Raw genomic sequence first — 53,585 nt, 5'->3', positions numbered from 1 at the left:
CAGAAGAAAGCCAAGCGATTTGCGCACGTCCACATCGTCGTCAACCACGTGCACCAGATCACTAACCGACATTTGTGACCTCTTCCTTCTCCACAATGCGCAACGTGAACCGGAAAGCGGTTCCTCCGGCCGGCATTGGCTCGGTCCAGATGTGACCTCCGTGCGATTCGACGATGGTACGGCAAATCGAGAGGCCGACGCCCATGCCCTGCTTCTTTGTGGTGACAAATGGCTGGAAAAGCTGTGCGGAGACTTCCGGCGCGAGGCCGGGGCCGGTGTCGATCACGCTTACCTCCGCCATGCCATCGTCCCGGGCGACAGTTGTGACTTTCAACTCGCGGCGCGGCGCGCCTTGCATGGCCTCCACGGCGTTGCGTATCAAGTTTAGCAGCACCTGCTGAATTTGGATGCGATCAGTCAAAACCAGTTCGGCCTCCGGATCAAGCTGGTAGCTGACGAGCACGTCTATTTCCCTCGCGCCCACCAAAGCCAGTGAGGAGGCTTCCTCGATCAGCATCGGCAAGCGTTCGACCTGACGCTCGCTTTCGCCCCTGGCGACGAAATCGCGAAGATGACGAATGACCTCTCCAGCCCGCAAAGCTTGCTCAGCCGCGTTCTCGACGGCCTCTCTCAGCATCGGTGCGTCCACTTCCGTGCTCTTCTCGAGAAGCCGGCGGCTGCCTTTGAGGTAGTTTGTGATCGCCGTGAGCGGCTGGTTTATCTCATGGGCAAGCGTCGAGGCCATTTCGCCGAGCGCGGTGAACCTGGCCATGTGGAGCAGTTCCAGCTGCTGGTCCTGTATTCGCGCTTCCGCCCTGTGGCGCTCGGTCAGGTCTCGGCAGAAGCCGGTAAAGAAGCGCCCGGTTCCAGGATGCATTTCGCCAACGGAAAGCTCCATTGGAAAGGTCGAACCGTCTTTCCGCATTCCGGTGACCGTGCGGCCTAGCCCGATGATCCGGCGCTCGCCGGTCGTCAGATAGCGAAGCAGATAGGCGTCGTGCTCGTCGCGGTAGGGCGACGGCATCAGTATGCTGACGTTTCGCCCAATGGCTTCGCTGGCCTGATAACCGAACAGCGCTTCGGCAGCTGTGCTGAACGATTGAATGCTGCCCAGTTCATCGATAACCACCATTGCATCGGGCACCGTCGCCAGGATCGAACGCAAATGATCTTCGCGCAGCTGAAGGGCTGCATTCGCGAAGGAAAGCTCACTGACATCAGTGCCTTGGACAAAGATGGCCGTGATGCGGCCATCGTCGGCCTTGATCGGCTGGTAGACGAAATCGAGGATACGCTCTTCAAGCGGCTGGTCGTTCCTGTTGCGAAGACCGACCTTGATGCCTTGGCCCCTGTATGGCTCGCCAGTCCTGTAGACATGGTCCAGCTGTTCCAAGAACCCTTGGCCTTCGAGTTCGGGAAGGGCTTCGCGCAGCGATTTCCCAATCACTTGCCTGTCGCCGATGAGCCGTTGATAGGCGGTATTCGTCAGTTCAAAGACATGATCCGGCTCGCGCATGATAGCCATGAAGCCCGGGGCCTGTTCGAACATTTGGGACAAGACCGACTTCAGCATCGTCCCGCCGGCCGACAAAATAGGCGCTTCGTCTTGGCTCACCTGAAATCCTTGGATTCGACACGCCCGCGAGAAAGGCTAACTACCACTTCTCGCCGCGCACGCAAAACGGATCGGGGCCGATGCTTTGGCAGCGGCTCCGCCTGTTGACCGAGATCAATGTCGTCTGCCGCCAGCATGCGATGATCGCAAAGAAGGAGGAGCAACCGACATGAACTTTCTCGACTACCTAGTCTCGGTTGACGCAAGGACCGCGTTGATGGATCGCATGATGCGCAAGCTTGGCGTCGACAGGCAATTGAAAATCGTGTCGGACCATGAAGCCGTCGTCCACCGAGCGGCGGACCGCTGCCGCTCCTGCGGCCACCAGGACGAATGCGCAATTTGGCTCGACGAACACCAGCAAGCCGATGATCCACCCGACTATTGCCGCAACCGGGATTTGATCGCACGTCTGCAACATGCGGCCGGCCAACGCTAGTCGTAGTCTAGTGCTTCGAGCTCTGAGGGCGACCGTCCCTGCCTTCTCAGCTTCTGTGGCCAAATGCCTACGAAACCAGGACGACCGACAGCGGTCCGGCGCAGAAGAGGTTGTCCCTGACGGCCTTGACGCCGGCGACATTTTCGGCGGCGACGATGGCTGCCTGGCGCTCGCGTTCGTCGAAGATGGCGCCGCTCAGTTGCACCGCCCCTGCGTTCACGGTCACGTCGATCATGTCCTTGCCGGTCCATTTCTGCTTCGCAAGTTCGGCAAGGACGTCCTGACGGATTTGTTCGTCGTCTATCGGTGCCGCAACGCGCGCAGCATGTCGGAGCGGGTCACGATGCCGACCACCTTGCCACCGTCGACGACCGGAATGCGTTTGACGTGATGGCGTGTCATGAGCTCGACCGTCCTGGACAGCGATGTGCCAGGTGATACCGTAACGACATCCGCCGTCATCACCTCTTCGATACGCCTTCCGTTGGCTTGAACATATTCGTCGGCGGCCCTTCCTGGGCTGACCAGAGTCTCCAGCCAACGCGGACGCGTGCGTCGCGTGCCCAGTTCTTCCCGGCGCAGAAAATCGCCCTCGCTAACGATCCCCACCAGCGTGCCGTCGCTGCGAATGACAGGCAGGCCGCTGATCCCTTTCGAAAGCATTAACCGTGCCGCATCGGCAATCGAAGCGTCAGGGTCTATTTCGACGACGGGCGTGGTCATTATCGCTTCTGCTCGCATGCCTGCCTCCTCGGATGTTTATCCCTGACTATCCAGATTTATGGGCTGTGCGCTTTGATCTGGGTCACCGGTCCCAGCGGTGTTTGAGCGACCCCGGCGCCCGAGTCAGCCTTGCGGCTTGTCGTCGCCATCGATCAGGATCCGTTCTGCGGCTCCATCGAGATCTTCATATTGACCGCTTCTCAAGGCCCACAGAAAGCCCCCAAGTCCAAGGGCGCCAAGGAAGAGGGCCACGGGTATGAGGTAGGAAAGAGTCGTCATCGGGGTTGTGCCAATTGGCTGCTGATACCGTGGCGCCCGTCCTGTCGAGAGCTTTGCGCCTGTCCGTTCGACACGAAGCCTTGCAGACGCAGCGCATTTCCGATGACAAGCAGCGATGAGGCCGACATGGCGATCGCAGCGATCAGAGGCGTGACGTGTCCCAGAATGGCGATCGGAACGGCGACCGCATTGTATACGATGGCGATCGCGATGTTCTGGCGGATCAGGCTCCCTGCCTTGCGCGAGACGTCCAGCGCGAGAGGCACTGCCGCGAGGCTTTCACGCAGGAATACGAAATCGGCGGCATTGCGGCCGATGTCGGCCGCGGTGGCCGGCGCGATCGACACATGCGCGACGCTCAGTGCAGGCGTGTCGTTGAGGCCGTCGCCAACCATCAGAACCCGCTGTCCCTCTCTTGCCAGGGTCTCGATGCATTCGACCTTGCCGGATGGCAGCAAGCACGGAATGAAGTCGTCGATACCCAGCATTTTCGAGACTTCGCCGCAGGCGGCGGCCGTATCCCCCGACAGCATCCGCACCGACACCCCGGCATCGTTCAATCGCTCGATCGCTGCCCTGGCGTCGGCACGCGGCGCATCCTCGAAATCGAAGGTCGCGACGATGATCCCGTCTTTTGTCAGAACCGTCCCGCCATAGCCGTGTCGGCCTTCGCCGCCGGTGCGGGCTTTCCATCCAGCCCATCCGCGTCGACCCAGCCGCCAGATGTTTCCGGCGGCAGCGGCCTCGATGCCGAATCCCGGGTGCTCGGTGACGGCATCGAATTTGCGCTGCCCGCCAGGCGCGGCAAAGCCGGCTATGGCTCTTGAAAACGGGTGGCGCGAATGCGCTGCCATGTCGGCTGCAATGGCCAGCATGGCCGGATCGATCGACGATGCATTGACGAGCCGGGGCTTTCCGAGCGTGAGCGTTCCGGTCTTGTCGAACACCGCGGCATCGATCGTCGCCAGGCGCTCCATGGCCGAACCGTCCTTGACCATGATGCCGTTCTCGAACAGGCGCCGCGCGGCGACCACCTGAACGATCGGCACGGCGAGGCCGAGCGCGCATGGGCATGTGATGATGAGAACGGCAATGGCGATGGTCATCGCCCGATGCCAGTCGCCAGTCGCCGCCATCCAGCCGAGGAACGTCACGAAGGCGGTAAGATGAACCACCGGGGCATAAAGCGCTGAAACGCGATCGGCGATCCGGCGATAATGTGCCCGGCCGCCCTCGGCAGCTTCCATCATCCGAACCATTTCCGCCAGGAACGAATCCTTCGCGGCGGCTGTCGCCTTGATCGTCAGCGAGCCGGTAAAGTTGAGCACGCCAGCCTGCACGGGTTCGCCTGGCGTTACGCTTCGGGGGTTGCTCTCGCCGGAAACCAGCGAGCAGTCGAGATCCGACGCCCCTTGGATGATCTCGCCGTCGACGGGTATCCTATCGCCTGCCGCGATCAGCAGGAGCATTTCCGGTTCGATCTCGCCAACCGGCAGGTAGTCGCGCGCGCCGTCGGCGCGCAGCACCATGGCGCCACGCGCGGCCAGCTGCGACAGGCCCTTCACGGCGGTGCGGGCGCGCTCCCGCATGACGTGATCCAGCGTCCTGCCGATCAACAGGAAGAACAGCAGCGACACCGACGCGTCGAAATAGGCGTGATCGCCATGGTTGATCGTCTCATAGAGGCTCATTGCGTAAGCGAGCGAGACCCCCACCGCGATCGGCACGTCCATGTTCATGCGACCGTGGCGCAACGCATTCCAGGCCGAGCGGAAGAAGATGCCGCCGGCGAAGGCGAGTGCGGGGATGGCAATCAGCGCTGAGACCCAGTGGAACAGGTCGCGTGTCGCGCCTTCGGCACCGGACCAGACCGAGACCGAAAGCAGCATGATGTTACCCGCCGCGAAGCCCGCAACAGCGACGGCGCGGATAAGCTCCGAGAGCGTCTTGTCCTTTGCATCGATCTCGGTCTCGAACAGGTGAGCTTGATAACCTAGCCTCTCAAGCACGGTGACGAACGGTGGAACCTCGTCCCCGCGCCACCGGACCGAAACCCGCTTCGTTGACAGGTTGACGCGAGCGGCCTCGACGTGATCGAGTTTCCCCAACGCCGTCTCTATGGTCTGGATGCAGGCGCCGCAGTGAACAGTCGGTACGGAAAGGTCGGTCTGACGAAGATCATCGCCAAGAGATCGGCTTGCCAGCCTGATTTCCTGGCTGGATGGCAGGACCGAGGTGGCGCCGACCAGATCCAGCGCCATTTCGGCGCCCGGCGCACAGCAGCTCATTTCAGCGCTCCATGGGAAATCATGATCCTGCGCACGTCGCGAAAAGGTTCCTTCAGGCCGGCATCGGCGTCGACTTCGACGATCCAGACACCATCCTTAGGCGTGTGCAGGGCGGCGAATTCCTGATCCGAGGCGAGGGCGAGCTTGATGGACTCATCCTCTTTTTCGTAAGCGGGATGGCGGAACAGCACCTTGACGCCATGCAAGGGGACCGGCTTGCCGGCGGCGTCGGTGAGGCTGTAGCGGACTTCGCCCCATGCGATGGTCAGCTTGCCGGTCCAGCCGAGGGCTGCCTGCGCGCGCCCTTCCTCGGCCTTCCTGTTGAATTCCTGGCTCGCCACATAGGTGTTTTCGACGACCAGGCCGGTCCAGCTCGTGTTGGCAAGCGTCGCCATCGCCAGATTGACCGCGATGACCACCCCGAAGAAGGCAAGGATAATCGCCAACATGTTCCTGCCGGTGAATTCGCGGGATCTTCGCGTGGTGGCGTTCATCTGGCTTTCTCCGGCGCGTTGAAGGTGGCGGTGTATTCGCTCGACTCGAAACTCGCTTTGTCTTCGACCTGAAGAGTGAAGGTCTGCGCTTCGCCATGGATCTGCTCGGCAGGCAGGCGCACAAAAACCTTCAACATCCTGAGCCGGTCGGGTTCGACCTGGATCGCAAAAGAGCGACCGGCGGGAAGGTCGACACCGACGATGCTCATCTCTGCGCCTGGCAAGCCTGCTATGGTGACGATGACCGTTCTTGGTTCGGGGATCATGTTCAGCAGCTTGACGGTATAGCCATTGCGGATGGAGCCGTCGGACAGCGTCACGAATTGCGGATTGCGATCGTGCAGGACATTGATCTCGAGGCGGTCGCGCGTCAGCAGCGAATAGAGCAGGCCCAGGCCAATCAACGACCACATAGCCATGTAGACGTAGGTGCGCGGGCGAAAGATCTTGCGGATATGGAAATGAGCCACCCTGTCTGAAAACAGGCCGTTGTCTGTTCTGACCAGCGACGGATTGACTGAACCGGAGCCGCCCGCAGTCGCCAACATCATGTTGGCGTTGTAGTCGGAGAGGGTCGCGTAGGAGATCAGCCCACGCTCCTTGCCAAGCTTGTCCATGACACCATCGCAGGCGTCGATGCAGAGCGCACAGGTGATGCATTCGAGCTGCTGGCCATCGCGAATGTCGATCCCCATCGGGCAGACAGCGACGCAGGCATTGCAGTCGACGCAATCCCCGACCGGCTGTCCGGCGGCCTGGACCTTCTTGGCATGACGCGTGCGCGGTTCGCCGCGCCAGTCATTGTAGGTGACGGTGAGCGAACTTTCGTCGAGCATGGCTGCCTGGATGCGCGGCCACGGGCACATATACGTGCAGACCTGCTCGCGCATCAGCCCGCCGAACGTGTAGGTCGTCGCCGTCAGCACGGCGACGGTGATGTAGGCGACAGGAGCCGCCGTGCAAGTGAAGAGTTCGCCGAGCAGGGTCGGCGCATCGGCGAAATAGAAGATCCAGGCGCCGCCGGTCGCCGCACCTATGATCAGCCAGATGGCGTGTTTCGATACCCGCAGTGCGAGCTTGCGGGGGCTCCAGGAAGCGGCATCGAGCTTGATGCGTGCATTCCGATCGCCCTCGATGGCCCGCTCGACCACCAGAAACAGATCGACCCATACTGTCTGCGGGCATGCGTAGCCGCACCAGGCACGACCGACAGTCGACGTGATCAGGAAAAGACCGACGCCAGCCATGACCAGAAGGCCTGCCACATAGTAGAATTCTTGCGGCCATATCTCGATGAAGAAGAAGTAGAAACGCCTGTTGGCGACATCGAGCAGCACTGCCTGGTCGGGGGCAAACGGGCCACGGTCCCAGCGCAGCCACGGCGTTAGATAATAAATACCAAGCGTGACCGCCATCACCAGCCATTTGAACTGGCGAAAATTCCCCGTGGCCCGCTTCGGAAATATCTTCTTGCGCGCGGCATACATCGGCTGTCGCACTTTGGCGGAGTTGACCGCCTCCGCTTCGAGCCGTTCTACCTGCGTATTGTCCAGCACTGGTTTCTCCCGTCGCGCGGCTCGTGATTTCGCCGGGCAACTGTCCTGACTGGGCGCAGGCAGATGCGCGAAATACATCGTCGACCGTATTGTGCCGCCCACCGGATTGCGCCGCGTTGATGCAGGTCAATCGCCGGGGCAGACGAAAACAAATCGAGGCCCGGCAGAGCCGGGCCTCGTCGCTTGGGCGGTGAGGGCCGGAGAATAGACCCCCGTTCCTATTCTCCACCGCCGAGCGAATGCACGTAGACCGCCAGTTCCTTGACCCTGGTTTCGCCCAGGCGCGCGCCCCAGGCCGGCATCACGCCTTGTTTCGGCGTTGTGACCTGGGCGGCGATGGCCGCTTCGCCCGATCCGTAGAGCCAGATGGCATCGGTCAGATCCGGGGCGCCGAGCTCCTTGTTGCCCTTTGCATTGTCACCGTGACAGGCCACGCAGTTTTCCGCAAAAACCTTGGCGCCAGGCGCCAACATCGATTGATCGCCAACGGTTTCGGACAGGCTGGCCACATAGGCGCTGACCTGTTTGATCTGGTCGGCGGTGATGATGTCGCCAAAGGCCGGCATTTCCGAAAGGCGCGTATCCGGATCGGAAGCGAAGCGGATGCCATGCGTGACCGTCTGTTGGATCTGATCCGCCTTACCGCCCCACAGCCAGTCGTCGTCATTGAGGTTGGGGAAGCCCTTGGAGCCCTGGGCGCCGGAACCATGGCACTGGACGCAATTGACCCTGAACGCGGCGCCACCTGCGGCGACGGCGAATTCGCGTAGCGTATCGTCTGCCGCGATCTCCGAAACACTCTTCGATTCTATCGCGGCGACATATTTTCCCTTCGCCGCGTCAGCCGCCGACAGCTCGTTCTTGACTTCGTTGCGGCTCGAATAGCCGAGAACGCCCTTCGTTGCCGAATGCAGCAAAGGCCATGCCGGATAGGCGACGGTGTATCCAATCGCCCAGACAATCGTGATGTAGAACGTTATCACCCACCAGCGCGGAAGCGGGTTGTTCAACTCACGGATGCCATCCCATTCGTGGCCGGTGGTCGAAACGCCAGAGATTTCATCGATGTGCTCGTCGCTCATGATCACTCGTCCTCAAGGGGAATCCGGGCAGCTTCGTCGGCAAGCTTGCGGCTGCCGGGGCGTAGGGCAAAGGCGATCGCGCCGACAAAGAAAAGGGCCATGGCGACCAGCCCCCAGCTGTCGGCGAACTCTCGCATCAAATTGTAATCCATGGATAAAACTCCTCAGCGGTAGCCGGCGGCTTCGTCATAATTCTTGAAATCGACCAGCGTGCCGAGCATCTGCAGGTAGGCGACCAGCGCGTCCATCTCCGTCACCTGTTGCGGGTTGCCGTCGAAGTCGCCGGTCTTGGCTTTTGGGTAGCGGGCCTCGAGGCCGGAGGTGTCGGCGTTGGGATCGGACTGCGCCATCAAATCGGCGTTCGCGTGTGCGACCATGTCGTCGGAGNCTCGGCCGCCAGGCTGTAATGCCCATAGCGCTCGACCTCGTCACGGAACGGGCGGATCATCTGGCTATGGCAGAGATAGCATCCCTCACGCACATAGATGTTGCGCCCGACGAGCTCGAGCGGCGAGTAGGGCCGCATGCCTTCGACCTTCTCGATCGTATTGTCGAGGTAGAAGAGAGGTGCGATCTCGACGATGCCACCCACGGTGACGACGAGAAGTGAACCTACGAGAAGAAGCGTGGCGTTCTTCTCGATCAGCGCGTGTTTGTCCATCAAGCCCATTTTCTGGCTCCTTATTCGGCAGGCTGAAGGGCGGGAACGGAGCCGGGCATCGGCTCTTCCTCGCGCTGGTATCCAAGGATGGTCATGGCGATATTCCAGGCCATGATCAGGGCGCCGGAGAGGTACATGGCTCCACCGATTGCGCGCATCACATAGTAGGGGTGCATGGCGGCGACCGTTTCGGCGAAGGAGTAGACCAGGAAGCCCTGCTCGTCGTATTCGCGCCACATCAGGCCCTGCATGATGCCCGACACCCACATGACCGAGGCGTAGACGACGATCCCGAGTGTCGCCAGCCAGAAGTGCCAGGTGACCAGCCGCAGCGAATAGAGACGGTTACGGTTCCAGAGCTTCGGCACCATGTAATAGAGCGCGCCGAACGAGATCATGCCGACCCAGCCGAGTGCGCCCGAATGGACGTGTCCGATTGTCCAGTCGGTATAATGCGACAGCGAGTTGACCGCCTTGATCGACATCATCGGACCTTCGAAGGTCGACATTCCGTAGAAGGCAATGGCCATCACCATCATGCGGATGATCGGATCGGTGCGTAGCTTGTCCCAGGCGCCCGACAGCGTCATCAGGCCGTTGATCATGCCGCCCCATGACGGCATCCACAGCATGATCGAAAACACCATGCCGAGCGTCTGCGCCCAATCGGGCAGGGCGGTGTAGTGCAGGTGATGCGGTCCGGCCCAGATGTAGAGAAAGATGATTGCCCAGAAATGGACGATCGACAGGCGGTAGGAATAGACCGGCCTGTTTGCCTGCTTGGGCACGAAATAATACATCATGCCTAGGAAGCCGGCGGTCAGGAAGAAGCCAACGGCATTGTGGCCGTACCACCATTGCGTCAGGGCGTCCTGGACCCCGGAAAAGGCGGAGTAGCTCTTGGATCCCAGGAATGAGGCCGGCATCGACAGGTTGTTGACCACATGCAGCATCGCGATGGTGACGATGAAGGAGAGGTAAAACCAGTTGGCGACGTAGATATGCGGCTCCTTGCGTTTCAGGATCGTGCCCAGGAACAGGATCAGATAGGCGACCCAGACGATGGTCAGCCAGATATCCACATACCATTCGGGCTCGGCGTATTCGCGGCTCTCGGTGATGCCGAGCAGGTAGCCGGTCGCGGCCATAACGATGAAGAGCTGGTAGCCCCAAAACACGAACCAACCGAGATCGCCGCCGAATAGGCGGGCGCGGCAGGTGCGCTGGACGACATAGAGGGACGTGCAGAGCAGCGCATTGCCGCCGAAGGCGAAGACGACGCCCGACGTATGCAATGGCCGCAGACGGCCGAAGTTGAACCAGGGCTGAATGTTGAGATCGGGGTAGGCAAGCTGCAACGCAATGACGACGCCGACCAGCATACCGACGACACCCCAAAACATGGTGGCGATGGCGCCATAGCGGATTGGCCCATCCATATAGGCGGACGGGTCGATCGGAGCGGCGACCTTGAAATTCGTGTTGCGGATGAGGATGGCGACAAAGCCGAGCAGCACAAAAAACAGCACCCACATATGCTGCCGGAATGGCTCGTCCGCACCGAACCCGGCTGCCACAAGAGCCCCGAATGTGAACAGGCCCAAAGCGAAGATTTGCGTGCCGAACTTCATGACCTGTCCCCGACCTCCGATACCGATGCGCGGACGCCAATCCGCTTGACACCAATTCAGCAGTCGCGTTGTCGCCGCCTTGATCCATGTCAAAGCCATTTGTTTTTGGATTGGGCAGCGTTGCTCGCGCAAACGATCAGGAGACTGTTATTGAACAGGGAGAGGGAGCCGGGATCGACGCTGTTCGAAACGAGCCGCGACGGCTCGATACTGACAGTTCGATCTGACAGAGAAGCGGTCCCGGCGACGCTGATGAAACGTGCGCATCAGGAAAAGCTGCAGCTCTGCGATGCCTTGGAAAGAATAGCCGACACCCTGCCCAGGGTCGACTGCCTGTCATGTCTGGCTGCAGCCAATGCGATCGTTCCGCTATTACGCAACGTTCACCAATACGAAGAGACGGTCATCTTTCCGGTCTACGAGGCTGCTTCGACCAGCAGCGATGCCAACCGTGCTTCAATTCGTCGATTGCGTGCCGAACATGTCGAGGACGAATGCTTTGCCGGCGAGGTGACTGAAATCCTGCTGGCCATCGGCCATGGCGAGACAGTCGAGAATGCCGAGGCTATCGGCTTCATGTTGCGTGGCTTCTTCGAAGGCTTGCGCCGGCATATCGCCTTCGAACGCGAGCACGTCCTGCCGCTGATCGGGGTCGTCGATGCCGGTTAGGCGCCGGAGCGGCGTTCCAGCCGGCTCATGTTCTCCACAGTCACGTGCCGGTTGTTGTCGATCCGAATTACGCTGTCTGTTCGCAGCCTGGTCAGTTGGCGGCTGACCGTCTCGATCGTCAAGCCGAGGAAATCGGCGATGTCGGCGCGTGTCAGCGGCAGGTCAAAGCTTGTCGACTCGGCCGCCGCGTCAACTGCGGGATCGATATTTTTGGCGATCATCAGGAGAAAGCTCGCCACCTTTTCCGATGCACTCTTGCGCCCCAGCGTCACCATCCAGTCGCGTGCTTCGTCCAGTTCATTGAGCGTCTGCTTGAAGAGACGATGCTCGAGCTCTGGCGATTCCTTCATCATGCGCTCGATGGCGGCCTTCGGAAACGAACACAAGGAAACGGTGGTTGCGGCCTCGGCGTTGATCGCACTTTCCGCCTTGAAGGGCCTGCCCAGGAAATCGGGAGCGAACTGCAGGCCAACAATCTGCTGGCGTCCATCCGAAAGGCTCTTGGTGAGCTTCACCACGCCGGAAAGCACATTGGAATAGCAGTCGACGGTCTCTGCGTCACCGATCAACTCCATGCCCGGTTTGACCTGTTGTTTGGACGAGGTCTTGGCGAGCCCCACCAATTGCTCGGGATCGAGTGCGCCGCAAACGCCGCGATGCCGTGCCTCGCACGACTGGCAAAGCACTGGAATGCCGGCACTGTGAACGTCCTGGCGCACCGTCATCTTGATCGTCCAATGGGTTCCATGTGCCGGCAACGTAGCATCGGCGGAGAAAAAAGCCTTGCGGCAGTTTGTCTGCGAGGCCTTGACCGAAATCAAGGCCGCCGGCGACCAAAGTGACCAGTGTCGCGCATGCAAAGAGGATCGGATAGCGACATGCGGCCAGAATTCGTTGCCAGGCTCGGTGAGAACGTTCCACGCTATACCAGCTACCCGACCGCGCCGCATTTCCATCCAGGCGTTGATGCCGCCGTTTGTCGTGGCTGGATGCAGGCACTCGACAGCGGTGACGAGATCTCGCTCTATTTGCACATTCCCTACTGCGATAAGCTTTGCTGGTTCTGTGCCTGCCATACGAAGCAGACCCGCCACTATGAACCGGTGAGGATCTATCTCCGCTCACTGCATGCCGAGATCGTCACAGTCGCCAGTCTTGTCGCAGGCAAAGGTCGCGTGCGGGCAGTTCATTTCGGCGGTGGTTCGCCGACGATGCTCAAGCCAGACGACATGGTTGCGCTGGCAACCGTCTTGCGTAACAGCTTCGATTTTCTTCCCGACGCCAAGATCAGCGTCGAAATCGAACCCAATGATATGGACGAAGCACGCCTTGATGCGCTCGCCGAAATAGGCATGACGCGAGCGAGTCTCGGCGTGCAGGATTTCGAACCGAAAGTGCAGAAAGCGATCAACCGCGAGCAAAGCTTCCTGCAGACCAAGGCGGTCGTCGACGGCGTTCGTTCGCGCGGCGTCGAATCGGTCAATCTGGACCTGCTTTACGGGTTGCCGCATCAGACCAGGGAGAGTGTCTGTTCCACCGTGGCGCAGGCGCTGACTCTGGAACCGGACAGAATGGCACTCTTCGGCTACGCGCATGTGCCCTGGTTCAAGAAACACCAAACGATGATCGACGAGGCGTGGCTGCCCGGTCCCGCGGAGCGGTTTGCTCAATCGCAGCTGGCGGCACGGGTGATCGTGGACCGGGGATACGAAGCAATCGGCCTCGACCATTTCGCCAAACCGGGCGATGCCCTGGCGCTTGCAGCCCGCGCAGGAACTCTGCGCCGGAACTTTCAGGGCTACACGGAGGATCGCTGCGAAACATTGATCGGGCTCGGGCCGTCATCAATCAGCCAGTTTCGGCAGGGCTATGCACAGAACATGCCTTCGACCAGCGAATATGCACGCCTGGTTGAAGCGGGAGGGCTGTCCGCTGTGCGGGGTATCGAGCTTTCCGACGACGACCGCGTACGCGGCTGGGTAATCGAGCGGCTGATGTGTGACTTCGCCTTCTCGGCGATCGAGTTGGTTGAGCGCTTCGGCCAAGCCGGCCAAAGCCTTCTCAGCAAGGCAAGTACAACAGCCCTCCATGATCCTGCGCGGTTGCTCGAGCTTGATGGCGACAGTTTCGTCGTGCCGGCGGAAAGTCGCCCCTTTGTCAGAAGCATCGCGGCGAAGTTCGATAAATATTTCGAAGCCGGCAAAGCCAAGCATTCGGCCGCGGTCTGAATTATCGCCTTGGGTCAGAAATGCTCGCCGGCCTTGAACGGACCGATGCGGGTGCCTGCCGCAATAAGATAGGCGGTCGACCAGCCGATAAGCAGGAATCCGTTCACGCCCTCGAGCGCCGCCAGGACACGCCACTCGTGAGCGGGCACGATGTCGCCATAACCGACGGTCGAAAAGGTAATGGTCGAAAAATACAGTGCGGTTTCGAAATCGGCGAAGATATCAAGCAGCCTGTATAACCCCGCCCAGAGCCAGACCTCCGCGGTCATGACGGCAAAGAGCCCCATCACCACGCTGATCATTGCGACGATACGGCTGCGGCGTCCGTGCATACGAAATCTGGCGACCAGGTGCCCCATCGCATGGGTAACGGCCATCAGGCCAAAAGTGTGAACCAGGACCGTCAGGCTTATGACGATCGTGCCGACGAAGAGATTGAGAGCCATGCAAGGAAATTACGAATTCCGAGGACAATTTCCTTGCGCAAAATCAAACCCGGCACTGGCCTTTGAAGTGCCGGCCCTGTTTCGCCAAAACCAGCCTATTGGCTGCCGTCGGTCGCGGCGGGGGTGAGGCGAAAGAACATCGCGAGCTTCAAGCTTGTCGCTATCCGTTCGGCGCGATCGACAAACACCGCCGCCGTTTCGGGGGCAAAGAGGTCGGCTGCCGTCCGGCCGAACAGGGCCAGCCAGATCTCGAAGTCGTCCTCGGTAACATCCTTGAGCTTGAGGTGCGCCGGCACCGGCCGTCCGTGATAGTCGCCGCTTTTCAGGATGACCGAACTCCAGAAGTCCGTCATTTTCTCCAGGTGGGGCTCCCAGTCGCCGGTGATCTCGCGTGCGAAAATCGGCCCGAGCCGCTCGTTGCTCCTGATCTTGGCATAGAACTCGCGGACTAGTTTTCCAATTGACCCCCGATCGACGCCAGCATGGTCCAAAGGCTGTTCCGCGACGGGGCGCGCCCGATCTGTCAAAGCTGATTTCGATGTCATCATGACTCTTGTCTATGTTGTCAGGATAATCCGAGGCGCCGAAGGGTAGCTTGCACAAGACTGGGCCGATCGCGGACCAGCCGGAAACCCAGATTGTCGGGCGGGGTTCCAACCGCGCAGCCGCCGCTCTTGCCGTCGCGGATGAAGTTCGACATGTAAGTGCGGTGGAAGCCTTCCACAACATGCACTCCGCAATTGTCTATCGAACTCACAACGCCCACGCCGTCGCTGGCCATGGTTGCATGGATGTAGCACGTCGACGTCCATTCCCAGATGTTGCCGGCAACGTCCGCCACTCCCTTGGAGTTGATACCAAAGTCCCCCTGGACCCTTGGTTCAGGATCCGGCTTGCGTCCGAGCGCCGTTTCGATGCGGTATTGAGCGAGCCAGCGCAGCGCCGGGTTGTTCGGGTCGCTTTCATCACTCTCTATGTCGCCCCGGAACCGTTCGCCGGCGGCATACGCCCACTCGACGTCCGTCGGCAGCCGCCATGTCTCGCCCGTGCGGGCTGAAAGCCACGTCGCATAGGCTTCGGCATCGATGTGGCTGACGCCTGTGACCGGAACGTTGCCGATCTTGCGCGGGTCGGCCAGCTTGCAGGCGCCGTCCGCCACGCAGTGCTCATAGTCGGACAGGCTCACCTGGTATTTCATGATCTCCAGTGGAGCATTGATGGACTCCCGCGCGACAGGCGCCGCGACGGAGTGGTTCTTCTGGAGGAATTCGCCCGGCTGTGGATGATCGAAACTGCCGGGCCCGAGGACCACCACGTCGCTCATGGCTACCGGTGGCGGGACCTCCAAGGAATTGTCGAGCGCATGGTTCATGCCGAGACCTATCAGCGCGGCAGCTCCAATTGTTCCGAAGGTGAAGACAGGATCGAAGGACATGGCATCAAGTCCGCCGCGAGTGCAACCCTTCGGCTTTGCCGGGGTTGCACCGAGGATCGGATCTCCGTCTACGAGGCAATTGCCTTGGGCGCTTCGACCTGCATCATCAGATCGTCGTCCCAGGTTCCTTCGACCGTGAAGTGCGCGGTCGCTCCGAGTTCGACTGCCTCGATCAGATTGTGGTTTACATAGGCATAGATGCCCGGCTGCAGGAAGGTGTAGAGTGCCGAACCTGCCGACCCGCCACGGATGAACCATGTTTCCAGATCCTTGGACGGCGGGTTCGCGAATTTGCCCTGTTCCCAGACATAATCGCCATGACCGCCGATCAGGTGAGGTCGGGTATCGCGATTGGCCTGGGAATGGACGATCAGAACGGTTTCGCCGACCTTGGCCTTCATGGCGTTCGCGCCGGTCAGCGATCCTGCCTTGCCGTTGAACACGACATGGGTCGGGATCAGCCCGCGCATGACCTTGACGGTGTCGTCGTAATTGTCGCCGGCCGAGTCGTACTTCTTGAATTTCCCCTGCTCGTCGCGCGGGATGTAGAAGTCGTTTTCGCCGATGTAGTAGATGTGGTCATAGCGGATAGGGTCGCCCTTGTCGTTCTTGAGGCCGTCCCGAGGCAATATCATCACCGCACCGCTCATCCCCGACACGACGTGCCACGGGATCATCGCGCCGCCGGGCGCGCAATGGTAGACGAACGTGCCGGTGCGGGTGGCCTTGAAGCGCAGCGTGACTTGCTCGCCGGGATTGATCAGCGTCAGCCCGCCGCCGCCGAGAGCCCCGGTAGCTGCGTGAAAGTCGATGTTGTGGGCAAGCGTGTTCGTGTCGGGGTTGATTAGCGTGAGCTCGATATAGTCGTCTTGATGCACAACCATCAGAGGGCCGGGAATTGAGCCATTATAGGTCATGGCATTGAGCTGCGTTCCATCGGCATCGATGACGATCGGCTTTTCTTCGATCGTCATGGTGAATTCGACGACTTTTGGACCGCCCTTGGCCACCTGCTCGTGAGCGTGGACAAATGGCGGCGCCACCAGGGTGACCTTTTCGCGCGGCAATCCCGCGACTTCCTTCGAGCTCGCCACTGCCGGCATTGCGACAACGGCCGCGGCAGCGGCGGCGGTAAGGACAGATCCTAACAAAGCTTCGCGTCTCGTGAGCATTTCCATCTCCTTGGCTATCGCTACTTGATGGGCTCAGAATAAACTGCGCACTGGTCAAGTCTTTGCGTTAGCGCAAATCCAATGTCTTTCGCAGGTCTCTGGTTTAGGGATGCTGTGCAGCGAAGCGACGCCGCGGCGCGCAGTGCCAAATAAAACAGGCCGAACAGACCCTCCCCGATCCGTCCGGCCTCTGGCTCCGGAACATTGCGAACCGGAGCGGCATCCATGAAGAACGGGTCAGTTAGCAGTGACCTTGGTTGCTTCGGCGAACAGGTCGGCGAATACAGGTTTGGCTTTTCCGATCTGCTTGACGGCTTCCGCCGCTTCAAGATTGATGGGCTTGCCGACGACGATCAGCGCAACCATGCCCATGCCGTAGTGCGGGGCGCATTTGACACCGTAGACCCCTTCCTTGGTAAGGGTGACCGTTATTTCCTCACTGGCTTTCCCCTTGAACGGTTCAGCACCGTCCGGGATCATTCCCTTAATGATCTCGGCATTGTGGGACTTGTCGGTCGGCACGAACTTGATCGTGTCTCCAGGTACCGCCCGGATAAAGGCAGGCTGGAACACCATCGAGCCTTTCTCTCCCTTGTTCAGCATTTGGACCACGTGTTCTTCGGCATTTGCGGAGCCGGCTATGGTAAGCAGGGCGATGGCCGCGGCAATCAGAGGCAGTTTCATAGGGAAGTCCTTTCTTGAGTTCGTCACGGCGTCGACCGTGCTCCTTTCTAAGCCGCCGGACGATTTGGCGATTTGCGCTGGCGCAAACTCTTGAGCAAAAAAAGCGCTTGGGTTCCCATGCGGCGTCGCCCATGCACGTCACAATGCACGTGCCCCCTTGCCGCCCGCCTGTCGGCATGGGAACACTCTCTACCAGACCGGTTGGGTGCCTTGCAGATAGTCGGATTCGGGAGGGGACAGAGTTGGCTAACCTCGATCGCTCGCTGATTGCCGGGCTTTTTGCCTTTGAGGGCGTGGCCGTCACGGATCTCGACCGCATAGTCGGACAGGCCAGATCGCTCCGGATTGCCAAGGACCAACCTGTATTCGAGCAGGAGCAGGAAGCACATTCCTTTTTCCTGCTGCTCGACGGACATGTGCGCGTCGTGAGATCGATGCCTGACGGCCGGGAGGTAATTGTGCGCTACATCAGTCCGGGTGAGTTGATGGGTATCGCCCATGCGCTGGGCCGCACCACCTATCCGGCAAATGCGATCGCTGCCGTCGATTGCGTGGCTCTTGCCTGGCCAAGCCAGCTATGGCCGACATTCGCAATGGATTTCCCGAGCTTCAGCGCCAACACTTACAAGACCGTCGGCAGCAGGTTGCAGGACGCTCATACCCGGGTCATCGAGATGTCGACCGAGCAGGTGGATCAGCGCGTCGCCCACGCCCTGCTCAAGCTGGTCAAGCAGACGGGCAGGAAGACCGAGGAAGGGATTCTGATCGACTTCCCGATCTCACGCCAGGACATCGCCGAGATGACGGGAACGACGCTCCATACGGTGAGCCGGCTGCTCTCGGCATGGGAAGAGCAGGGATTGGTCAAAAGCGGGCGCCAGAAGGTGACCGTGGTCGAACCTCACCGGCTCCTGCTGATCGCGGAAGGCCGCGTAGAGAAAAGCTAGCCTCAGTCGGTGTTTTCGATCGCGGCCTGCAAATCGCTGCTGAGTTGCTCCTCGTTCAGATGATGCTCCCGTGCCGCGTCGGAAACGGTGTGGAATGAAGCGATCGGGCAGCCGACGCAAAGCATGCCGTGCTGGAGCACGACGCGGATGGCCGCTGGAAAATCGTGCATTATTTCGTCCATAGTGGCGTCGTCGGTGAGTTTGCGTTTCATGACGCTTTGCCCGCGTTTGCAAGCGGACATGTTGCATCGGCTTTGCGAGATGCTCGTTGCGCCAGGACAAACAGCAAGCAGCCCGATGCACAATCACATCGGAACGGCGCAGATAGTCGACCGCGTCAGGAACCGCTTCTCCCGTCCATTGTCGAGCGAGAACATGCCGCCGCGGCCAGGCACAACGTCGATGATGAGATGCTTCCAGGCCGCGAATTGCGGCGAGCCGATATAGAAGGGCGCATTGCCGATCGCACATAGGCGAAGAGCCGTCACAGCAGCCGCCGGATTGATGAAACAGCACCGGGCCGTGGTCGGCGACGATTTCGGCGATCAGTTCAAGGGTTGCCGGTGTCGCGGTGGACCTTCGCTCGCATGTTGATTTCCGATTTCCTTTGGCGCGGCCCGTCACGGAGCCGCGCCAGTGAGTCAAAGCGGCGATCAGAAGAAGCCGAGCTTTTTCGGGCTATAGCTAACCAGCATGTTCTTGGTCTGCTGGTAGTGATCGAGCATCATCTTGTGCGTCTCGCGACCGATGCCGGACTGCTTGTAGCCGCCAAAGGCCGCATGCGCGGGATAGGCGTGGTAGCAGTTGGTCCAGACCCGGCCGGCCTGGATCGCGCGGCCGAACCGGTAGGCGCGGTTGCTGTCACGGGTCCAGACACCGGCGCCGAGGCCGTAGAGCGTGTCGTTGGCAATTGCCAGCGCTTCGTCGTCATCCTTGAAGGTGGTGACCGAAACCACCGGCCCGAATATCTCTTCCTGGAAGATGCGCATCTTGTTGTGACCTTTGAACACCGTCGGCTTGACGTAGTAGCCGCCGGCCAGATCACCAGGCAGAACATTGCGCTCGCCGCCGGTCAGTAGTTCGGCGCCTTCTTGGCGGCCGATGTCGATGTAGGACAGGATCTTTTCCAACTGCTCGGACGAGGCCTGGGCACCGATCATCGTTGCCGGATCGAGCGGATCGCCCTGCACGATCGCCTCGACGCGCTTGAGGGCACGTTCCATGAAGATATCGTAGATCGATTCATGGATGAGCGCGCGGCTTGGACAGGTGCAGACTTCGCCCTGGTTCAGCGCGAACATGACGAAGCCTTCGATCGCCTTGTCGAAGAAGTCGTCATCTTCGGCGACAACGTCCTTGAAGAAGATGTTGGGCGACTTGCCACCCAGTTCGAGCGTGACGGGGATCAGGTTCTGGCTGGCATATTGCATGATCAGCCGGCCCGTCGTGGTCTCGCCGGTAAAGGCGATCTTGGCAATACGCGGCGAGGACGCGAGCGGCTTGCCGGCCTCGAGGCCGAAGCCGTTGACGATGTTGAGCACGCCCGGAGGCAGCAGGTCGCCGACAAGATCGGCCCACAGCAAGATGGCGGCCGGTGTCTGCTCGGCAGGCTTCAGGATCACGCAGTTTCCGGCGGCAAGTGCAGGAGCAAGCTTCCAGCATGCCATCAGCAGCGGGAAGTTCCAGGGGATGATCTGGCCGACCACGCCGAGCGGCTCGTGGAAATGATAGGCAACTGTGTCGTCGTCGATCTGCGAAAGGCTGCCTTCTTGTCCGCGCACGGCGCCGGCGAAATAGCGGAAATGATCAATGGCGAGCGGCAGGTCGGCGGCAGTCGTTTCGCGGATCGGCTTGCCGTTGTCCCAGGTTTCGGCGCATGCGAGGAGATCGAGGTTCTCTTCCATACGGTCGGCGATGCGGTTGAGGATAAGCGAGCGCTCCGCCACACTGGTGCGCCCCCAGGCGTCCTTGGCGGCATGGGCCGCGTCCAGGGCCGCCTCGATGTCGTGGGCATCTGATCGCGCCACCTCGCACAGCAGCTGACCGTTCACCGGTGAGAAGTTCTCGAAGTAGCGACCGGAGTGCGGCTCGGCCCATTTGCCGCCGATGAAATTGCCGTAGCGCCTGTCGAAGGGCGCCTTTACGGGACGTGAAAATTCAACCTTGTTCATGTGTCTTCCTCCCGAAGCTGACGTCGCGGGTTGCGACGCTTGGAAAGAGACTTGCGATCTCCCATCGCCATTGTCACTGCGTCGGGGACGGTGCGCGGACGGGATGTGTCGCAGAATTGCGACACTCACGCGAGGATTCGAATGGTCAGTGAGACCTGTGGACGTCCAGGCGGTTGAGCTTGCGGTGAAGCGTCGCGCGGCTGATGCCGAGCGCCTGGGCCGCGGCCGAGACATTTCCGTCCGCCCGCGCCAGCGCCCGCTGCAGGACGCCACGCTCCGCCTCGGCGAGGACTTCGGGGCCGTCCTCGGCCCAGCCGAGCAGATCGGCTGCGGGCATTGGCTTGTCGAAACACCGTTGCGTAATTCCAAGCGCCAGGCGAGCCGAACGTGTCGCACCGACCACGAGGCCGTCGGCGTCAACGGCGATCAACGCGCCGGAACCCTTGTCGGGCACCGGCGCCAGAAGGATTCGTGCCTTGGGGAATGCCATCTTGAAGGTCTCCGCCTCGATCCGACGCGCGGCATCGACCACGGCCATCGAAATAAGATTGGCAAAGGCTTCAGTGAGGTCGGCCCGGCAGGAGGACACATCAAGCGCGGCTGCAAGCTCTCCCTGGTGATCGTAGATTGGAGCGGTGGTGCAACTCAGCCCGGTGTTGCGCGTATGAAAATGTTGGTCGCGGTGGATCGTCAGCGCACGCTGTTCAACCAGGCAAGTGCCGATACCATTGGTGCCTTGGCTTTCCTCGTTCCAGACTGAACCAGTCCACAGACCCCAGGAATGAAACGTCTCGTCATCCACGGGCGCGCCGCGCCGTTCGACCGGAACGCCGTCGCGATGGGCGAGCAGAACGCAGCATCCAACGCCGCCCACCGCAAGATAGAGCCGGTCCAGACTTGATTGAGCAGCCCGGACGAGTGGCTCGATATGTTGCCGGACCTCTCCCAATTCCGCCTCCGTCAGATAGCGTGGGGGGCTGCAATCGGTCGGATTGAGCCGATGCAAGCTGGAAGACCGTCGCCAGGAGGCGACCAGCGCGGACCTCGCCGCCGTGTCGGACGCGATCGCGGCCTGAATGCGGTCGGCATGATGACCGGATAGATCCTCGCCCATGCTTATCCTCCCAAAACCCCGACTGCTCCGTCACATCCCAAACCAGTGTCGCGCCAGGTTCCGCTTTCAATCAGCGCACTGTCAATTCGACGGAAGGAGCAGACAGGGGGAAGAACATCCTTCCATGTTCCCCTGTCTGTCAGCGACATTTAGCCAATCGACAGTCGTCTTCGCCGAAGCATTCTCTCGCATGCACCCCTCGGTCGATGCTCCCAAAGCCTAGCGACATGCACTGAGCATTCTTTGATCGAAAGCAAAGTCCGCGCGGATTTTACCGGCTCGTGGCCGGAGTAAGCTGAGCAGCACTTGTCGGCGCGATATTAAAAGCTGCCGCCTGCGGAAAGCCTTTCGGTGGCCCCGTGGGCGGATGGCTCTCGAGATCTCGCAAGCGGGCATGCAGCCACCCGTGCCCTATGTGCGCAGTGGAAACTTCGTGATAACCAGTGGCTTTCAGTTCCGGCGATGCAATCGTAAAATGCCCGACGTTTGGACGGGTGCCTTTTCCCACCCGATCGGGAATTGGACTGCACAAGATCAAAAAAGACAATGACTTTAGTATGATATACAGCAAACTTGCCATAGCCCCTATGATGGACTGGACGGACAGGCATTGCCGGTTCTTCCACCGCCAGCTGACGCGCCGTGCGCTGCTCTACACCGAGATGGTGGTGGCCGACGCAGTCATCCATGGTGCGCGTGAGCGACTTCTCGGCTTCGATGAGACGGAACATCCGGTTGCGTTGCAGCTCGGCGGCTCCGATCCGCAAAAGCTTGCCGAGGCGGCGCGCATCGGCGAAGCTTTTGGGTACGACGAGATCAACCTCAATGTCGGCTGCCCATCGGACCGTGTTCAGTCGGGTACGTTCGGCGCCTGCCTGATGAAAGTGCCTGACCTCGTCGCCGACTGCGTCGCTGCGATGAAAGCAGCGGTGACAATTCCCGTCACCGTCAAATGTCGCATTGGCGTCGACGAGCAGGACCCGGAGCCGGCACTCGACGCGCTGGCGGACGGCGTTTTCGATGCTGGCGCCGACGCGCTGTGGGTGCATGCGCGCAAGGCATGGCTCGAAGGGCTGAGCCCCAAGGAAAACCGCGACGTTCCGCCGCTCGACTATGACAGGGTCTATCGACTGAAGGCCAGAAACCAGAACAAATTCATTGGCATCAATGGCGGAATTCAGTCGATTGATGAGGCGCAGGCGCATCTCCGTCATGTCGACGGCGCTATGCTTGGCCGCGCCGCCTACCACTCGCCCGGCATTCTGGTCGGCGTGGACGCCGCCTTCTACGGCGCCAAGCCCGACACGTTCGATTTCGCCGCGCTGATCGACGTCATGGCCGACTATGCGGCACGTCATATCGAGCAGGGCGGGCGGCTTGGCCATGTCACACGTCACATGGTCGGGCTGTTCCACGGATTGCCGGGGGCGCGCCGCTACCGCCAGATCCTGTCCACCGAGGCGAACCGGCCCGGAGCCGGACCGGACGTGCTGAAGACGGCCTTTGCCGCTGTCGAGCTCAGTGGAGTGGAAGCCGAAGCGGCCTGAGTTTGAGAGCCGGAGCTCAATCCCTGAGGATCATGCGGTCGCCGCGCACATCGAAGCCCGACAGCGAGCCGATGAAATTCATGCCAAGCAGGCTCTGGCTCAGCATGCCGGGTGCGGCGATCATCACCGGCATGTCCTTGCGCGTGATGCCGCCGATCGCAATCTGATCGGTTCTCACGGCCGCGGCGCGTGCTACGCCGTTGGCGGTCGAAACTGAAATGGTGTAGTTGAGCGCCGCTGGATTGAATCCGGCGGCTTGCGCGTCTTCCGACGTCAGCACGGTGCTGGTCGCGCCGGTATCGACTATCGCTCGAACCGGGTTGCCGTTGACCAGGATACGCGCTTCGAAATGGCCGTTGTCCGCCTTGTCGAGCGTCACCGTGGCGTGACCGTCTTCGACGCCGAGCGCCAGCGGGCTGCCGGGGACCAGGCCTGCCGTCACGCGGCTGGCGACATCCTGCAGTTCATAGCGGTATTGATAGCCGGCGATCAGCGCGAGCACGATGGCCGCCCAGGCGCCGAGGTTGCGGGCCATGGCGCCCAACGGCCGGCCCGAGCGAAGCAGGCCGGCGCCGATCAGGACGCCGAAAGCGCCAAGCCAGATCAGCCGGCTGAAATCGTAGTTCTCGACGCCGAGCGTACTGCCGGCAGAATCGTTGAGCATGAGCAGGACTGCTCCCACCCCGATCGCTGCCATCAGGATCCAGAAAAGCCGGCTCATTAGCACCTCACGAAAGCGCGTCGCGTTCGCGCGCCATGCGGCTGCGGCGCGTTTCCCGGCGCGGTCGGCGCTCGATCGTTTCCAGCCGGGCCGGCAATTCGGCCATGACGCTGCGGCGCGTTTCCGGAGTCATCCCGATCCAGGCACCGATTTCCTCACGCGTGCGACCGCACCCGAAACAGAAGCCGGTTTTCATGTCGATCGAACAGACCAGGATGCACGGGGATTCGATGGCCGTCATGACTTTCTCTTGAGGTTTCCATCCGGAATCCTCGTTCCATCTCCACATGGTGCAACCGCAGAGCCAATGCAAGCCCTTGCGATGGCGCCCTTGGCGGCCAGCTTTGCGACAAATTCAGGACCATGATCCAGGAGGTTGTGCCGACGACGCAAGGCGGCTATGCCGCTCTCCTACTCCAGGGAATGATCGCCAACGAGATGACCAGCGCGCTGCCTTTCGACGATTTTCGCAACCTGTTGGCCAATCTGCCGGCGGCCGACACGACAGCCGGGGCCCGCGTGCGCACGCTGTTCGCCAAGGCCGACAAACCAGGCAATTCGCTCGGCCGAATCGAGGACATCGCCGCGTGGCTGGCCGCCTGGAGCGGGCGGGCTCCGCCAGCCGTCACAAGACCGCTGATGGCGGTCTTTGCCGGCAATCACGGCGCCACACGCCACGGCATTTCGCCACGCCCGGTGGCGGCGACCGCCAACGCGGTCGAACTTTGCGCGGCCGGAGGTGCTGCGATCAACCAGATCTGCATTGCCAACGATCTCGGGCTGAAGGTCTTCGATCTTGCCCTGCACATTCCGACCGCAGATATCACCTGTCACGCCGCGCTCGACGAGCGCGGCTGCGCCGCCACCATGGCTTTCGGCATGGAAGCGATCGCCGGCGGTACCGATCTTCTGTGCCTAGGTGATCTCGGCGTCGGCAACTCCACGGTCGCTGCTGCTCTGTTTGCGGCGCTGTTCGGGGGCAGGGGGATCGACTGGGCCGGCCCGGGGTCGGGCGCCGATGCGACAATGCAGGCGCGCAAGGCAGACGTGGTCGATGCGGCGCTGGCCTTTCACAGTGGCCATCTCGTCGACCCGCTCGAGGTGCTGCGCCGGGTCGGCGGCCGTGAGTTTGCTGCGATTGCCGGCGCCATCCTTGCCGCGCGCATGCAGAAGATCCCAGTGCTGCTCGAAGGGCTTGCCGCAACGGCCGCCGCAGCGGTGTTGCAAGCCGCCAATTCCGCCGCGCTCGACCATTGCCTGCTTGCCAGCCTGTCGCCAGAACCCGCACACGCCCGGGCTGCTCAACGCCTCGGCCTGCGCCCGTTGCTTGATCTTGGCATCAGTCATGGCGAAGGGGCAGGGGCCGCCCTTGCCGCGGGTCTGGTCAAAGCCGCCGCGCTGACCAGTTCGGGTATGGCTGCAGCGGTACGCGGCTAGAGACTTGACCTATTAGCGCCGAAAAGTGGGGATGCGGTAGACGACTGCCGCATATTTTGGGTTGGAGCGGCTGCCGATTATTACGCCGCCAAGGCGTTCCGCGACCTTTCTGCTGGCCACGTTGCTTTCGGCAACTGGATATTCGAAGCAATCCGGACCGAGTATCTCGGAGGCCCACCCGGCAACAGCAGCAATTGCCTCTCTGCCAATGCCGTTTCCTTGAGCGTCTTCTCTAATCCAGATGCCGAGCTCTGGACATGCGGTCTTCGCCGCATGAAGACCGACAAGTCCCAGACAGCGATTGTTTGCCAATGCCCGCACAACGAAGTGCAAGTCCGATCCGTCATGGATTGGCGCCAGCCAGGATTGCCATACCTCGGCAAAGGCCACGAGTGATTGAGGTGGCTCCCACTGCATAAAACGGGTGATGGCAGCGGTGATGGCGGCAAAGAGGTCCTCGGCATCGTCGGCTGTAAACAGCTTCAAGCGAAGGCGCTCAGAGTTGATCTCGATGCCTCCGGCATGCCAGTCACCTGCTGCCATTGTGGAGTGCCATCCTTCTTCTGACCGTCGGCCGAGGTCGACGGTTGCTTATCGCCGCCGAGCTGCTACCGCCGCAGTCGGCAGCGCCGGCAATTCTTCCATTACCCGGCTCAGCGGGAAGATGGCTATCGCCTCTGTCCCTTCGCGCAGCCTGGAATGAAGTTCGAACTCGCCACCATGCATGGCGAGCAGCCCTTGCACGATCGGAAGGCCAAGGCCGGTTCCCTGTTCGGCGCTCTTGATGGCGATCGAGCCCTGGCCGAACGCGGAAAGCACAATCGGAATCTCGTCTTCCGGTATGCCTGGCCCATTGTCCTTGATCGAAATGTACTGCCCGCCGCCCGCCGTCCAGCCGACGCGGACACGAATCTCGCCTCCGGTGCCGGTGAACTTGATGGCATTCGACAGAAGGTTGAGCGCGATCTGCCTCACCGCCCGCTCATCGGCGAACAAGCGTGGCAATTCATGCTCGAAATCCTGGACGATGCGTATATCCTTATTGCGCGCCCTCAGCTCCATCATGTGGCAGCAATCCTCGACGATACCGAGCAGCATCACGGGCTCTTCATTGAGCTGGTAGCGGCCAGCCTCGATGCGCGACAGGTCGAGGATCTCATTGATCAGGTCGAGCAGATGCTGGCCGGATTCGTGCACGTCGTGGGCGTAGTCGCGATAGGTGGGGTTGCTCATCGGTCCCAGCACCTCGTTCGACATCACCTCGGAAAAACCGAGAATGGCATTGAGCGGTGTGCGCAGTTCATGGCTCATCGAGGCGAGGAACCGTGATTTCGCCAGATTGGCATCTTCGGCCCGCCGCCGCGCCTCGTCCGACATCGATTTCGCCGTCTCCAGTTCGGCGATCAGCGCGTCCTTTTCGGAGCGGAACGACAACAACATCAGGGACGAGCGGTTGAGGTGACGGGCGACATAGGCGAAGAAGGGCAGTGACACGACCAGCAGCCCGGCCATGATTACCTCGATCGGGATCCATAGCTTGACGCCGCCATAGGCGTAGAGCGCCACCGGGACGGCAAACGTCGCCAACAGCGCTCCGCCCAGGGACGAGGTCATCACCGCGGTCGCCGCCATGGCGAACAACAGCACCACGGCCTTGACGACGTGGAACGGGTCGACCGCGCAGACGCTGCAGCCAAGCCGGACGAACCATGCCCAGCCGAGGCCGCACAGGAAATGGCCGATCAGGAATTCCCGTCGTGTTTGCAAAGGGTTGAGCTCGGAAGCTTCAGTGCGCTCGATGCGCCGCGCCATGAAGGCGACGATGGTGTAGCAGGTCAGCATGAACAGGGCCCAGAGGCCGATCTCGTTGCCGACGCCGGCCAGCCGGCTACCCGCCGCGATCACCAGAACGAGAAGCGGGACGGCGATTGCGCCGCTGGTCATCGCCCGGGCGTGGAGTTTCAGAAGTTCGCGATCGAAATCGGGATTGCCCGCCTGCTGCGAAAGACGGTCACGCGTCTTGCGCACCGCGCGTGCCACATCGCTGTTGCGATGAGGTTTCCTGCGGTCCACAATGAACTTGTCCGCTGTGTTCGAGCGTTGCAAGGGCATCAAAACTTCAATTATGCGAGCAGCGGTTTCAAAGTGTTAAGCTACGTTCGAATGATTAACCAACCGTTTGCCATATGAGCCGTTCATGGTCGCCAAGGCGGCGCCGACCATACTTTGCGCGACCCCGAAGCCTGTGGCGCCGGCTGGTCGATTACGGGCTTACCGCCATCATTCTCGGGCTGTTGATCCTGCTGGCGGCCCGCCTCGACCGCGTGGAGACCCGCAAGACGGAAGGTGCGGCTATCGTCAATGACGGCGATTCGATCACGCTCGGTGTCGAGCGCATCCGTATGCGCGGCATCGATGCTCCGGAATATACGCAGACCTGCCGCAGGAACGGCTCCGACTATCCCTGCGGCACGCTTGCGCGCCAGTCGCTGGTGCGCCTGATCGGCGGCCAGCCCGTCTCCTGTACCGGCTGGCAGCGTGACCGCTATGGCCGGCTTCTCGGCAACTGCAACGCCGGCGGCAAGGACCTCAACCGGGCGCAGGTCGAGGCGGGTTGGGCGGTTGCCTATGGCGACTTCGAGAGCGAGGAAGCCACGGCCCGTGCGGGAAAGGCCGGCATCTGGGCCGGAACGTTCGAACAGCCGCAGGACTGGCGCGATAGCCATCACGGCCAAGTCGTCGAGAGAAAGCATGGCGCACTGGCATCGATTGGCGACGCCGCGCGCGAGATTTTTCGTTTCTGGTGATCCGCATCGTGTAATTGGACCGCGAACGAATGGGAGGATGGAGATGAAGCTCTTCGACGGTGGCCGGGCGCCCAATCCACGACGGGTCCGCGTTTTCCTCGCCGAGAAAGGCATCACGGTTCCGAAGGTAGCCGTCGACATGGGTGCTCTCGAGCACAGACAACAGGCGATCAGCTCTCGCAACCCTTTGCAACGCCTGCCGGTGCTGGAGCTCGACGACGGCACCATCATCACCGAATCCGTCGCCATCTGCCGCTATTTCGAGGAACTGCATCCCGAACCAGCCCTGTTCGGCCGTGGCGCACTCGGCAAGGCGCTGGTCGAGATGTGGCAGCGACGGATGGAGTTCAACTTGCTCAGCTGCGTCACGCAGGCGTTTCGCCACATCCATCCGGCGATGAAGGAATGGGAAATCCCGCAGATCCCGGAATGGGGCGAGGCCAACAAGCCGAAGGCCGTGCAGTTCCTCAAACTGTTGGATATTGAATTGGGCAATCGAGAATTCATCGCCGGTGACAGCTATTCGATCGCCGATATCACCGGCCTGATCGCCGTCGATTTCATGAAGCCGGCACGCATCAAGGTACCGGATGAATGCACAAATGTGCTGCGTTGGCACCAAGCCGTCTCCAGTCGTCCGAGCGCATCAGCCTGAAAATGACTGTCGAACTCGACAGCCTCACTGCCAAGATTCGCGCCTGCCGCATCTGCGCGGAAAACCCTGTCGGCAAGCCGTTGCCGCACGAACCGCGTCCGGTGCTGCGACCCTCGTCCAGCGCCCGCATCCTGATCGCCAGCCAGGCGCCGGGGACCAAGGTGCATCTGTCGGGCATGCCGTTCACCGATGCTTCCGGCGACCGCCTGCGCAGCTGGCTGGGCGTGACAAGCGATGAATTCTACGACATCGAAAAGTTCGCCATCGTGCCGATGGGCTTCTGCTTTCCCGGCCAGGATGCCAAGGGCGGAGACCTGCCGCCACGGCGTGAATGCGCACCGGCCTGGCGCACGCCCTTGATGGCTCTGATGCCACGGATCGACCTGGTGCTGACGATCGGCATCTATGCACAGTCCTGGCACATGAGTGCCGAGCGCCGGCCCTCATTGACGCAAACAGTGATGGACTGGCGCGCGCTCTGGGAGAATTCCGTCGGCCCGAAAGTGCTGCCGCTGCCCCATCCGTCGTGGCGAAACACCGGCTGGCTCAAGAGGAATCCCTGGTTTGAAATGGATTTGCTGCCTTTCCTGCGGTCGGAAATCCGCTATCGCCTTGGTTGACCTTTCAGCAAGAAATCACTCGCTTTTTGCCCGATCGGCAGAATTTCTTTCTTGTGAAAGGTCGAAATAAGGGGGAGTATAGCCAAACTATTCCCAAAGCGCGTCGCGCCGGAGGGCACGCGACGCGCTTTGAGTTTTTGTTTACGCATGTCGCTATCCCAAACCGCTACCACTTTGGGCGACACGCACCAGGGAGCACGCAATGGATCGCCTCGATAGAAAAATTCTCCGCCTGTTGCAGGAGGACGCGACACTCGCGGTCGCCGATGTCGCCAAGAAAGTCGGGCTGTCGACGACGCCTTGCTGGCGGCGCATCCAGAAGCTCGAGGAAGAGGGCGTCATCAAGCGGCGCGTCGCCATTCTCGACCATGAAAAGATCAATGTGCGCGTCACCGTCTTCGTGTCGATCCGCACCAATTCGCATAGCCATGAGTGGCTGAGGCGCTTCTCGGAAGTCATCCAGGAGTTTCCCGAAGTGGTCGAGTTCTACCGGATGAGCGGCGACGTCGATTATCTCTTGCGCGTCGTGGTTCCGGACATCGCTGCCTATGACGCGTTCTACAAACGGCTGATCGCCAAGATCGAGATTCGCGACGTGTCGTCGTCCTTCGCCATGGAGCAGATCAAGTACACCACGGAAATCCCGCTTGACTACATGGTGCTGGACAAGGAGTCGGGCGCCAACGCTGCCTGAGCTGACCTTGCGCAAGGTTTTCCCGCTTAGTCTTTCTTTTTGTTGAGGAAACTCCAGGGAGAATTTACTGGCAGCGTGACTGTGTCCGGCACGCTGTCGGCAGCGGCGACCTCTGCCTTGCGGACGCTGTAGCCCGACTGGATGACGCTGACGCCGTCGAGAATGAACAGCTGGCTCTTCTCCATCTCCGGCTTCAGCGCACCGGTGACAGCGACCGGCTGATAAGCTTCCGACATCTTGTAGGGGTGAGCAGGTGTGACCAGTACGATCTGGTTGGGCGGTGGCGTCGGCATGTGGCTGCATGCGCCAGCCCACGGCACCAGCAGGAACTGATAGACAAGGTCGCCGTCGCGATCGACGGGCAATGCATAGCCGGCCAACTGAATGCTTTTGTCCTGCAGATCGAGGGATAGCGTCTCGCCGTGGTCCGGCAATTTTGCCGCGATCATCGGCAACCCGACGTTTTCAGCGGCCGCTTGCGCAGCAGGGCGCAGATCCTTCCAGAATATGTGCGCGGTCTCCGCCGAGGCATCGCCGATGGAAACAGCAAATGCCGCAGCCAGGACCGCAACTGATTTGAGGCGATTGTTCATGGACTCCATTCTTCGCCAAGCTGCTGCCCGCATCGAGTCAAACCGTCGTGATTCGAGCGCATTTTTGCAGATCCCGGATCGCGCTGCGCCATCAATCCACATTCTCGCTCGCAATTCGATCGCCTTTGTGGGGTAGCGCTATCGGGGCCTTGCCAGCGACCTCGCGGGAAACGGGACACGAATAAATTGCTTGGGAAAGAGCCGAAAATGGCTTGCCCGGTCGCGACTGCGGAGCAGAAAATAGATCGGCCATAGGATGCGAACCGTGCGCGTCCGTGTCCACCGACCTCGCCAGAACATGGAGAAGTACCATGCCAGCCAGCGATGATCTCAAGGGGCTGATGAAATTCCTTACCCGTGAGCAATGGCGCGAATGTTTCGAAGAGGTGCTCGACGACCATTTCGGCCCAGTTCTCGAAGCCTACGACATGGATTTCGAAGACCTCACCGAAATCCTCGGCGAGGTTTGGGCAATGACCGTTTGGGGCTGCGCCTTCGAGGACTTTCTGAGCCTGGACTTCGAGGGTGAACCCGGCAACATCGTCGATGACTATGTCAAGCGTCGAGGCTGGAAGGAAAATGCGCAATCCAAGGCTTATATGATGGCGTTACGGACCTCCGTCATGAGCCTGTATGAAGTAAGCAACGTCGTGCCTGGACAATCTCTTGCGGCGCGTGACCTTATCCGCGGAGGTGAACCTATCAGCGTTAGCGAGGGCACCGCCACGAAGATGTTGAAACAGTGGGATAAGATCGCTGCACGGGTCGTGCCTGTCATGGGCAAAAACGTCCTTGCGGGCGGTCTCTTGCCGTTCACGCCGCAGGCTACGGAAGCATTGTTCGACGGACTGCGCGGCGCGTTCGGGAAAAGAAATGCAAAGAAGCTGCCCGCGTTGAGGAATGAAGAGCTGCAGGCGGCGGCATCCATGTTCACGCTGTCATGGTTGTTTGATACCCTCAATAGGATGATGGAGAGGCCGACGTTGCGAAATAGCGACGGCGACGACATCGTATTCCATGATGTCCGCTTTCCCTTGGCATCGGGCGTGGCGCCGGAAGAGATTGCTTCCCGATTGAACACTATTCGGGGCATGTCACAGGAAAACGCGAAATTCTGGAACTGGGTGGAAGAGACACCACAAGGTAGAGACAAGCCAAAAGCGGCGAAGGCACCTACAATCGACACCACGTCGGATAGCGGTTCGTGTGTGCTGGGCAATGCTGAACTGAAGGGGCCCTTCCTCCATCTGTCCACCAATTCCGCAGAGCGAGCTGCAAGAGGGACGGCCTTGGTTCGCCAGGCCCTCGGCGATCTAGCGCGGACCCCCCTCACTGAAATCCGCACTGTCGAGCAGATGTTGGCCGAACGATCTGGCAAGCATGTCGATACGCCGTCATCGAGTTCGCCACCAGAAATCGCCGAACAGGGTGTTCACGAGTTCTTGGATCGGCATTATCTGGAAACTCTTGATCAGCCCGTCGCAATGTTGGGGAACAAAACACCGCGTCAGGCCGCCAAAACCCCGGCCGGCCGCCGAAAGGTCGCCGATTGGCTGAAGTATCTCGAAAACCAGACAGCCAAACAACCAGATCCTGTCAATCCGATGGCCACCTATAGTTTTGAATGGATTTGGAAAGAGCTCGGCCTTCGGGACCTGCGTCAATAGTGCGCTGCCATATGCTCATCCATAGATGCACCGTCGGCGCGAGTCGATCGCGTCACGCGTCAGCCTTTCTTGGCGATCCGCTCGAGCGTCTTGGCATTGGAAAGTTCGTTGACAGCGTCCTTGCCGATCCAGCGCGCGGTCCTATCGGTCGACTGCGCCAGTCGTTCGGCGACGGCAAGCGCGGCGCCGTGCATAGCCATCGATCGTTTGCCGATCGATCGAAGCGCCCAGTTCACGGCTTTCTTCACGAAATTGCGGCTGTCGGTGGCATGCGCTTCGATGATCGGCAGGAAGGCGAGGAAGCTTGTCTCCGGTTCTTTCTTCCGGTGAACGGCAGACCATGCCATCATCGCAAAGGCCGTGCGCCGAACGAATTCCCGTTCGTCGGCCGCGAACTCGCCGATCAGTTCTTTCCAGGCGTCCGTATCGACAAAGAGATCCGAGACGCCATCGACGATGTCCCATGAGTCGAAACTGGCCGCCCATCTTCTTGCATCTCCAGCAGAAAACCGTTTCGGATCAGCCGTGACGGAAGCGATGAACTGCGCCTCCACGATACCCGTCTCCCACAGCTCGAAGGCGCGCTCGTGGTTGCGTTTGATCTTCCTGGCGATCTGCCGCTGCACGCCATGCGTGATGCCAAGGGCGCGGTCGATCCTGATGCCGTAGCGCAACATGCCGAGGCGGTTCTCCTCCGAGCCAATGGCGCGCAGATGGGCGACAATTTCCGCGGCACCGGATTGAGGCGAGAGTTCCGCCATCGCAGAAACCTATTTTTCCAGCCGCGCCAGCAGCGAGGACGTATCCCAGCGCTTGCCGCCCATTGCCTGCACATCCTTGTAGAACTGATCGACAAGCGCGGTCACCGGCAATTTGGCACCGTTGCGGTCGGCTTCCGCCAGGCAAATGCCAAGGTCCTTGCGCATCCAATCGACGGCGAAGCCGAAATCATACTTGCCGGCATTCATCGTCTTATGGCGGTTCTCCATCTGCCAGGAACCGGCCGCGCCCTTGGAGATGACCTCGATCACCTTCTCGATGTCGAGCCCGGCCTTCTTGCCGAAATGGATGCCTTCGGCCAGGCCCTGCACAAGGCCGGCAATGGCGATCTGGTTGATCATCTTGGTGAGCTGACCAGCACCGGCCGACCCCATCAAGCCAACCATGCGGGCAAAGGCATCTATGACGGGCCTGGCCCTGTCGAAAGCGTCCTGCTCACCGCCGACCATGACGGTCAGGAGGCCATTCTCGGCGCCGGCCTGGCCACCGGAGACCGGCGCATCGAGGAACGAAAAACCGCGCGCTTGCGCTGCCGCCGCCAGCTCGCGTGCGACCTCGGCCGAGGCAGTGGTGTTGTCGATGAAGACCGAACCCTTCTTCATCGTCTGGAAGGCTCCGTTCGCGCCCGTCGTCACCGAACGCAAATCGTCGTCGTTTCCGACGCAGGAAAAGACAAAATCCTTGCCCTCGGCGGCCTGCGCCGGCGTCGCCGCAAGGCTGCCGCCATGCTGGCCAACCCATTGCTCGGCCTTGGCCTTGGTGCGGTTGTAGACGGTGACGTCGTGGCCACCCTTGTTCCTCAGGTGCCCGGCCATTGGATAGCCCATCACGCCAAGACCGAGAAATGCAACGGATGCCATGAGCCTGCCCTTCAGAATGGAAACGGAATTTGCTGCGAAAGCTCTAGGCCCTGCGCCCAATTCGTCAAGACGCGTGTGACCAGATCGACTGGTGCAGCCAATTTGAAAATGGTCAGCGTTTCAGGTGAACGGTGATCCGGCGCTCGATCCATTCAACGCCATGGCGCAAGATCTCGACCATCACCAGATAGACGAGAGCGACCCAGATATAGGCCTGAATGTCGAACGAATTGGCGAAGGCGAGCTTTGCATTGCCCATCAGATCATAGACCGTGATGATGGCGACGATGGCAGACGCCTTGACCATCAGGATCAGTTCATTGCCATAGGGCCGCAAAGCGACGATCAAGGCTTGGGGCAGGATGATCTTGCGCAATGTCTGCAGTTTGTGCAGGCCGAGCGATGCTGCCCCTTCCCATTGCCCACGAGGCACGCTCTCGATGGCGCCGCGTAGAATCTCGGCCTGGTAGGCGGCGGTGTTGAGCGAAAAGGCAAAGACGCCGCAATTGAACGCGTCCTTGAAAAAATCCCAGAGGCCAACCGACTGGAGTTCGACCCTGAACGAGCCTAATCCATAATAGACTAGATAGGTCTGAACCAGCAGCGGCGTGCCACGGAAGAAATAGACATAGCAATAGGCGAGGCCGGACAGTATCCGATTGCTGGACATGCGCCCATAAGCGACAGGCACCGAAAGCATCGCGCCGAGCACCATCGATATGGAAACCAGCGCGAGCGTAACCCCAAGCCCTCGCAAATAGGCAGGCGCATATTTGGCGAAGAAATCGGCATTCCAGGCAATGACCAGATAGCTGACGATGCCAGCGCCGAATAGGATCCACAGGCAGACCAGCGCATAACCGGCGATACGCCTGCGCGGCCAACCCCGCGCCTGGGGCGGCGGCCGTTCAACCATGGTGGCTGTGGCGCTCATCGTTGCGCCTCCCACCGGCCAAGCGAACGCAGAATTGCGCCGGTGGCGAAGGACGACAGGACGGCGAGGCCAAGAAACACCAGGGAGGCCACGCCGAAGAACAGGAACGCGTGTTTGGTGACGCGGGCGGCAATGCTGGCATTGCGCAGCGTTTCGGCCAAGCCGACGACTGATACCAGGGACGTGTCCTTGAGCAGGCTTAGCCAGCAGTTCTCCAGTCCGGGAAACGCGATGCGCAGCAACTGCGGCACGATCACCTTGCGCATGGTCAGCCAGTTGGAAAGCCCGATGGCGTAGCCGCCCTCATATTGGCCCTTCGGTATGGCGCGGAAGGCCGAGAGGAAAACCTCGCTGGCATAGGACGAGAAGATCAGCGCGAGCACGATCATGCCGGCGACGAAGCTGTTGACGTCGATGGTGGCGTCCGGCCGGAAATACCTGACGAGATGCTGCAGCAGGATCGGCATGCCGAAGAAGAACAGGAAAAGCGTCACCAGTTCCGGCAGGCCGCGAAAGACCGTGGTGTAGATGTTGGCGGCAAGGCGCAGCGATGATTCTTCGGACTGCTTGGCAAGAGCAATGAAAAAGCCGATCGTCAATCCGATTGGCAACGTGGCAAGGGCAAGCGCAACGGTGATCAGTGCGCCATAGGCGATATCGTCAAGCCAGCCATCGGGTCCCCAACTGAGAAGTGTCCATATGCTCTGGGCTGGCATCGACAGGTCTTATCTCCACGGCGTTCCCGAACGAATAGAAAGACGGCGGAGAAGTTCCCCGCCGTCTTCACCCTAGTTTATCAGGACTCGGCGCCGTAGACGTCGAACTTGAAGTACTTGTCGTTGATTTCCTTGTATTTTCCATTGGCGCGGATGGCGTCGATGGCCGTGTTGAGCTTGTTGACCAGGTCGGTCTCGCCCTTGCGCACGGCAATGCCGGCGCCTGGCCCGAAGATCTCGACTGGTTGCGGCGACGGCTGGCCAAGGATCTTGCAGCATGCGCCATCGGGCGAATCCAGCCACTGCTGCAGCACGACGATATCGTCCTCGATTGCGTCGAGACGACCATTGGCAAGATCTGCCTGCTCCTCGGGGCTGCTCGGATAGCCCTTGACGGTGCTGTCGGTGTAGGTCTTCGAGGCATAGTTGAAGTGCGTGGTGGTGGTGGCCACGCCGATGGTCTTGCCGGCGAGATCTTCCTTGGTCACGCCCTTCAGCGTGCTGTCCTTCGGCACGGCGAGCGCCGACGGCGTGTTGTAGTATTTGTGCGAGAAGTCGACCTTCTCCAACCGCTCCGGCGTGATCGACATCGAAGCGACGATGGCGTCGAATTTGCCGGCCTGAAGAGCGGGAATGATGCCGTCCCAATCCTGGGCGACGAAGGTGCATTTGACCTTCATCTCGTCACAAAGCGCCTTGGCGATGTCGATGTCGAAGCCGACGAGCTGGCCATCGGCGGTGAGGTTGTTGAATGGCGGGTAGGCGCCTTCGGTGCCGATCCTCAGGGTCTTTTCCTGGGCCTGGGCTACGCCGAGCGTCAACAGCGCGGCCGAAGCGGCGAGCGCGATACGCAGTGCAATACGCATGATAATCCTCTCTTTATGGTCCCGGCCGTCGTTCCAAACGGCTCTGTGGGGCGGTGCTTTTGGCCGCCCGCTGGCGCGATACTCCCACTCTTTCCAAGAAAAAAGCAACTGCAAAACCGCAAAAACGGGGAAGGCTATTCTGCCGCTGCGTCAGCGCTCAAGCAACGAGCCCAGTGGTGCGCTCGATGAAGTCGGCTATCGACTTTGCATCGTCGAGATCGAACACCGGCAGGGGACCGCCTTCAGCCGCAAAATCGGCGGCGACGGCGACGATGTTGGGATCACTTGCCGAAAGCGGCGTGCGGTCTTTCGCATCCAGCCGGCGGGCTTCGATCTTGCGGTGGGCCTCGCGCTTGTAGCCCTCGACCAGCACCAGGTCGCAAGGCGCGAGCCGTGATAGAATCACCTCCAAAGTCGGCTCATCCTCACCGCGCAGTTCGTGCATCAGGGCCCAGCGGGTTCCCGACACGATCGCGACTTCCGTGGCGCCCGCCTGCCTATGACGGTAGCTGTCGGCACCCGGCTTGTCGATGTCGAAATCGTGGTGAGCGTGTTTCACCGTCGATACTTTCCAGCCGCGCCGAACGAGTTCGGTGACCAGCTTTTCGGTCAATGTAGTCTTGCCGGAGTTTTTCCAACCGGTGATGCCGAAGACGCGTCTGCTCATGATTTCATGCTGCAACAGACCTTCGGCAGCGACAAGATCATCAGGCTGGTTGATGTTGAAGAAAGGGTCGACCGGGTGGCCCGCCGATTGAATAAGCGGGAATTCCACCTCGACGAAGCCGTGCCGGTCGATGAAAGCCGAAACCCGCCTGATATCTTCATCGACCAGAAAGTGCCGCAGGGCGACGCGACAATCCGTCGGCCAGAGCGCGAAGGTCGGGTGCCGCTTGCCGCCCGAGCAAGCGACGGCAATCGAAGCTGGACTTTGATCGGTGGCGACGGCCAGTCGCTCGACGAGATCCAGCGGCAGGAAGGGCGTGTCGCCGGCAGCGGTGACGATCGCCTTGCAAGCCGTGTTGGCCGCGGTCCATTCGAGGCCGGTCAGGATTCCGGCAAGCGGCCCGGCAAAGCCGGTCACCGTGTCGGCAAGCACCGGCAGTCCAAAGCGCGAGAACCGCGCCGGATCGCCGTTGGCGCTAAGCGCGAGAGGCCCGATCTGCGGGCCAAAGCGCGAGATGACCTGGTCGAGCACGCGGCCGCTGCCAAGCGGCAACAGGGTCTTGTCGCCACCGCCCATCCGTCTCGAACGGCCGCCGACCAGAATGATCCCCGCAACATCTCGCTTCATGCCATCGAGCCTGTACGCCTGCCGCCGAAAATCACAAGAACCTTCAAATGGCTTGGCTAGATTCCGTCGGGAACCATGGCCGGTCCGGTGCTTTCGGCGACGATCTTTCGCCTGCCGACCACTCGTTCGCGGTAAAGCGCATAGAGGCCGGAGCCGATGATGATGGTGGCGCCGACGATCATCGGCAGATCTGGAATATCGGCGAAGATGAACAGGCCAAGCAGGATCGACCAGATCAGGGCCGTATAGCGGAACGGCGCGATGAAGGAGATGTCGCCCGAGCGCATCGCCATGATGATGAACTGGTAACCGATGAGCACCAGCACGGCAGCCAGGGCCAACAGGGCGGTGCTGTTGCCCGTCATCGGTGTCCAGCCCCCCATCGGCAGCAACAGCGCCGCGCCGACGACAGTCATGGCAAGCGCGGTCGCGGTCGACACCAGCAGGGTGGGAATAGCCTTGGGAATCCGCTTGGTGCTGAGATCGCGTACCGCACAACAAGCGACGCTGGCCAGTGCCGACAGCGAGTAGATGCTGAAGCCTTCGAAGCCAGGCCGCACGATGATCAGCACGCCACCAAATCCGATGGCGATGGCCAGCCAGCGCCGCCAGCCGACAGCCTCGCCGAAGACGAGTGCCGCGCCCATCGTCACCGCCAGCGGCAGCGCCTGGAGCACTGCCGAAACATTGGCGATCGGCAAATGGGCGAGAGCGACGAGAAAACTCACCGTTGCGCCGGCTTCGCTGATCACGCGCATGGCCACCAGCGGCTGCAGCATCGAACCCGGGCGGGCAAGCGCGCCGCGCTGCGAGGCGAGCAAGCCGACGAAAAGCGAAGCGAAAGCACCGCGGATCAACATGACCTGCGCCATGTTCATCGATTGCGACGAGTATTTGGTGATGGCGTCGTTGAGGGTGAAGCCGGCCATCGCCACCACCATGAACAACGCGCCGCGAAGATTTGGAGACAGGGGCAAGACGACTACCGGTTCTGTTTTGCAGCAAGGCTGTAACAGCCGGGCATGAAACAGCAATAACAAAGGGCTGGGCCACAGCCTTGTTTGTCGCCCGGGAGATCGCCTGCAATGGCGGCAAAACCTACTTCTTCGGCGTCAGCACCTCGGTGCCATTGCCTTCCTTGCCGGCGATCGTCCACAGGCCGTGCAAGGAGCCGTCGTCCATCACCTTGTAGACGACAAGGCCGATATCCTTGTCCATGACATAGCCGGCGGAGAAGGCGTCATCGTTGCGCATGCAGATGCCGTCGGAAGATGAGCCGCCCGTCTCCCAGTGGATCGTACAGGTCGTTCCGCTGGTCAGCGCGATGGTTGCCTCGCCGCCATAGGCCGAGCCGTCGAAGTTGGTGCCGGCGACCGTATAGGTGCCGCCCATCGACTGGGCGGCCGCTGGCACGGAAGCGAGGCCAAACAATGCAAGAGAAAAAAGGAGTTTGCGCATGATATTCCCCCGTTGAATGAAACCGTCCCAAGCGGAAGGCTAGGCCGGAACGGATCAACGGTAAATCAGCAGAGCATTCGCGGATAAGATTTGTTCGCGGTGTGGCCGAAATGCTCACGGTCCCGAAACGCTCATGGCCCCTTGAGACTGCCGGCGATGGCACCCACCAGCGGGTCGTATTTCGACTTGAGGGCCGGCGGGTAGTCGATCCAGACCGTGCGGATGATGCCATCCCTGCCGAATAGGCGCGGCTCGTAAAAGATCTTTCCGTTCTTCATCCCAGACAGCACCGCCCAGTCCTTGCCGGACTTGCTGTAGGTGACCTTGTAGCCGGCTTCATCGCTGGCCTTCTCGGCAGCCACAAAATCCTTCGGCGTATCGTCGTCGATGTTGCGGATGCCCGAGCAGATCAGGCTGGCGCCATCCGTGCTCAGCCATGCCTGTCCGTCGCCATTGTCCGGCTCGGGCTGGCGATCGGTGAAAATCTCGTCAGGAAAGTGCAGACGGTGCCGAAGCGCTCGTTCACATAGGTGGACGGTGCGGCGACCGCACTGGTCGCCGCAACTGCCACGACAAACGCCGGGAATAAAGAACGCATGCGCGCCTCGAAGCAAATGACCTCGGAAGCGATCTTTACCTGAATTTCACGAAAAGATCAGCCGCCGGTGACGCTCATATGGCGTGACACCGATGGGCGGCTGGTGCGACGGTCGATGATGAAGTCATGGCCTTTCGGCTTACGGCCGATCGCTTCGTCGATGGCCTCGGCGACCAGTTCGTTGCCTTCGGAGGCCCGCAAGGGCGCGCGCAGGTCAGCCGCGTCCTCCTGGCCGAGGCACATATAGAGCGTGCCGGTGCAGGTCAGCCGGACCCGGTTGCAACTCTCGCAGAAATTATGCGTCATCGGCGTGATGAAGCCGAGGCGTCCGCCGGTCTCGGCGACATGGACGTAACGCGCCGGCCCGCCGGTCTTGAAGGGGATGTCGGTCAGCGTGAACTGGCGTTCCAGCGACGCGCGCAGCAGCGACAGCGGCAGGTATTGGTCCGTGCGGTCGGCGTCGATCTCGCCCATCGGCATGGTTTCGATGACCGTCAGGTCCATGCCGCGGCCATGCGCCCAGCGCATCATCCCGGGCAGCTCTGCGTCGTTGAAATCCTTCAGCGCCACCGCGTTGAGCTTGACCTTCAGCCCGGCCGCCTGCGCGGCGTCGATGCCTTGCATGACCTTGTCGAAATGGCCCCAGCGGGTGATCTTGTGGAACTTGTCGGCGTCGAGCGTATCGAGCGAGACGTTGATGCGCTTGACGCCGCAATCGGCGAGTTCGGCGGCAAAGCGCGACAGTTGCGAGCCGTTGGTGGTCAGCGTCAGTTCTTCCAGCGCGCCGCTTTCGAGATGCCGCGACAGCTGGCGCACCAGATGCATGATGTTCTTGCGCACCAGCGGCTCACCGCCCGTGAGGCGCAATCTCCTGACGCCCTTTTCGATGAAGACGCTGCACAGCCGGTCGAGTTCTTCCAACGACAGCAGGTCCTTCTTCGGCAGGAAGGCCATGTCCTCGGCCATGCAATAGGTACAGCGGAAATCGCAGCGGTCGGTGACCGACACCCTGAGATAGCTGATCGTGCGACCGAATGGGTCGATCATGTCCATGCTTCGAGCGCTTCCCGTGGCCGTGAGCGGCATCGTTATATACCGCTATGTGATACGATCCAGCCTGTCATTCAAGATAGCGGTTGTTGATCTTTCGCAACATCCCTCGCCGACATAGCATGTCGGTCGGCGTCAAACAGCCTTTTCCCGTTCGACGAAGCGGCGTAGGGAAGGGTGGATAATACGGATCGAACAGCATGACCGCACCGAAAGAACTCCGGGTCTCGAAGGACCGCAAAGTGCTGTCCGTCACCTTTCCCGATCATCGGCCGTTCGAACTGCCGGCGGAATTGTTGCGCGTCGCCTCGCCATCGGCCGAGGTGCAGGGTCACTCGCCCGAACAGCGTGTGACGGTTCCCGGCAAGCGCAATGTCAAGATCCTCAAGATCGAGCCGGTCGGCAACTACGCCGTGCGCATCACCTTCGACGATTTCCACGACACCGGTATCTTCACCTGGAACTACCTGCACACGCTCGGCCACGAGAAGGATGCGCGCTGGGAAGCCTATCTGGCAGAGCTTGCGGAAAAGGGCTTGAGCCGGGACCGCTAGAGGCGAAGAGATCGAGCAAGATGTCGTCCGAAAACCGCTCACACTTTTCGGAACCGTGCTGCTGTCGTTGTCGTCAAGGCGTCATCGAAGTGGAGTAACGCCGACGAAGGTTTGGAGGCGAAAAAGATGTCCGTCATCTCCACAGTCGAGCAGCTCGAAGCGCTCTATGGCGTTCCGGGCGAGGCCTCCCTGGTCAAGGAACTCGACCGTGTCATTCCAGAATACGCCGCTTTCATCGAGTCCTCACCGTTTGTCGCATTGGCGACGAGCGGGCCGGAGGGGCTTGACTGCTCGCCGCGCGGCGATCTCGCTGGCTTCGTGCGCATCCACGATCCGAAAACCCTGATGATGCCGGACCGTCGCGGCAACAACCGCGCCGATTCGCTTCGAAACATCATCCGCGACCCGCGCGTCGGCCTGCTGTTCCTGGTGCCGGGCTCCGGCACGACGTTGCGCGTTAATGGTCGCGCTCATATCACCACGAACACAACGCTATGCGCGTCGTTCGCGGTTGAAGGCAAGGCGGCGCGATCGGTAACCGTTGTCGACATCGATTCGGTCTACTTCCAATGCGCCCGCGCCATCGTCCGCTCCGAACTCTGGAATCCGGCGAGGCATGTCGACCCGAAGTCGTTGCCGACGCCCGGACAGATCCTGGAAATCACCAGCCGCAAGAACATCGATGGCGACACCTACGACAAGGAATGGCCGGAGCGGGCGAAGAAGACGATGTGGTAAGTTTGGGCTGAGGGGCGGTCACGCCTCCTTCAGCACCTCATAAATCTTGCGCATCTGCTCGCCGATCATGTCGCATTGTTCCGGCGTCGACTGGCTCATCGCCTTCTCGATCAGCGCCATGTGCACTTTCAGCGCCTGCATCAGCAGCGCCTCGCCGGCCTCGGTGAGCGCGAGCCGCAGGATGCGCTTGTCCTTGTCGTCGCCTTCGCGGCGCAGCAGGCCACGCGCCTCCAGCTGCGGCAGAAGCATGGTGATGTTGGAGCGACCGACGAGCAGCTTGCGGGCAAGGTCGTGCTGCGACATGCCGGGATGGCGGTAGAGGTTCATCAGCACATCGAGCTGCGCCGGCTTCAGGTCGAGCGGCCCCAGCTTCACCGCCAGCGTGCGCTCAAGCACATGGCAGGCGCGCGCTACCGCGACCCAGTTGCGAAAGCGCGGGTTGTCCCAAGGTAGCTCTTGTTTATTGTTCATCTTTGAACTATTATGTTCATGCTTGAACGTATGGATGGATTCTCACTATGGCATCATTCGGGCTGAAGGTCATCCGGGGCGTGTTTGGTGCGGCCGAGCGTGTCGCGCCGCGCCTGACCGGGCGCGCGGCGTTCGAATTGTTCTGCCGCACACCGAACGTCAAGGCGCTCAGCGATGGCGAACGGCGCGCAGTCGATCGCGCTGCCGAGTTCATGACCGAGGCGCGCCATCACCGGCTCAAGACCGCGACCGGCTGCGTCATGGTGCACGAGTTCCGGCCGGAGCCGGGCAGGGTAGCCGTCGGCAGGGTGCTTGTCGTACATGGCTGGCGCTCGCGCACCGAATATATGCGCGCGCTGATCGAAGGCTATCGCGCCGCCGGTTACAGGGTGGTTTCCATTGATCTGCCGGGCCACGGCCAGTCGCAGGGCAGGCGGCTGAACATGGTCAATGCCGTTGATGCGGTGCGGGTTGCCGGTGAGTGGTTCGGCCCGTTCGTGGCAGCGGTCGGTCACTCCTTCGGCGGTGCCGTCGCCGCCAATGCCGTCGCCGGTTCGGTCAAGAACATCCCGCCGCTGGCGGCCGGACGCCTGGTGCTGATCGCGGCGCCAAGTTCCCTGCCGGCGATCTTCGCCGACTTCAGCCGCATGCTCAATGTCGGTCCGCGCTCGCAAGCCGCAATGGCGGATCGTGTCCAACATCTTTCCGGTCGGCCGCTGCACGAATTCACCGGCGACCGTCAGCTCGCCCAGGCGCCGGTCCCGACCCTGGTCATCCACGCACCGGACGACCGTGAGGTTTCGGCCGATCACGCAAGGCGCTATGCCGGCGCCGGCGGTCATGTGCGGCTCTACTGGGCAGACGGGCTCGGCCATCGCCGCATTCTTGCGGACAAGGGTGTGATCGAACGCGCGGTCGGCTTCGTGGCGCATCGCGAGCCGTCGCTGCTGCATTGACCGGCGATCGAAATTATTTCTTCTTCTCGCCGGGTTCGACCGGCAGTCCGGCCGCCTTCCAGGCGGTGTAGCCGCCAAGGATATGCTTTACCGGCGCAAGCCCCATGTCCTGCGCCGTCTTGGTGGCCAGCGCCGAGCGCCAGCCGCCTGCGCAGAAGAAGACGAAGCTCTTTCCCGAGGCGAAGAACGGCTTGTGGTAGGGGCTTTCGGGATCGACCCAGAATTCCAGCATGCCGCGGGTGACATGCTTGGCGCCGGGAATCCGGCCGTCGCGCTCCACTTCGCGCGGATCGCGCAGATCGACGAAGATGGTGTCTTCATCGTCGAGCAGCCCGGCTGCTTCCTCGGGCGAAACCACCTCGATCTCGGCGTTCGCCTCGTCCAGCAGTTCGCGATAGCCCTTTTTCACGCTTTCATCCCTCCCGGCTTGCTGGCGAATTTCGAGCACACCAGCCGGCGTTTGTCACGCCGCATTGGTTGCGGCCATCGTCTTCCAGGGCGCCATGGCCCCGGCCACCGTGGCCAGCAGGGCGGCGTGCGATGCACCGTCACGCGCCTGGATCGACATGCCGTGCTGAACCGGCGGCGCAGTCGAAATCCGCCGACCGACACCGACATGAACCCGGCCGATGGTCCGCATGCCGAGCACCAGCGCCAGAAGATGGCGACGCCGCGATTCGGCAGGGCCGAGGACATCGCCGGCATGGTTGCCTGGCTGGCGGGCCCGGAGGGCCGATTCGTCACCGGCGCCGCGCTGACCATCGATGGCGGCGCCAACGCCTGATCTGCAATGGATTTCCCGGCTGGACGCAAACACCCCGCTCCAGCCGTCACGATGTTGTGAAACCGTTCTGCAACAGACGTTCCAAAATTTATGAAAGCTTAACGAAATCGGTATGAATCAGCATAGTCGCGCCTTACATCCGCCATGCGGTGAGCGAGACGATCTAGCGTGCGGAACGGGAACCGGTTGCGGCCGGAGCGGGTGATCCATGAAATTCCTCGGAAACAAGGCAGCTGCGGTGCCGCTGATGGCGATCACGGCAACGCTCGCTTTCGGTATCCCGCAAGCAGGTGCGCAGGGGCTGTTCGACATGCTTTTCGGCGGCGGCGTCAAGCACGCGCCGCAAGGCGAGTTTCCGCAGCCGCCGAAGAACAAGCCGAAAGTGCCGGGCGGCGGTGGCAGCGTGAGAATCAGCGGCCCGTCCTATTACACCTACAAGGCCGATCGGCTGGTCCGCGTCGACTTCTCGGCGCTGGCGGCGAAGCCAGGGCCGGCGGTGCCGCAGGATGCGGCTTTCGTGCCGTCAGTGACCGTTGCTGCGTTTCGCGATGCCGTTGCCAGCTTGAATGATTACGAACTTTATGCCGAGCCCGATATCGCCAAGGCGCTGATCGCCTATTACTCGGCCAATCCGGATTTCATCTGGGTAACAGGGACCAGCCTCAACAGCCGAGCACAGGATGCTGTTCGGGTGCTTGGCGAAGCTTCAAGCTACGGCCTCACGCCGGCCGACTATACGGTCGAAGTGCCCGCCGTAGCTACGTCGACGGCCGACCCCAATGCCCAATTGAAAGAACTCGTCCGTTTCGAGATGGCGCTGTCGGCGCGCGTGCTTCGCTATGCTCATGACGCCCAGGACGGCCGCGTCGAGCCCAACCGCATGACCGGCTACTATGATTTCCCGGCCAAGCCCCTCGACTTGCAAGGTGTGCTGAAAACGCTGGCGCATACCCAGGAAGTGCGCACCTATCTCGAATCGCGGCATCCGCAGAATGCGGAATACCAGGCGCTGCGCGTCGAACTGGAATCCCTGCAGGCAAGTGCGGAAAACGACATCGTCGTCGACCCCAAGCTGTTGCTGAAGCCGGGCGAAACCAGCCCCGAACTGCCGAAGCTGCTGACTTTGATCGCGCGCGATCTCGATGACGAGACGGGCGGCGCCTATGGCGAGATCCTGTCCAGGCTGGCCACCAGCGAAGTCTATGACCCGGAACTCATTCCAATCATCAAGGCCGTGCAGCAAAAGGCCGGCATGAAGGGCGATGGTGTCATCGGCCCGCGCACCGTTGCGTCGCTCGCGGGGACATCCAAGGCCGACAAGCTGCTGAAAGTGGAAGTGGCGCTGGAGGAACTGCGCTGGCTGCCTTCCGATCTCGGCAGCCCGCGTGTCTTCATCAACCAGCCGGCCTTCACGGCGAGCTATATCGACAATGGCGAGGAAAAGCTGAAGACGCGCGTGGTCGTCGGCCGGACCACCAACCAGACCGCCTTCTTCTACGACCAGATCAAGCAGGTCGACTTCCATCCCTATTGGGGCGTGCCGCAGTCGATCATCGTCAACGAAATGCTGCCCAGGTTGCGCAACGATCCCGGCTATCTCGACCGGGCCGGCTACGAAGTGACGGATTCGCAGGGCAATCGTATTCCTTCGTCGGCGGTCGACTGGGGCGCCTATGGCGCGAACATCCCCTACAGCGTGCGCCAGCAGCCGAGCGAGGCCAATGCGCTGGGCGAACTGAAGATCCTGTTCCCCAACAAGCACGCCATCTACATGCACGACACGCCGCAGAAATCCTTCTTCGAGCGTGACATGCGCGCGCTCAGCCATGGCTGTGTGCGGTTGCAGGACCCGCGTGGCATGGCGGCGGCGGTGCTCGGCACGTCGGTGGACTATATCGCCGAGAAGTTGAAGCACGGCCACGCGACCGAAAACGTGACCCGCAATATCCCGGTCTATGTCGCCTATTTCACCGCATGGCCTGACCTGTCCGGCAAGGTCGAATATTTCGACGACGTCTATGACCGCGACTCGCGGCTGAAGCAGGCCCTGGACGCCACCGAGGCGGTGCGCTCACCGTCGAGTTAGTTTTTAGCGCTCCAGCAGCGGCCGCCGGAAGCCGGCGTCCCGCCCGGCGATCAGCCAATAGAGCAACCCGGCGACAAGGCCGGCAGCGGCGATGATGCCGATGTCGACCCAGCGTTGCGTATCCATGTCCTCCGGTACGCTTGGCCAGATCAGGGCGAAGCCGGCGACCGCGGCACCGGCGCCGAAAACCATGTGCAGCAGGACATTGCGCAACGAGAAGAACTCGGCGACCAGCGCGAAGATCAGCGTCTGTAGCGCAGTCACCACAATCGTCAGGAAATAAACGAACATGCCGAGCGGCGGCACCACCAGAACCGCAATCGGCGAGACGCCAATGACGTCGAAATAGTTTGGCGAGTTGGGCAAGGAACTGAGCACGGCATAGATCGCCGCGATTGAGATCAGGCCGACCAGCACCGCCACGAGATAGCCGGCCAGCATCATCAATATGCGCTTCATCACGTGCTTCGCCGTCGCCATGCCCATCCCCCGGCGCAGTCAACGGCCATAATCAGCCATCAAAGACGATCTGGCGCAAGGGCAGGCAGGGCAATCGCCTCATACCAGCGACCGTTTCCAACCCGTGGCGGATGTCAATTGTCGAAGCCGGCGCCGCCCCTCATTGTCCTGCCAGACATTTAGTGCGGGGAGAAAGGGGCTGGCCGCAATGCCCGTACCATCGTTGCAACGTTGGTGATTGGCGAAATCGTCTGCGAGCGTCCCTCTCCCCGTCACTATACGGGGAGAGGATGCCGGCAGGCAGGTGAGGGGCTGCGCCAGCATGGAAAGGCCGATGGGAACGGCCAATGAATTCGCGTCCGAACGGCCTTCGACGACAGCCGTTACTTCGGCTCGGCCGTCACGGGATCATAGTTGATCTCGACCTTCGCCTTATCCGCCGTGTAGTAGGTGACGGTGTAGGCGCCGCTGTCCCAGTCGACCTCCTTCACATAGAGAAAGCCGTCGCGCTTTTCGACCTTGGCGAGAATCTCCGACAGTTTCTTGGCATTGGGTGGCGGCAGCGGCGTATCGTCCGCGGCAAAGGCCGGCCCGCCGGCAAGAAGAACGGCGACGCTTGTCATCAGAAGTAATCTGGACATGGCTTTCCCTCAATTTTCCTCGCAAGAAACTCGCTGGCGTGCCGGTTTGTTCCGCTGCCGGAATGCATGACCATCTAGTCCGCTGATTTGCAGTTAACCGGAAGAAAAAAGCCATGCGCCAAAAAACTACGATGCGCCACTTCACAGTTCGTGGCCATAGGATGTTGGCGGTTCATTGGGGGGGCTATATGCGCACGCGTCATGTCGTTGCCCCCGACGATGTCCCAACTGATGTGGAGCGCATCACGCTGAGCCCTTGCTACCTGTTCGAGGCGCCGCCGCCCGCTTGACTTAAGCGGCGCGTCGTTGAGCGGGGTGGAGACCTGAACGGGTTCGACGAGGGTCGACGGCGGTCACGATGCCGTGGTGGTGATTGCAATAGACGCGATCCTGCGAAGTTGGCCCGGCACAAAAACGATAACCGCCGGGTACTGACGCGTCTTCGCTCACCGGGAAGCGGCACTGATAGACGCCTAGCTGAATGAGGGGGACGTCTCTCGAAGTTGGTCTGATATTTTCAGGCATGGTTTTTCAGGTTCCTAGTTCATAGCCATTTTCGGCTGACGGCCGCAGTGCGACCGCGTCAGGGCGAGCTTCTCTCGTTTTGGAGGGCTGTGGATCACCATATGGTGTTGGTCGCAGCGTCAATGAAGCCCGACGTCCTGCTTTGGGAAGCCAGTTATTGCGACTTAAGGCCACACATGCCGCTGGGGTGCGGGTCGCTTGCGGGCCCCCACGCGCTACGCGCTTTTCGGTTTTCAGGGCCCTCAACCGGCCAGCCCCAGGATGGCGAGCTGCGGGAGCGAAGACTTTTTGTCAGCAGACAGTGTGGTCGCGTCCCAGAGCATCTCTCCGAACTGTTGCGCCGGTGCTATGGTGTGCCTGCATGATCAGACAGCAGGGATATGAGGCATGCCCGAAGTCACCCGCCGTACACTTCTTGCGTTCACCGCCGTGGCCTCGGTCGTTGAACCGACGTTTGCTGAAGGGGAAGGTGCCTCACCCGAATTGCGGGCGCTGATCGGAGCCCATGAAGCCACCTATGTCGGGCTTCACAGGGTTGTTCATCAAGCGGGCAGTAGCAGCCACGAACGCAAGACGGCAGACCGAATTGAACAGGAATCATTGCTGGCCATCTGCTCCTATCCTGCGATCAGCCGAGGCGATCGCCGGGCCAAGGCCGATTACCTGTTGACCATTGAGGCACGGGGTGAACTCGACCTGGAAGAGCACATGCAGGCCATCCTGCACTCGATGAAGCACTGATCGCGGCTCGACCGGCGCAGTGCAGAGCTTGGACCCATCGACAGGAGTTCGTGCGCGAACTCTCCGGCCACCTTCCATTACTGCGACTACGCATCAGTGGCTAACGTACGAAGCAGTCAGCGACCTGTCGGGCAAATGGCAGGTGAGCCGACTGTTCGATGAAGCCCCGTCCCGTGCAGCCAGGGCGCTGGAACCCTGAACGCTACGCTACACGGTCTATTGCGCCAACGACCACATCGAGGTTTCGTTCTGGGATCTCGAACAGATGAAGGTGCGGCGCGGCTCCGACGTCTGTCAGTTCCAGAGCTACACGAGCTACAGCAGCGCCTTGAATTTCGCCCAGAAGAATTTTGGTGGGGAAGGGGCGGGGTGTAGCTTCTGACGCTGGTTTGGAGTGCGGCATTCAGGAAAATCGATGGTGGGCGATGCAAGGGCACCCGCTAGGGTCAAAACTCAATCAGCATGCGGTCGCCAATGGCAGAAGAGCCCGGTTCGGCTGGAGTGTAGCCATTCGTCTCGTCGATCCGAACGAGCAACTAGCGCCATCTGCGGAAGTTCGAGGCATCGCCGATGAACGGCAGCCGTCGGGCCCGTTCCAGAAGTTGGGGTGCGAGCGCACCATGGCGCAGGTCGGCCCCATTGCCGACTTTCCGCACCCACCATTTCCTTTCGAACGATGATCCTGCTTTGAGGGCGACCACCGCCGCAACACAAAGGCTTCAACGGTTCTATGCGGCCAATCGGACTTCTGCCGGGCCGCAAACGGACAGCCGTTCACTCCGGCAACCCCGCGAACCGCATCTGCTTGATCCAGCGGTCGAGGCTTCCGGGTGCGGTCCAAATCTTGTCCCACTCCCTGCGTTCTTTACTGATGGATTCACTGGGAGTGTTCTGGAGGAACACCGCAAGCGCTTCCTTTGCCTCTCGCTTGTTTCCTAGACAAGCGTGGATCCCCGCAAGCATGCGCTGTGCGCCGCTCGGGATTCTGGACATTTTCCGCATCGCCGCCAGCGCCGCCCCGCAATCATTCTTTTCCCAGAGCGCCCAGCCCATCTGCCAGTGGAACCAGTCAGGGTGGAAGGGATCGATGCCCTTGGCCTGCTCGATCCGATCGATCGCTTCGTCGGCGCGGCCAACATACAGCAGCACGTTCGTACTCATGACGAGGATATGCGAGTCGCTGGGGTTCAAGGCGATCGCCTGATTGTACTGGGCAAGGGCCTGCTCGACCTCTCCGGCTTCGGTATGGATTTCGGCGCGGACCTCATGCGCTCCAGCGTTATCAGGAGCGAGCAGGATGGCCTTGTCGGCGTATTCGGCAGCGAGTTTCAACGCCTCGTCCCGGTTGTGTTCCTGCGCGTGCCACCCGAATACCGCGTCATTGCGATAGGACCAGGCCAGCCCGATATAGCCGAACTGGGAGTTCGGATCCGCTTCCATCGCCTTGAGGCTGAACTGCCTTAACAGCTCGGTCCCCTCGGCTGAGATATCCTCTCCGATCTTGGCCCTCCCTATCAGGTAATAGCGGAGCGCGCTGACCTGCGCGGCATCGCTCTGTGGCAAGGGTCGCTCGATCCTTACTCCGACCCGATCCGCAAGCGTGCGGATGATTTCCTCCTGGACGACGAAAAGATCGCCAATCTCCCGGTTGTAGGAGTTGGCCCAGACATGTGATCCGTCATGCGCATTCAGCAACTGGGCGGACACTTTCAGCCGGTCTCCGATCTTCTGCTGGCTGCCTTCGAGCACGTAATCGACGCTGAGTTCATCGCCGATCTGTCTAATGTCAACCGGCTGGCCGCGGTACCTGAAGCTCGAGTTCCGGGCGATGACGGCATAAGTCTTGCTCCGCGCCAGCTCGGTGATGATCCCCTCGGCAACGGCATCGCTGAGATATCCCTTGTCCGCACCGGCACTCATGTCGTCGAAGGGAAGGATCGCAATCCTGGGCATGTCGCTCGAACGAACGGGAGCGGCTTGCCATGCTTCCGCGCCGTAGTAGGCGCCGATCGCTGCCGCGACGAGAACGAGTGCAGCAAGAATGAAGCCGCGTTGCGAGAATCGCGTCTTGGCACGTTCCGTGCCGGCTGCGGCGTTTGTGTACGCCGCGTTCGACGGATCGGCGTTCAGTCGGTAGCCTCTTCGAGGGACGGTTTCCACGATCACGTGCGCGTCGTCCGCCAATGCGCGGCGAATATCGGCAATGCATTGAGTGAGGCTGTCTTCGGTCACGAAGGTATCGGGCCAAACCGCCTGCATAATCGCATCCTTGGACACGATTTCGCCCGGTCGCGCCGCGAGGACGGAGAGCACCTCGACGGACTGACTGCGAAGATTGACCGCTTTGCCTTCCATGGTTCGGAGTTCGTTGCTGTTCGCAAGAAAAACAAAACCGCGGAACGTGACCGTTTCAGCAGATTTCAGGTCAATTTCAGGGGCCGTTCGGGACATTTCACCCTCTTGGCGCGCTTCCTAGCATAGCCCAATCGGCCGTCGCTTCCAAGCGATCCCCCGGCAGCACCGGATGAAACGGAGGACGACATGAATCGCACCAAGCTCATCGTCGCTCTCGCTTTTCTTCTGGCAGCGCAAACGGCTGCAAAAGCGGATTCCCGCATCGCCAGATTCTGTGGCCCCGACCATGCCAACGAGGTTGACTCAGGCGACGTCCGTCCCAACCCCGGCGGTTATTGTGTCGCCAGCCTTAAGTCGATGGATGACCGGGCCATGTTCACCGCCATCGCTGTCACAATCTTTCTGACCAAACAGGGGGAGCTAATCAAGCTCCCCCAGGTGAAATCCATGACCTCCATGGCCGAGTGCAGAGCTTGGACCCATCAACAGGAGTTCATGCCCGGACTCCCCGACTATCTCGCCACCTTCCATTACTGCGACTACGCATCAGTGGCAAACGTACGAAGCAGTCAGCGACCTGTCGGGCAAATGGCAGGTGAGGCTCGATGAAGTCCCGTCCCGTGAAGCAAGCCAGGGCGCTGGAACCGGAGCGCAACACGGTCTACTGCGCCAATGACCACATCGAGGTTTCGTTCTGGGAACTCGAGCAGATGAAGGTCCGAAGCGGCTCCGAAGTGTGCCAGTTCCTATGAGCAAAGATTTGACGGTTGAAGAAGCAATGCGACAGAGGGAGCAAAGAGAGGTCGCCGCCGCCATGCAGAAGCAGTGCGAGGATCGGAGCGGCAGCAAAGGCCGGCCCGCCGGCAAGAAGAACGGCGACGCTGGTCGCCAGCAGAAGTCTGGACATGGCTTTCCCTCAAAGGTTGCGACGGAAGGAAACTCGCTGGTGCCTTGGTTTGTTCCCCGGCGGGAATAAATGACGATCCAGCCTGCCGATTAACAGCTGCCCAACTGGTGGTCCGAAACTGCGCAGGTGCTTTGCAAACAGTGACATTTTAGAAATATAGATGGCACTTTACTTCATCCCGGATTGCCCGTCGTAGTCCTTTCGGACATCGGGCAGTGGAAAACCTGGCAACGCACCGGTCCGTGCTTCCATCACGCCGAACAAATTCCGGGGAGAGCGCTTGAGTTTCTGTCGGAACCGTCACGCATTGCGCCGCAATGGCAAATTGGAGGCCGCTAACACCGTGATCGAAGAGCATCCACACAGATGACACAATGGATGTGCATAGTTGCTGCTCGGAAGACGACGCTTTGTTGTTGGCCGACCGCGTCTTCGTGCCGTCCCGGTGGACATTCCATGGAGGCATCAATGCAGTTGAATATCAGTACTCCAGGTGAATTGAGTTTCGATCGCGCCGTTCAATGCGCTGACGTTTCGATCAGCCCGTTCGGCGAGCGCTGTCACGTCCGAGCCAGCGGCTCGGGAGGCACTTATTCAATCTTCGACTATCGGGCGCCGCCCGGGTTCGGTCCCGCCAAGCATCTGCATCATCGGGAAGACGAATTCATTGAAGTGCTGGACGGCAGGATTGCGGTGTGGACCCCGGAACGGACTTTCTCTTTGGCCGCCGGAGACACGGTTCTACTGCCGAAATCCATTCCGCATACCTGGCGCGGCTTTGGGCCCGATGCCGTGCATCTCACTATCAGCGTGGTGCCAGGGGGGTTCGAACGGTTCTTTTCGATGGTCGAGGAACGCCAGCTCACGACCGACGACCATGACGGTCTCGGCGCCGTTGCGCGGGAACTTGGGCTCGATGTACTGGGGCCGCCATTGTCCGACGAAGAGGTGGCGGCAATCGTCGGCCCGACGGATTGAGGCGGATGCAGGTGGTTGCCGCTCCGATCATCTTCAGCGACGGCCTTGCGGGCACAGCCTTGCGGTGACGGTGTGGACGGCTCGCTTTTGTTGACAGCAATTTCAGTAAGGAAAAATGGTGGGCGATGCAGGGATTGAACCTGCGACCCCACCCGTGTGAAGGGTGTGCTCTCCCGCTGAGCTAATCGCCCGCTCGTTGCCCGAAGGCCAAGCGAGCCGCGATATAAGGGAGGCGGGTGCGGTAAGTCAAGGCGGTGTCCGGCATTCCGGTGAGGATCGATTTATGGCCCCTCGGCCTGTTTTCGACAAGACGCCGGCCGCTTCCCCGAGGGGATCGCATATGGATTCTTGCGAAGAAGAACCCCCACTCTAGCCCTCCCCACAAGGGCAGGGGAATCGCATATGAGTAAGAGTAAGTCTTGCGTTGAGTGGAAAGGTTGATTCTTTAGGGGCCTTCTC

General features: G+C 60.9%; 61 protein-coding genes, 1 tRNA gene and 4 pseudogenes (1 of these 66 running past the window's edge). 21 read left to right on the top strand and 45 right to left on the bottom strand.

Annotated features, from left to right (window positions below; genetic code table 11):
- Together fixJ and X744_RS157110 are read right to left on the bottom strand one after the other, a co-directional pair.
- On the bottom strand, positions 1–72 hold the start of the coding sequence (fixJ, locus tag X744_RS157105; RefSeq protein ID WP_023759214.1) for a response regulator FixJ. It extends 543 nt beyond the left edge of the window; only the first 72 of its 615 coding nucleotides appear in the window; its start codon is at positions 70–72; its stop codon lies beyond the left edge, outside the window.
- A complete protein-coding gene (locus X744_RS157110; RefSeq protein ID WP_023759213.1) occupies positions 62–1,615 on the bottom strand; it encodes a PAS domain-containing sensor histidine kinase in 1,554 nt (517 codons plus the stop codon). The genes fixJ and X744_RS157110 overlap by 11 nt, the downstream gene beginning before the upstream one ends.
- 169 nt (positions 1,616–1,784) lie before the next feature.
- On the opposite strand from X744_RS157110, the gene X744_RS157115 reads away from it, so the two are divergent.
- Positions 1,785–2,054: a DUF6455 family protein gene (locus X744_RS157115; RefSeq protein ID WP_023759211.1), complete on the top strand. Its 270-nt coding sequence runs from the start codon at positions 1,785–1,787 to the stop codon at positions 2,052–2,054.
- Between the two features lie 67 nt (positions 2,055–2,121).
- Here the strand turns inward: X744_RS157115 and X744_RS1000000176235 are convergent, their stop codons facing one another.
- From X744_RS1000000176235 to ccoN, 10 genes and pseudogenes are all read right to left on the bottom strand, one after another.
- A complete protein-coding gene (locus X744_RS1000000176235) occupies positions 2,122–2,343 on the bottom strand; it encodes a BON domain-containing protein (protein ID WP_348626162.1) in 222 nt (73 codons plus the stop codon).
- Between the two features lie 11 nt (positions 2,344–2,354).
- Positions 2,355–2,777 (bottom strand): CBS domain-containing protein, encoded by a 423-nt coding sequence (locus X744_RS1000000176230; protein ID WP_348626160.1) that lies wholly within the window; start codon positions 2,775–2,777, stop codon positions 2,355–2,357.
- A 123-nt stretch (positions 2,778–2,900) separates the two neighbouring features.
- A complete protein-coding gene (gene ccoS / locus X744_RS157120; RefSeq protein ID WP_023759210.1) occupies positions 2,901–3,056 on the bottom strand; it encodes a cbb3-type cytochrome oxidase assembly protein CcoS in 156 nt (51 codons plus the stop codon).
- Positions 3,053–5,344 carry a cation-translocating P-type ATPase gene (locus X744_RS157125; RefSeq protein ID WP_023759209.1) on the bottom strand — a complete coding sequence of 764 codons (2,292 nt, stop codon included), beginning with the start codon at positions 5,342–5,344 and terminating at the stop codon, positions 3,053–3,055. Before X744_RS157125 ends, ccoS begins: the two co-directional genes overlap by 4 nt.
- Positions 5,341–5,838 carry a FixH family protein gene (locus tag X744_RS157130; RefSeq protein WP_023759208.1) on the bottom strand — a complete coding sequence of 166 codons (498 nt, stop codon included), beginning with the start codon at positions 5,836–5,838 and terminating at the stop codon, positions 5,341–5,343. The genes X744_RS157125 and X744_RS157130 overlap by 4 nt, the downstream gene beginning before the upstream one ends.
- Complete coding sequence (gene ccoG / locus X744_RS157135) at positions 5,835–7,394, bottom strand: cytochrome c oxidase accessory protein CcoG (RefSeq protein ID WP_023759207.1); 1,560 nt, start codon at positions 7,392–7,394, stop codon at positions 5,835–5,837. Before ccoG ends, X744_RS157130 begins: the two co-directional genes overlap by 4 nt.
- Positions 7,395–7,612: 218 nt before the next feature.
- Positions 7,613–8,476 carry a cytochrome-c oxidase, cbb3-type subunit III gene (gene ccoP / locus X744_RS157140; RefSeq protein ID WP_023759206.1) on the bottom strand — a complete coding sequence of 288 codons (864 nt, stop codon included), beginning with the start codon at positions 8,474–8,476 and terminating at the stop codon, positions 7,613–7,615.
- 2 nt (positions 8,477–8,478) lie between these two features.
- On the bottom strand, positions 8,479–8,628 hold the full coding sequence (locus X744_RS157145) for a CcoQ/FixQ family Cbb3-type cytochrome c oxidase assembly chaperone (protein ID WP_023759205.1): 150 nt from the start codon (positions 8,626–8,628) through the stop codon (positions 8,479–8,481).
- A 12-nt stretch (positions 8,629–8,640) separates the two neighbouring features.
- Positions 8,641–9,146: pseudogene (locus X744_RS01000000169615) on the bottom strand (cbb3-type cytochrome c oxidase subunit II).
- An 11-nt stretch (positions 9,147–9,157) separates the two neighbouring features.
- On the bottom strand, positions 9,158–10,768 hold the full coding sequence (gene ccoN / locus X744_RS157150) for a cytochrome-c oxidase, cbb3-type subunit I (protein ID WP_023759204.1): 1,611 nt from the start codon (positions 10,766–10,768) through the stop codon (positions 9,158–9,160).
- Between the two features lie 252 nt (positions 10,769–11,020).
- Between ccoN and X744_RS0136790 the strand changes: the two genes are divergently transcribed.
- Positions 11,021–11,437 carry a hemerythrin domain-containing protein gene (locus tag X744_RS0136790; protein ID WP_023759203.1) on the top strand — a complete coding sequence of 139 codons (417 nt, stop codon included), beginning with the start codon at positions 11,021–11,023 and terminating at the stop codon, positions 11,435–11,437.
- Here the strand turns inward: X744_RS0136790 and X744_RS157155 are convergent.
- Complete coding sequence (locus X744_RS157155) at positions 11,434–12,162, bottom strand: Crp/Fnr family transcriptional regulator (protein ID WP_023759202.1); 729 nt, start codon at positions 12,160–12,162, stop codon at positions 11,434–11,436. The genes X744_RS0136790 and X744_RS157155 overlap by 4 nt on opposite strands.
- Positions 12,163–12,315: 153 nt before the next feature.
- Here X744_RS157155 and hemN point away from each other — a divergent pair, with 153 nt between their 5' ends.
- Positions 12,316–13,665, top strand: a complete 1,350-nt coding sequence (gene hemN / locus X744_RS157160; protein ID WP_023759201.1) for an oxygen-independent coproporphyrinogen III oxidase — start codon at positions 12,316–12,318, stop codon at positions 13,663–13,665.
- Between the two features lie 14 nt (positions 13,666–13,679).
- On the opposite strand, the gene X744_RS157165 is transcribed toward hemN, so the two are convergent.
- The 5 genes from X744_RS157165 to X744_RS157185 all read right to left on the bottom strand — a co-directional run bounded on the left by X744_RS157165 (position 13,680) and on the right by X744_RS157185 (position 17,402).
- Positions 13,680–14,111 carry a potassium channel family protein gene (locus tag X744_RS157165; protein WP_023759200.1) on the bottom strand — a complete coding sequence of 144 codons (432 nt, stop codon included), beginning with the start codon at positions 14,109–14,111 and terminating at the stop codon, positions 13,680–13,682.
- Between the two features lie 95 nt (positions 14,112–14,206).
- Positions 14,207–14,656 carry a group III truncated hemoglobin gene (locus X744_RS157170; RefSeq protein WP_023759199.1) on the bottom strand — a complete coding sequence of 150 codons (450 nt, stop codon included), beginning with the start codon at positions 14,654–14,656 and terminating at the stop codon, positions 14,207–14,209.
- A gap of 20 nt (positions 14,657–14,676) precedes the next feature.
- Complete coding sequence (locus tag X744_RS157175) at positions 14,677–15,546, bottom strand: SUMF1/EgtB/PvdO family nonheme iron enzyme (RefSeq protein WP_023759198.1); 870 nt, start codon at positions 15,544–15,546, stop codon at positions 14,677–14,679.
- Positions 15,547–15,614: 68 nt separating this feature from the next.
- Positions 15,615–16,718 carry a copper-containing nitrite reductase gene (gene nirK / locus X744_RS157180; protein ID WP_023759197.1) on the bottom strand — a complete coding sequence of 368 codons (1,104 nt, stop codon included), beginning with the start codon at positions 16,716–16,718 and terminating at the stop codon, positions 15,615–15,617.
- Between the two features lie 237 nt (positions 16,719–16,955).
- Entirely contained in the window at positions 16,956–17,402 is a 447-nt protein-coding gene (locus X744_RS157185) for a pseudoazurin (protein WP_023759196.1), read from the bottom strand.
- 242 nt (positions 17,403–17,644) lie between these two features.
- Here X744_RS157185 and X744_RS157190 point away from each other — a divergent pair, with 242 nt between their 5' ends.
- Complete coding sequence (locus X744_RS157190; protein WP_023759195.1) at positions 17,645–18,349, top strand: Crp/Fnr family transcriptional regulator; 705 nt, start codon at positions 17,645–17,647, stop codon at positions 18,347–18,349.
- A gap of 2 nt (positions 18,350–18,351) precedes the next feature.
- Here X744_RS157190 and X744_RS157195 read toward each other — a convergent pair whose 3' ends face one another.
- From X744_RS157195 to X744_RS157205, 4 genes and pseudogenes are all read right to left on the bottom strand, one after another.
- On the bottom strand, positions 18,352–18,561 hold the full coding sequence (locus X744_RS157195) for a DUF1858 domain-containing protein (protein ID WP_023759194.1): 210 nt from the start codon (positions 18,559–18,561) through the stop codon (positions 18,352–18,354).
- Positions 18,562–18,654: 93 nt separating this feature from the next.
- A pseudogene (locus X744_RS01000000169610) lies at positions 18,655–18,973 on the bottom strand (DUF779 domain-containing protein).
- Between the two features lie 29 nt (positions 18,974–19,002).
- Positions 19,003–20,520 (bottom strand): aldehyde dehydrogenase, encoded by a 1,518-nt coding sequence (adh, locus tag X744_RS157200; protein ID WP_023759193.1) that lies wholly within the window; start codon positions 20,518–20,520, stop codon positions 19,003–19,005.
- A gap of 145 nt (positions 20,521–20,665) precedes the next feature.
- Positions 20,666–21,634: a helix-turn-helix domain-containing protein gene (locus tag X744_RS157205; RefSeq protein ID WP_023759192.1), complete on the bottom strand. Its 969-nt coding sequence runs from the start codon at positions 21,632–21,634 to the stop codon at positions 20,666–20,668.
- A gap of 557 nt (positions 21,635–22,191) precedes the next feature.
- Here X744_RS157205 and dusA point away from each other — a divergent pair.
- Positions 22,192–23,181 (top strand): tRNA dihydrouridine(20/20a) synthase DusA, encoded by a 990-nt coding sequence (dusA, locus tag X744_RS157210; protein ID WP_031260175.1) that lies wholly within the window; start codon positions 22,192–22,194, stop codon positions 23,179–23,181.
- Between the two features lie 16 nt (positions 23,182–23,197).
- Here dusA and X744_RS157215 read toward each other — a convergent pair whose 3' ends face one another.
- Together X744_RS157215 and X744_RS157220 are read right to left on the bottom strand one after the other, a co-directional pair.
- Positions 23,198–23,902, bottom strand: a complete 705-nt coding sequence (locus tag X744_RS157215; protein ID WP_023759190.1) for a TIGR02281 family clan AA aspartic protease — start codon at positions 23,900–23,902, stop codon at positions 23,198–23,200.
- A 7-nt stretch (positions 23,903–23,909) separates the two neighbouring features.
- Entirely contained in the window at positions 23,910–24,143 is a 234-nt protein-coding gene (locus X744_RS157220) for a DUF1289 domain-containing protein (RefSeq protein ID WP_031260174.1), read from the bottom strand.
- A 197-nt stretch (positions 24,144–24,340) separates the two neighbouring features.
- On the opposite strand from X744_RS157220, the gene X744_RS157225 reads away from it, so the two are divergent.
- Entirely contained in the window at positions 24,341–25,339 is a 999-nt protein-coding gene (locus X744_RS157225; RefSeq protein WP_023759188.1) for a nicotinate-nucleotide--dimethylbenzimidazole phosphoribosyltransferase, read from the top strand.
- 12 nt (positions 25,340–25,351) lie between these two features.
- On the opposite strand, the gene X744_RS157230 is transcribed toward X744_RS157225, so the two are convergent.
- Together X744_RS157230 and X744_RS157235 are read right to left on the bottom strand one after the other, a co-directional pair.
- Positions 25,352–25,882: a GNAT family N-acetyltransferase gene (locus tag X744_RS157230; protein ID WP_031260173.1), complete on the bottom strand. Its 531-nt coding sequence runs from the start codon at positions 25,880–25,882 to the stop codon at positions 25,352–25,354.
- 48 nt (positions 25,883–25,930) lie between these two features.
- Positions 25,931–27,451: a HAMP domain-containing sensor histidine kinase gene (locus tag X744_RS157235; RefSeq protein ID WP_023759186.1), complete on the bottom strand. Its 1,521-nt coding sequence runs from the start codon at positions 27,449–27,451 to the stop codon at positions 25,931–25,933.
- A 74-nt stretch (positions 27,452–27,525) separates the two neighbouring features.
- On the opposite strand from X744_RS157235, the gene X744_RS157240 reads away from it, so the two are divergent.
- Genes X744_RS157240 through X744_RS157250 form a run of 3 tightly spaced genes read left to right on the top strand, consistent with a single transcriptional unit; the run spans position 27,526 to position 29,421 of the window.
- Positions 27,526–28,146 carry a thermonuclease family protein gene (locus tag X744_RS157240; RefSeq protein WP_023759185.1) on the top strand — a complete coding sequence of 207 codons (621 nt, stop codon included), beginning with the start codon at positions 27,526–27,528 and terminating at the stop codon, positions 28,144–28,146.
- Between the two features lie 43 nt (positions 28,147–28,189).
- Entirely contained in the window at positions 28,190–28,801 is a 612-nt protein-coding gene (locus tag X744_RS157245) for a glutathione S-transferase (RefSeq protein ID WP_023759184.1), read from the top strand.
- Complete coding sequence (locus X744_RS157250) at positions 28,741–29,421, top strand: uracil-DNA glycosylase family protein (protein ID WP_032907430.1); 681 nt, start codon at positions 28,741–28,743, stop codon at positions 29,419–29,421. Before X744_RS157245 ends, X744_RS157250 begins: the two co-directional genes overlap by 61 nt.
- Here X744_RS157250 and X744_RS1000000173660 read toward each other — a convergent pair.
- Positions 29,406–29,570, bottom strand: coding sequence for a hypothetical protein (locus X744_RS1000000173660; RefSeq protein ID WP_156938537.1), 165 nt, complete (start codon positions 29,568–29,570; stop codon positions 29,406–29,408). The two genes, X744_RS157250 and X744_RS1000000173660, sit on opposite strands and share 16 nt — an antisense overlap.
- A gap of 53 nt (positions 29,571–29,623) precedes the next feature.
- Between X744_RS1000000173660 and X744_RS157255 the strand changes: the two genes are divergently transcribed.
- The gene (locus X744_RS157255; RefSeq protein WP_023759182.1) at positions 29,624–30,115 is read left to right on the top strand and encodes an Lrp/AsnC family transcriptional regulator; all 492 of its coding nucleotides are present in this window, start codon (positions 29,624–29,626) and stop codon (positions 30,113–30,115) included.
- A gap of 26 nt (positions 30,116–30,141) precedes the next feature.
- On the opposite strand, the gene X744_RS157260 is transcribed toward X744_RS157255, so the two are convergent.
- Entirely contained in the window at positions 30,142–30,708 is a 567-nt protein-coding gene (locus tag X744_RS157260; protein ID WP_023759181.1) for a DUF3299 domain-containing protein, read from the bottom strand.
- A 311-nt stretch (positions 30,709–31,019) separates the two neighbouring features.
- On the opposite strand from X744_RS157260, the gene X744_RS157265 reads away from it, so the two are divergent.
- Positions 31,020–32,375 (top strand): hypothetical protein, encoded by a 1,356-nt coding sequence (locus X744_RS157265; protein WP_023759180.1) that lies wholly within the window; start codon positions 31,020–31,022, stop codon positions 32,373–32,375.
- A 59-nt stretch (positions 32,376–32,434) separates the two neighbouring features.
- Here the strand turns inward: X744_RS157265 and X744_RS157270 are convergent, their stop codons facing one another.
- The 11 genes and pseudogenes from X744_RS157270 to moaA all read right to left on the bottom strand — a co-directional run bounded on the left by X744_RS157270 (position 32,435) and on the right by moaA (position 40,934).
- Complete coding sequence (locus tag X744_RS157270; RefSeq protein WP_023759179.1) at positions 32,435–33,136, bottom strand: DNA alkylation repair protein; 702 nt, start codon at positions 33,134–33,136, stop codon at positions 32,435–32,437.
- A gap of 9 nt (positions 33,137–33,145) precedes the next feature.
- A complete protein-coding gene (locus tag X744_RS157275) occupies positions 33,146–34,015 on the bottom strand; it encodes an NAD(P)-dependent oxidoreductase (protein WP_023759178.1) in 870 nt (289 codons plus the stop codon).
- Between the two features lie 112 nt (positions 34,016–34,127).
- Positions 34,128–34,949: an ABC transporter permease gene (locus X744_RS157280; protein WP_023759177.1), complete on the bottom strand. Its 822-nt coding sequence runs from the start codon at positions 34,947–34,949 to the stop codon at positions 34,128–34,130.
- The gene (locus X744_RS157285) at positions 34,946–35,665 is read right to left on the bottom strand and encodes an ABC transporter permease (RefSeq protein WP_023759176.1); all 720 of its coding nucleotides are present in this window, start codon (positions 35,663–35,665) and stop codon (positions 34,946–34,948) included. The genes X744_RS157280 and X744_RS157285 overlap by 4 nt, the downstream gene beginning before the upstream one ends.
- 80 nt (positions 35,666–35,745) lie before the next feature.
- Positions 35,746–36,531 carry an ABC transporter substrate-binding protein gene (locus tag X744_RS157290; RefSeq protein WP_023759175.1) on the bottom strand — a complete coding sequence of 262 codons (786 nt, stop codon included), beginning with the start codon at positions 36,529–36,531 and terminating at the stop codon, positions 35,746–35,748.
- Positions 36,532–36,688: 157 nt separating this feature from the next.
- Positions 36,689–37,198, bottom strand: a complete 510-nt coding sequence (gene mobB / locus X744_RS157295; protein ID WP_023759344.1) for a molybdopterin-guanine dinucleotide biosynthesis protein B — start codon at positions 37,196–37,198, stop codon at positions 36,689–36,691.
- Positions 37,199–37,207: 9 nt separating this feature from the next.
- Positions 37,208–37,825 (bottom strand): annotated as a pseudogene (mobA, locus tag X744_RS0136780) (molybdenum cofactor guanylyltransferase MobA); the annotation flags it as partial.
- A 56-nt stretch (positions 37,826–37,881) separates the two neighbouring features.
- A complete protein-coding gene (locus tag X744_RS157300) occupies positions 37,882–38,802 on the bottom strand; it encodes a DMT family transporter (protein ID WP_023759174.1) in 921 nt (306 codons plus the stop codon).
- 121 nt (positions 38,803–38,923) lie between these two features.
- Positions 38,924–39,283 carry a hypothetical protein gene (locus tag X744_RS157305; protein ID WP_023759173.1) on the bottom strand — a complete coding sequence of 120 codons (360 nt, stop codon included), beginning with the start codon at positions 39,281–39,283 and terminating at the stop codon, positions 38,924–38,926.
- Between the two features lie 131 nt (positions 39,284–39,414).
- Positions 39,415–39,897 (bottom strand): hypothetical protein, encoded by a 483-nt coding sequence (locus X744_RS01000000169605; RefSeq protein WP_245266600.1) that lies wholly within the window; start codon positions 39,895–39,897, stop codon positions 39,415–39,417.
- Between the two features lie 41 nt (positions 39,898–39,938).
- Positions 39,939–40,934, bottom strand: a complete 996-nt coding sequence (gene moaA, locus X744_RS157310; protein WP_031260171.1) for a GTP 3',8-cyclase MoaA — start codon at positions 40,932–40,934, stop codon at positions 39,939–39,941.
- Positions 40,935–41,131: 197 nt separating this feature from the next.
- Here moaA and X744_RS157315 point away from each other — a divergent pair, with 197 nt between their 5' ends.
- Positions 41,132–41,485 (top strand): DUF971 domain-containing protein, encoded by a 354-nt coding sequence (locus X744_RS157315; RefSeq protein WP_023759171.1) that lies wholly within the window; start codon positions 41,132–41,134, stop codon positions 41,483–41,485.
- 126 nt (positions 41,486–41,611) lie between these two features.
- On the top strand, positions 41,612–42,223 hold the full coding sequence (locus tag X744_RS157320; protein WP_023759170.1) for a pyridoxamine 5'-phosphate oxidase family protein: 612 nt from the start codon (positions 41,612–41,614) through the stop codon (positions 42,221–42,223).
- Positions 42,224–42,241: 18 nt separating this feature from the next.
- On the opposite strand, the gene X744_RS157325 is transcribed toward X744_RS157320, so the two are convergent.
- Positions 42,242–42,694, bottom strand: coding sequence for a MarR family transcriptional regulator (locus tag X744_RS157325; RefSeq protein ID WP_023759169.1), 453 nt, complete (start codon positions 42,692–42,694; stop codon positions 42,242–42,244).
- A gap of 47 nt (positions 42,695–42,741) precedes the next feature.
- Here X744_RS157325 and X744_RS157330 point away from each other — a divergent pair, with 47 nt between their 5' ends.
- Entirely contained in the window at positions 42,742–43,650 is a 909-nt protein-coding gene (locus tag X744_RS157330) for an alpha/beta hydrolase (protein WP_023759168.1), read from the top strand.
- 13 nt (positions 43,651–43,663) lie between these two features.
- On the opposite strand, the gene X744_RS157335 is transcribed toward X744_RS157330, so the two are convergent.
- A complete protein-coding gene (locus X744_RS157335; RefSeq protein WP_023759167.1) occupies positions 43,664–44,059 on the bottom strand; it encodes a rhodanese-like domain-containing protein in 396 nt (131 codons plus the stop codon).
- Positions 44,060–44,254: 195 nt separating this feature from the next.
- Between X744_RS157335 and X744_RS1000000170980 the strand changes: the two are divergent.
- Together X744_RS1000000170980 and X744_RS157340 are read left to right on the top strand one after the other, a co-directional pair.
- A pseudogene (locus tag X744_RS1000000170980) lies at positions 44,255–44,434 on the top strand (SDR family oxidoreductase); the annotation flags it as partial.
- Between the two features lie 208 nt (positions 44,435–44,642).
- Positions 44,643–46,520, top strand: a complete 1,878-nt coding sequence (locus X744_RS157340) for a murein L,D-transpeptidase (protein ID WP_023759164.1) — start codon at positions 44,643–44,645, stop codon at positions 46,518–46,520.
- 3 nt (positions 46,521–46,523) lie between these two features.
- Here X744_RS157340 and X744_RS157345 read toward each other — a convergent pair whose 3' ends face one another.
- Together X744_RS157345 and X744_RS157350 are read right to left on the bottom strand one after the other, a co-directional pair.
- Entirely contained in the window at positions 46,524–47,006 is a 483-nt protein-coding gene (locus X744_RS157345) for a hypothetical protein (RefSeq protein ID WP_031260170.1), read from the bottom strand.
- Positions 47,007–47,362: 356 nt separating this feature from the next.
- Positions 47,363–47,620 (bottom strand): PepSY domain-containing protein, encoded by a 258-nt coding sequence (locus X744_RS157350; RefSeq protein ID WP_023759162.1) that lies wholly within the window; start codon positions 47,618–47,620, stop codon positions 47,363–47,365.
- A 912-nt stretch (positions 47,621–48,532) separates the two neighbouring features.
- On the opposite strand from X744_RS157350, the gene X744_RS157355 reads away from it, so the two are divergent.
- A complete protein-coding gene (locus tag X744_RS157355) occupies positions 48,533–48,886 on the top strand; it encodes a hypothetical protein (RefSeq protein WP_023759161.1) in 354 nt (117 codons plus the stop codon).
- 774 nt (positions 48,887–49,660) lie between these two features.
- On the opposite strand, the gene X744_RS157360 is transcribed toward X744_RS157355, so the two are convergent.
- The gene (locus tag X744_RS157360) at positions 49,661–51,337 is read right to left on the bottom strand and encodes a winged helix-turn-helix domain-containing protein (RefSeq protein ID WP_023759157.1); all 1,677 of its coding nucleotides are present in this window, start codon (positions 51,335–51,337) and stop codon (positions 49,661–49,663) included.
- A gap of 90 nt (positions 51,338–51,427) precedes the next feature.
- Here X744_RS157360 and X744_RS157365 point away from each other — a divergent pair, with 90 nt between their 5' ends.
- The 4 genes from X744_RS157365 (at position 51,428) to X744_RS0136755 (ending at position 53,126) form a co-directional block, all read left to right on the top strand.
- Positions 51,428–51,850, top strand: coding sequence for a hypothetical protein (locus tag X744_RS157365; RefSeq protein ID WP_023759156.1), 423 nt, complete (start codon positions 51,428–51,430; stop codon positions 51,848–51,850).
- Positions 51,847–51,993: a hypothetical protein gene (locus tag X744_RS1000000173650; protein WP_156938535.1), complete on the top strand. Its 147-nt coding sequence runs from the start codon at positions 51,847–51,849 to the stop codon at positions 51,991–51,993. Before X744_RS157365 ends, X744_RS1000000173650 begins: the two co-directional genes overlap by 4 nt.
- Positions 51,990–52,217 (top strand): hypothetical protein, encoded by a 228-nt coding sequence (locus tag X744_RS0136760; RefSeq protein WP_031260169.1) that lies wholly within the window; start codon positions 51,990–51,992, stop codon positions 52,215–52,217. The genes X744_RS1000000173650 and X744_RS0136760 overlap by 4 nt, the downstream gene beginning before the upstream one ends.
- Positions 52,218–52,616: 399 nt before the next feature.
- Positions 52,617–53,126 carry a cupin domain-containing protein gene (locus X744_RS0136755; RefSeq protein WP_023759154.1) on the top strand — a complete coding sequence of 170 codons (510 nt, stop codon included), beginning with the start codon at positions 52,617–52,619 and terminating at the stop codon, positions 53,124–53,126.
- Between the two features lie 116 nt (positions 53,127–53,242).
- Here X744_RS0136755 and X744_RS157370 read toward each other — a convergent pair.
- Positions 53,243–53,317, bottom strand: a tRNA-Val gene (locus tag X744_RS157370).
- Positions 53,318–53,585: the final 268 nt, after the last annotated feature.

It is taken from the genome of Mesorhizobium sp. LNHC252B00 (assembly GCF_000502955.1).
GTDB lineage: Bacteria > Pseudomonadota > Alphaproteobacteria > Rhizobiales > Rhizobiaceae > Mesorhizobium.
This window is presented reverse-complemented; position numbering and strand designations above follow the sequence as displayed.

What these genes read in the sequence shown, in the direction of transcription:
- X744_RS157230 (WP_031260173.1), bottom strand. Translation starts at nt 25,882, where the DNA reads ATGGCAGCAGGTGACTGGCATGCCGGAGGCATCGAGATCAACTCTGAG.
- X744_RS157170 (WP_023759199.1), bottom strand. Translation starts at nt 14,656, where the DNA reads ATGACATCGAAATCAGCTTTGACAGATCGGGCGCGCCCCGTCGCGGAA.
- nirK (WP_023759197.1), bottom strand. Translation starts at nt 16,718, where the DNA reads ATGCTCACGAGACGCGAAGCTTTGTTAGGATCTGTCCTTACCGCCGCC.
- adh (WP_023759193.1), bottom strand. Translation starts at nt 20,520, where the DNA reads ATGAACAAGGTTGAATTTTCACGTCCCGTAAAGGCGCCCTTCGACAGG.
- X744_RS1000000176230 (WP_348626160.1), bottom strand. Translation starts at nt 2,777, where the DNA reads ATGACCACGCCCGTCGTCGAAATAGACCCTGACGCTTCGATTGCCGAT.
- X744_RS1000000173660 (WP_156938537.1), bottom strand. Translation starts at nt 29,570, where the DNA reads ATGCGTAAACAAAAACTCAAAGCGCGTCGCGTGCCCTCCGGCGCGACG.
- X744_RS0136755 (WP_023759154.1), top strand. Translation starts at nt 52,617, where the DNA reads ATGCAGTTGAATATCAGTACTCCAGGTGAATTGAGTTTCGATCGCGCC.
- X744_RS157185 (WP_023759196.1), bottom strand. Translation starts at nt 17,402, where the DNA reads ATGAAACTGCCTCTGATTGCCGCGGCCATCGCCCTGCTTACCATAGCC.
- X744_RS157215 (WP_023759190.1), bottom strand. Translation starts at nt 23,902, where the DNA reads ATGAGCCGGCTTTTCTGGATCCTGATGGCAGCGATCGGGGTGGGAGCA.
- X744_RS157260 (WP_023759181.1), bottom strand. Translation starts at nt 30,708, where the DNA reads ATGAACAATCGCCTCAAATCAGTTGCGGTCCTGGCTGCGGCATTTGCT.
- X744_RS157205 (WP_023759192.1), bottom strand. Translation starts at nt 21,634, where the DNA reads ATGGGCGAGGATCTATCCGGTCATCATGCCGACCGCATTCAGGCCGCG.
- X744_RS157240 (WP_023759185.1), top strand. Translation starts at nt 27,526, where the DNA reads ATGAGCCGTTCATGGTCGCCAAGGCGGCGCCGACCATACTTTGCGCGA.
- X744_RS157320 (WP_023759170.1), top strand. Translation starts at nt 41,612, where the DNA reads ATGTCCGTCATCTCCACAGTCGAGCAGCTCGAAGCGCTCTATGGCGTT.
- X744_RS0136760 (WP_031260169.1), top strand. Translation starts at nt 51,990, where the DNA reads ATGAGCAAAGATTTGACGGTTGAAGAAGCAATGCGACAGAGGGAGCAA.
- X744_RS1000000173650 (WP_156938535.1), top strand. Translation starts at nt 51,847, where the DNA reads ATGAAGTCCCGTCCCGTGAAGCAAGCCAGGGCGCTGGAACCGGAGCGC.
- X744_RS157280 (WP_023759177.1), bottom strand. Translation starts at nt 34,949, where the DNA reads ATGAGCGCCACAGCCACCATGGTTGAACGGCCGCCGCCCCAGGCGCGG.
- X744_RS157340 (WP_023759164.1), top strand. Translation starts at nt 44,643, where the DNA reads ATGAAATTCCTCGGAAACAAGGCAGCTGCGGTGCCGCTGATGGCGATC.
- X744_RS157275 (WP_023759178.1), bottom strand. Translation starts at nt 34,015, where the DNA reads ATGGCATCCGTTGCATTTCTCGGTCTTGGCGTGATGGGCTATCCAATG.
- X744_RS157325 (WP_023759169.1), bottom strand. Translation starts at nt 42,694, where the DNA reads ATGAACAATAAACAAGAGCTACCTTGGGACAACCCGCGCTTTCGCAAC.
- X744_RS157175 (WP_023759198.1), bottom strand. Translation starts at nt 15,546, where the DNA reads ATGTCCTTCGATCCTGTCTTCACCTTCGGAACAATTGGAGCTGCCGCG.
- hemN (WP_023759201.1), top strand. Translation starts at nt 12,316, where the DNA reads ATGCGGCCAGAATTCGTTGCCAGGCTCGGTGAGAACGTTCCACGCTAT.
- X744_RS157270 (WP_023759179.1), bottom strand. Translation starts at nt 33,136, where the DNA reads ATGGCGGAACTCTCGCCTCAATCCGGTGCCGCGGAAATTGTCGCCCAT.
- X744_RS157265 (WP_023759180.1), top strand. Translation starts at nt 31,020, where the DNA reads ATGCCAGCCAGCGATGATCTCAAGGGGCTGATGAAATTCCTTACCCGT.
- X744_RS157145 (WP_023759205.1), bottom strand. Translation starts at nt 8,628, where the DNA reads ATGGATTACAATTTGATGCGAGAGTTCGCCGACAGCTGGGGGCTGGTC.
- X744_RS157305 (WP_023759173.1), bottom strand. Translation starts at nt 39,283, where the DNA reads ATGCGCAAACTCCTTTTTTCTCTTGCATTGTTTGGCCTCGCTTCCGTG.
- X744_RS157315 (WP_023759171.1), top strand. Translation starts at nt 41,132, where the DNA reads ATGACCGCACCGAAAGAACTCCGGGTCTCGAAGGACCGCAAAGTGCTG.
- mobB (WP_023759344.1), bottom strand. Translation starts at nt 37,198, where the DNA reads ATGAGCAGACGCGTCTTCGGCATCACCGGTTGGAAAAACTCCGGCAAG.
- X744_RS157245 (WP_023759184.1), top strand. Translation starts at nt 28,190, where the DNA reads ATGAAGCTCTTCGACGGTGGCCGGGCGCCCAATCCACGACGGGTCCGC.
- X744_RS157115 (WP_023759211.1), top strand. Translation starts at nt 1,785, where the DNA reads ATGAACTTTCTCGACTACCTAGTCTCGGTTGACGCAAGGACCGCGTTG.
- X744_RS157290 (WP_023759175.1), bottom strand. Translation starts at nt 36,531, where the DNA reads ATGCGTATTGCACTGCGTATCGCGCTCGCCGCTTCGGCCGCGCTGTTG.
- moaA (WP_031260171.1), bottom strand. Translation starts at nt 40,934, where the DNA reads ATGGACATGATCGACCCATTCGGTCGCACGATCAGCTATCTCAGGGTG.
- X744_RS157285 (WP_023759176.1), bottom strand. Translation starts at nt 35,665, where the DNA reads ATGCCAGCCCAGAGCATATGGACACTTCTCAGTTGGGGACCCGATGGC.
- ccoS (WP_023759210.1), bottom strand. Translation starts at nt 3,056, where the DNA reads ATGACGACTCTTTCCTACCTCATACCCGTGGCCCTCTTCCTTGGCGCC.
- X744_RS157365 (WP_023759156.1), top strand. Translation starts at nt 51,428, where the DNA reads ATGAATCGCACCAAGCTCATCGTCGCTCTCGCTTTTCTTCTGGCAGCG.
- X744_RS157350 (WP_023759162.1), bottom strand. Translation starts at nt 47,620, where the DNA reads ATGTCCAGATTACTTCTGATGACAAGCGTCGCCGTTCTTCTTGCCGGC.
- X744_RS157360 (WP_023759157.1), bottom strand. Translation starts at nt 51,337, where the DNA reads ATGTCCCGAACGGCCCCTGAAATTGACCTGAAATCTGCTGAAACGGTC.
- ccoP (WP_023759206.1), bottom strand. Translation starts at nt 8,476, where the DNA reads ATGAGCGACGAGCACATCGATGAAATCTCTGGCGTTTCGACCACCGGC.
- X744_RS157195 (WP_023759194.1), bottom strand. Translation starts at nt 18,561, where the DNA reads ATGAAACGCAAACTCACCGACGACGCCACTATGGACGAAATAATGCAC.
- X744_RS157235 (WP_023759186.1), bottom strand. Translation starts at nt 27,451, where the DNA reads ATGCCCTTGCAACGCTCGAACACAGCGGACAAGTTCATTGTGGACCGC.
- X744_RS157165 (WP_023759200.1), bottom strand. Translation starts at nt 14,111, where the DNA reads ATGGCTCTCAATCTCTTCGTCGGCACGATCGTCATAAGCCTGACGGTC.
- X744_RS157330 (WP_023759168.1), top strand. Translation starts at nt 42,742, where the DNA reads ATGGCATCATTCGGGCTGAAGGTCATCCGGGGCGTGTTTGGTGCGGCC.
- X744_RS157125 (WP_023759209.1), bottom strand. Translation starts at nt 5,344, where the DNA reads ATGAGCTGCTGTGCGCCGGGCGCCGAAATGGCGCTGGATCTGGTCGGC.
- X744_RS157255 (WP_023759182.1), top strand. Translation starts at nt 29,624, where the DNA reads ATGGATCGCCTCGATAGAAAAATTCTCCGCCTGTTGCAGGAGGACGCG.
- X744_RS157225 (WP_023759188.1), top strand. Translation starts at nt 24,341, where the DNA reads ATGACCAGCGCGCTGCCTTTCGACGATTTTCGCAACCTGTTGGCCAAT.
- X744_RS157250 (WP_032907430.1), top strand. Translation starts at nt 28,741, where the DNA reads ATGCACAAATGTGCTGCGTTGGCACCAAGCCGTCTCCAGTCGTCCGAG.
- X744_RS157155 (WP_023759202.1), bottom strand. Translation starts at nt 12,162, where the DNA reads ATGACGGTGCGCCAGGACGTTCACAGTGCCGGCATTCCAGTGCTTTGC.
- X744_RS157345 (WP_031260170.1), bottom strand. Translation starts at nt 47,006, where the DNA reads ATGGGCATGGCGACGGCGAAGCACGTGATGAAGCGCATATTGATGATG.
- ccoN (WP_023759204.1), bottom strand. Translation starts at nt 10,768, where the DNA reads ATGAAGTTCGGCACGCAAATCTTCGCTTTGGGCCTGTTCACATTCGGG.
- X744_RS157130 (WP_023759208.1), bottom strand. Translation starts at nt 5,838, where the DNA reads ATGAACGCCACCACGCGAAGATCCCGCGAATTCACCGGCAGGAACATG.
- X744_RS157355 (WP_023759161.1), top strand. Translation starts at nt 48,533, where the DNA reads ATGCCCGAAGTCACCCGCCGTACACTTCTTGCGTTCACCGCCGTGGCC.
- X744_RS157220 (WP_031260174.1), bottom strand. Translation starts at nt 24,143, where the DNA reads ATGACGGCCATCGAATCCCCGTGCATCCTGGTCTGTTCGATCGACATG.
- X744_RS0136790 (WP_023759203.1), top strand. Translation starts at nt 11,021, where the DNA reads ATGAAACGTGCGCATCAGGAAAAGCTGCAGCTCTGCGATGCCTTGGAA.
- dusA (WP_031260175.1), top strand. Translation starts at nt 22,192, where the DNA reads ATGATATACAGCAAACTTGCCATAGCCCCTATGATGGACTGGACGGAC.